The 51021-nt window shown below is 33.8% G+C and carries 40 protein-coding genes and 5 pseudogenes; 34 read left to right on the forward strand and 11 right to left on the reverse strand.

From position 1 onward, the window contains the following. The first annotated feature begins 449 nt into the window (after positions 1–449). The 6 genes and pseudogenes from COL05_RS18510 (at position 450) to COL05_RS18535 (ending at position 5979) form a co-directional block, all read left to right on the forward strand. On the forward strand, positions 450–1517 hold the full coding sequence (locus COL05_RS18510) for a glycoside hydrolase family 113 (RefSeq protein ID WP_142337558.1): 1068 nt from the start codon (positions 450–452) through the stop codon (positions 1515–1517). A gap of 89 nt (positions 1518–1606) precedes the next feature. Next, positions 1607–1798 (forward strand): DUF378 domain-containing protein, encoded by a 192-nt coding sequence (locus COL05_RS18515; protein WP_000670803.1) that lies wholly within the window; start codon positions 1607–1609, stop codon positions 1796–1798. Positions 1799–2008: 210 nt separating this feature from the next. Continuing rightward, complete coding sequence (gene serC, locus COL05_RS18520; protein WP_098669689.1) at positions 2009–3091, forward strand: 3-phosphoserine/phosphohydroxythreonine transaminase; 1083 nt, start codon at positions 2009–2011, stop codon at positions 3089–3091. A gap of 12 nt (positions 3092–3103) precedes the next feature. Then, on the forward strand, positions 3104–4276 hold the full coding sequence (locus COL05_RS18525) for a 3-phosphoglycerate dehydrogenase family protein (protein ID WP_098669658.1): 1173 nt from the start codon (positions 3104–3106) through the stop codon (positions 4274–4276). A 13-nt stretch (positions 4277–4289) separates the two neighbouring features. Beyond that, on the forward strand, positions 4290–5537 hold the full coding sequence (locus tag COL05_RS18530; RefSeq protein ID WP_098669659.1) for a DUF1015 domain-containing protein: 1248 nt from the start codon (positions 4290–4292) through the stop codon (positions 5535–5537). 84 nt (positions 5538–5621) lie between these two features. Then, positions 5622–5979 (forward strand): annotated as a pseudogene (locus tag COL05_RS18535) (hotdog family protein). A gap of 732 nt (positions 5980–6711) precedes the next feature. Here COL05_RS18535 and COL05_RS18540 read toward each other — a convergent pair. Further along, positions 6712–8007 carry an APC family permease gene (locus COL05_RS18540; protein ID WP_098669660.1) on the reverse strand — a complete coding sequence of 432 codons (1296 nt, stop codon included), beginning with the start codon at positions 8005–8007 and terminating at the stop codon, positions 6712–6714. A 150-nt stretch (positions 8008–8157) separates the two neighbouring features. Here COL05_RS18540 and COL05_RS18545 point away from each other — a divergent pair, with 150 nt between their 5' ends. From COL05_RS18545 to COL05_RS18575, 6 genes and pseudogenes are all read left to right on the forward strand, one after another. Then, entirely contained in the window at positions 8158–8598 is a 441-nt protein-coding gene (locus tag COL05_RS18545) for an Lrp/AsnC family transcriptional regulator (protein WP_088120636.1), read from the forward strand. A gap of 203 nt (positions 8599–8801) precedes the next feature. Continuing rightward, entirely contained in the window at positions 8802–9383 is a 582-nt protein-coding gene (locus COL05_RS18550) for a cysteine hydrolase family protein (protein ID WP_075309176.1), read from the forward strand. An 82-nt stretch (positions 9384–9465) separates the two neighbouring features. Beyond that, entirely contained in the window at positions 9466–10494 is a 1029-nt protein-coding gene (hypE, locus tag COL05_RS18555) for a hydrogenase expression/formation protein HypE (RefSeq protein WP_098669661.1), read from the forward strand. 10 nt (positions 10495–10504) lie between these two features. Continuing rightward, positions 10505–12835, forward strand: a complete 2331-nt coding sequence (gene hypF / locus COL05_RS18560) for a carbamoyltransferase HypF (protein ID WP_098669662.1) — start codon at positions 10505–10507, stop codon at positions 12833–12835. Positions 12836–12913: 78 nt separating this feature from the next. Continuing rightward, the gene (ectB, locus tag COL05_RS18565; RefSeq protein ID WP_098669663.1) at positions 12914–14188 is read left to right on the forward strand and encodes a diaminobutyrate--2-oxoglutarate transaminase; all 1275 of its coding nucleotides are present in this window, start codon (positions 12914–12916) and stop codon (positions 14186–14188) included. 1483 nt (positions 14189–15671) lie between these two features. Continuing rightward, a pseudogene (locus COL05_RS18575) lies at positions 15672–16006 on the forward strand (hypothetical protein). A 249-nt stretch (positions 16007–16255) separates the two neighbouring features. Here the strand turns inward: COL05_RS18575 and COL05_RS31435 are convergent. The 3 genes from COL05_RS31435 to COL05_RS18590 all read right to left on the reverse strand — a co-directional run bounded on the left by COL05_RS31435 (position 16256) and on the right by COL05_RS18590 (position 18758). Next, positions 16256–16417, reverse strand: a complete 162-nt coding sequence (locus tag COL05_RS31435) for a hypothetical protein (RefSeq protein ID WP_088065107.1) — start codon at positions 16415–16417, stop codon at positions 16256–16258. Next, complete coding sequence (locus tag COL05_RS18585) at positions 16417–17532, reverse strand: response regulator aspartate phosphatase (protein ID WP_098669665.1); 1116 nt, start codon at positions 17530–17532, stop codon at positions 16417–16419. The genes COL05_RS31435 and COL05_RS18585 overlap by 1 nt, the downstream gene beginning before the upstream one ends. A gap of 236 nt (positions 17533–17768) precedes the next feature. Next, positions 17769–18758, reverse strand: a complete 990-nt coding sequence (locus tag COL05_RS18590; protein ID WP_098669666.1) for a LacI family DNA-binding transcriptional regulator — start codon at positions 18756–18758, stop codon at positions 17769–17771. A gap of 98 nt (positions 18759–18856) precedes the next feature. Here COL05_RS18590 and COL05_RS18595 point away from each other — a divergent pair, with 98 nt between their 5' ends. The 6 genes from COL05_RS18595 (at position 18857) to COL05_RS18620 (ending at position 26264) form a co-directional block, all read left to right on the forward strand. Next, entirely contained in the window at positions 18857–20182 is a 1326-nt protein-coding gene (locus tag COL05_RS18595; RefSeq protein ID WP_098669667.1) for a DegT/DnrJ/EryC1/StrS aminotransferase family protein, read from the forward strand. Further along, positions 20169–21029, forward strand: coding sequence for an HAD-IIB family hydrolase (locus COL05_RS18600; protein ID WP_000028136.1), 861 nt, complete (start codon positions 20169–20171; stop codon positions 21027–21029). Before COL05_RS18595 ends, COL05_RS18600 begins: the two co-directional genes overlap by 14 nt. Positions 21030–21046: 17 nt before the next feature. After that, complete coding sequence (locus COL05_RS18605) at positions 21047–22096, forward strand: Gfo/Idh/MocA family protein (protein WP_098669668.1); 1050 nt, start codon at positions 21047–21049, stop codon at positions 22094–22096. 74 nt (positions 22097–22170) lie between these two features. After that, positions 22171–23373, forward strand: coding sequence for an MFS transporter (locus COL05_RS18610; protein WP_098669669.1), 1203 nt, complete (start codon positions 22171–22173; stop codon positions 23371–23373). Between the two features lie 297 nt (positions 23374–23670). Further along, a complete protein-coding gene (locus COL05_RS18615) occupies positions 23671–23886 on the forward strand; it encodes a DUF2164 family protein (RefSeq protein ID WP_078419252.1) in 216 nt (71 codons plus the stop codon). A 395-nt stretch (positions 23887–24281) separates the two neighbouring features. Further along, on the forward strand, positions 24282–26264 hold the full coding sequence (locus COL05_RS18620; protein ID WP_098669690.1) for a serine hydrolase domain-containing protein: 1983 nt from the start codon (positions 24282–24284) through the stop codon (positions 26262–26264). Positions 26265–26685: 421 nt separating this feature from the next. On the opposite strand, the pseudogene COL05_RS32350 reads toward COL05_RS18620, so the two are convergent. Next, positions 26686–26817: pseudogene (locus tag COL05_RS32350) on the reverse strand (Tn3 family transposase); the annotation flags it as partial. A gap of 99 nt (positions 26818–26916) precedes the next feature. Between COL05_RS32350 and vanR-A the strand changes: the two are divergent. From vanR-A to COL05_RS18645, 5 genes and pseudogenes are all read left to right on the forward strand, one after another. Continuing rightward, a complete protein-coding gene (vanR-A, locus tag COL05_RS18625) occupies positions 26917–27612 on the forward strand; it encodes a vancomycin resistance response regulator transcription factor VanR-A (protein WP_078417391.1) in 696 nt (231 codons plus the stop codon). Then, the gene (vanS, locus tag COL05_RS18630) at positions 27602–28756 is read left to right on the forward strand and encodes a vancomycin resistance histidine kinase VanS (protein ID WP_306475318.1); all 1155 of its coding nucleotides are present in this window, start codon (positions 27602–27604) and stop codon (positions 28754–28756) included. Before vanR-A ends, vanS begins: the two co-directional genes overlap by 11 nt. Before the next feature lie 284 nt (positions 28757–29040). Beyond that, positions 29041–29175: pseudogene (locus COL05_RS31930) on the forward strand (D-Ala-D-Ala carboxypeptidase VanY); the annotation flags it as partial. 56 nt (positions 29176–29231) lie between these two features. Next, positions 29232–29870, forward strand: coding sequence for a VanZ family protein (locus tag COL05_RS18640; RefSeq protein WP_098669671.1), 639 nt, complete (start codon positions 29232–29234; stop codon positions 29868–29870). Positions 29871–30149: 279 nt separating this feature from the next. Next, complete coding sequence (locus tag COL05_RS18645) at positions 30150–31133, forward strand: glycerophosphodiester phosphodiesterase family protein (protein WP_098669672.1); 984 nt, start codon at positions 30150–30152, stop codon at positions 31131–31133. Between the two features lie 475 nt (positions 31134–31608). On the opposite strand, the gene COL05_RS18650 is transcribed toward COL05_RS18645, so the two are convergent. Beyond that, positions 31609–32640: a S66 family peptidase gene (locus tag COL05_RS18650; RefSeq protein ID WP_098669673.1), complete on the reverse strand. Its 1032-nt coding sequence runs from the start codon at positions 32638–32640 to the stop codon at positions 31609–31611. Positions 32641–33298: 658 nt separating this feature from the next. Beyond that, positions 33299–33904: a hypothetical protein gene (locus tag COL05_RS18655; protein ID WP_098669674.1), complete on the reverse strand. Its 606-nt coding sequence runs from the start codon at positions 33902–33904 to the stop codon at positions 33299–33301. A gap of 450 nt (positions 33905–34354) precedes the next feature. Here COL05_RS18655 and COL05_RS18660 point away from each other — a divergent pair, with 450 nt between their 5' ends. From COL05_RS18660 to COL05_RS18675, 4 genes are all read left to right on the forward strand, one after another. Then, a complete protein-coding gene (locus COL05_RS18660; RefSeq protein WP_000525527.1) occupies positions 34355–34996 on the forward strand; it encodes a F0F1 ATP synthase subunit alpha in 642 nt (213 codons plus the stop codon). A 334-nt stretch (positions 34997–35330) separates the two neighbouring features. Then, positions 35331–36170, forward strand: coding sequence for a YitT family protein (locus tag COL05_RS18665; RefSeq protein WP_098669675.1), 840 nt, complete (start codon positions 35331–35333; stop codon positions 36168–36170). Positions 36171–36322: 152 nt separating this feature from the next. Next, positions 36323–37000 carry a response regulator transcription factor gene (locus COL05_RS18670; RefSeq protein ID WP_098669676.1) on the forward strand — a complete coding sequence of 226 codons (678 nt, stop codon included), beginning with the start codon at positions 36323–36325 and terminating at the stop codon, positions 36998–37000. A 1-nt stretch (position 37001) separates the two neighbouring features. Continuing rightward, a complete protein-coding gene (locus COL05_RS18675; RefSeq protein WP_098669677.1) occupies positions 37002–38378 on the forward strand; it encodes a sensor histidine kinase in 1377 nt (458 codons plus the stop codon). 98 nt (positions 38379–38476) lie between these two features. Here COL05_RS18675 and COL05_RS18680 read toward each other — a convergent pair whose 3' ends face one another. Continuing rightward, positions 38477–39736, reverse strand: coding sequence for an MFS transporter (locus COL05_RS18680; RefSeq protein ID WP_098669678.1), 1260 nt, complete (start codon positions 39734–39736; stop codon positions 38477–38479). Positions 39737–39958: 222 nt separating this feature from the next. Beyond that, positions 39959–40585: an ArsR/SmtB family transcription factor gene (locus COL05_RS18685; protein WP_142337559.1), complete on the reverse strand. Its 627-nt coding sequence runs from the start codon at positions 40583–40585 to the stop codon at positions 39959–39961. A 182-nt stretch (positions 40586–40767) separates the two neighbouring features. Here COL05_RS18685 and COL05_RS18690 point away from each other — a divergent pair, with 182 nt between their 5' ends. Together COL05_RS18690 and COL05_RS18695 are read left to right on the forward strand one after the other, a co-directional pair. Then, positions 40768–41832, forward strand: coding sequence for an ABC transporter permease (locus COL05_RS18690; RefSeq protein ID WP_098669679.1), 1065 nt, complete (start codon positions 40768–40770; stop codon positions 41830–41832). After that, the gene (locus tag COL05_RS18695; RefSeq protein WP_098669680.1) at positions 41832–42503 is read left to right on the forward strand and encodes an ABC transporter ATP-binding protein; all 672 of its coding nucleotides are present in this window, start codon (positions 41832–41834) and stop codon (positions 42501–42503) included. The genes COL05_RS18690 and COL05_RS18695 overlap by 1 nt, the downstream gene beginning before the upstream one ends. Positions 42504–42568: 65 nt before the next feature. On the opposite strand, the gene COL05_RS18700 is transcribed toward COL05_RS18695, so the two are convergent. Continuing rightward, positions 42569–43681 (reverse strand): LPXTG cell wall anchor domain-containing protein, encoded by a 1113-nt coding sequence (locus tag COL05_RS18700; RefSeq protein ID WP_098669681.1) that lies wholly within the window; start codon positions 43679–43681, stop codon positions 42569–42571. Positions 43682–43831: 150 nt separating this feature from the next. After that, positions 43832–44413, reverse strand: coding sequence for an AAA family ATPase (locus COL05_RS18705; protein ID WP_098669682.1), 582 nt, complete (start codon positions 44411–44413; stop codon positions 43832–43834). 344 nt (positions 44414–44757) lie between these two features. On the opposite strand from COL05_RS18705, the gene COL05_RS18710 reads away from it, so the two are divergent. The 5 genes and pseudogenes from COL05_RS18710 (at position 44758) to cuyA (ending at position 50775) form a co-directional block, all read left to right on the forward strand. After that, positions 44758–45231, forward strand: a complete 474-nt coding sequence (locus COL05_RS18710; protein WP_098669683.1) for a DUF4188 domain-containing protein — start codon at positions 44758–44760, stop codon at positions 45229–45231. 194 nt (positions 45232–45425) lie between these two features. Further along, entirely contained in the window at positions 45426–46340 is a 915-nt protein-coding gene (locus COL05_RS18715; protein WP_142337560.1) for a class I SAM-dependent methyltransferase, read from the forward strand. Between the two features lie 211 nt (positions 46341–46551). Continuing rightward, a pseudogene (locus COL05_RS18720) lies at positions 46552–48092 on the forward strand (serine hydrolase domain-containing protein). Positions 48093–48288: 196 nt separating this feature from the next. Continuing rightward, positions 48289–49521, forward strand: a complete 1233-nt coding sequence (locus tag COL05_RS18725; protein WP_098669685.1) for a DUF4073 domain-containing protein — start codon at positions 48289–48291, stop codon at positions 49519–49521. 258 nt (positions 49522–49779) lie between these two features. Then, positions 49780–50775 (forward strand): D-cysteate sulfo-lyase, encoded by a 996-nt coding sequence (gene cuyA / locus COL05_RS18730; protein WP_098669686.1) that lies wholly within the window; start codon positions 49780–49782, stop codon positions 50773–50775. Positions 50776–51021: the final 246 nt, after the last annotated feature.

Here is a 51021-nt window from a genome sequence, read left to right on the forward strand (position 1 = left end):
TTGCTGGATATCATAAATAAACTGTTTTGTGTTTGAGTTCATTTGTTATTCCTCCGTTTTGGATATACTTCTATTCTATCATATTTGAATGGATAATATTAGATTCTCCTAAATTTACACCTACCTCGCACATCTCCTCAAATATACCAATTAATCACTTAACGTAAAGGGAGCTAATCAAAACATGTCAATTTTGTGTCTAAACGTACAATTTTCATGCCCCCCCGTTAGAAGAAATGCGACAATTTCAATCGTATAAGGATAAAAAGGAGTGAAAATACACTCTTTTTTTATTTATCTTACTATTTTTAGGAGGTTAATATGAATAAGGTATTGATAAAAGGTGAATAGCATTTTTATTGATGAAATGTCATTAAATATTCTTGTGGAATATATGTGAAATATTGTATAGAATAAGCAAGAATGCCAAAAATTATAGGGGGAAAGTTGTGAAGAAGAATAAGAGTTTAATAAATTTTTTAGGAGTGTTTATTATGCTGTTTTCTTTTTGTTTTCAAGGAAATGTACAGGCAGATGTAAATACTGTTCAATCTGGGAAAATCAAATCAGGAAATGTAACGGTATGGGAAGTTGGAAATGTGGCGAAAGTGTTAGCTGATGTAGAGCGTTTAAATTTAAATACAGTAAATGTACCGATTCAGGTAGATATTCCGAACGTGACTTCTACGAACATGGTAATTAATCAAGCGCAAAAGCAACAGGCTATTTTTTTAATTCAAGAATTATTAAAGCGTAATATTCAAGTTATAGTGGAACTGTTCCCGTATATTCAGCAAGGAAATGTTGGGGAAACGGAATGGAATCCGAGTAATATTAATGATTTCTTCTGGAATTGGAAAACGGTTATTTTGCAAGATATCTTTAATTCGATTACAAGTAAATACAATGTGTACGGAATCAAGATTGCTTCTAATTTCGTGAATATGGAATATGCAGAAGGATATTGGAGCGATACGATTGATTTTGTTCGTCAGCAGTATAAGGGAAATGTTTTGTATCAAATGAATTGGTGGTTAACAGCAAGTTGGGATTCTTCTTATGAAGCGAAGTTTGTAGAGAAAATCAATCGTCCGTATTTAAAAAAGGTGGATATTGTTAGTATCGATAGTTGGTTTGAAGTTTCGGGAAAAAGAAATCCATCATACGAAGAAGTAAAGCAAAGTTTATTTGCGACGACAGTGTATAACCGTGGGCAAAATGTTGTGCAGCAGTTGGAACAATTACATAATGTAACAGGAAAACCGGTTTACTTTGGTGGATTTAACGTTCCGGCACGTGAACTTGGGCTGCAAAATCCGTGGAATCCAGATGTTTCTAATATGTTTTCAAAGGACGTACAATTAAACGGATGGCGTGCTTATCGTGATGTATTAGAACCGAAACCATATTTTAAAGGTTTTTCAATTTGGTTTATTGGCTCTCATAATAGTACGCATGCGTATCAAATACATAGTAAAGAAGCAGAGGCAGTTATTAACGGCTGGTACCGAAAATAATTTTTATTAAATAGGTAAGTTTTGAATTTTACCACATATACTTCTAGTGAAAGGCCTTTCACCATCTTATCACCTAGGGGGCAATCATAATGAAATTTTTGTCTTACCTTACAGTAATTTTGGTGATTCTTGGCGGTTTGAATTGGTTGTTTGTAGCGTTAGATTACAATGTAGTTGAGAAATGGTTTGGTTCTATGCCGGCGCTTGTGGACACTATTTATTGGCTCATTGGTCTTTCTGCTATTTATCAAATTTTTGATCGGTTCTTCACGGACAATTAGCAATTATAATTTATTACTAGAGTGTTAAGTACGATTATGTACTTAACACTTTTTTGTATGTTTATAAAAAGTAGTTTGCACATGCAAGCGATTCCATTGCGTCTTGCGCCGTAATAGTGGAAAACAAATTGACCACGTATTATATTTCGGGTTATAATTCAGAAAGTTTAAAAATTAATAAAAATGAGAAATAGGGAGGTTATTAGGGTGATGGAGAGAGTGTATAATTTTTCAGCTGGACCATCAATACTCCCTTTGCCAGTTTTAGAGAAAGTGCAAAAGGAGCTTGTAAATTATAACGGGACAGGCATGTCTATTATGGAAATGAGTCATCGATCTTCTTATTTTCAAAGTATTATAGATGAAGCGAGTAGCTTGCTTCGTGAATTAATGAACATTCCTAATGAATATGAAGTATTGTTTTTACAAGGCGGTGCGTCATTACAATTCTCTATGATACCGTTAAATTTAATGAATACGTATAAAAAAGCAGGGTACGTATTGACTGGCTCATGGTCTAAAAAGGCGCTGCAAGAAGCTGAAAAAGTAGGGGAAGTACAAGTGATTGCTTCTTCTGAACAAGCGAAGTTTACTACAATTCCTAAATTGGATGGTTTACTGAGCGATGAAAAACTAGATTATGTACATATTACAACGAATAATACAATTGAGGGGACGAAATATGTGGATATTCCACATGTAGATAAAGTACCGCTCGTTGCGGATATGTCCTCAAATATTTTATCAGAACAATACGATGTTTCGAAGTTTGGTCTTATATATGCGGGAGCGCAAAAGAATTTAGGGCCAGCGGGCTTAACGATTGCTATTATAAAAAGAGATTTAATTGGAGGAGCAGATCGCTCCTGTCCTACGATGTTAAACTATGAAACTTACAGTAAAAATAACTCCTTATATAATACACCGCCGTCCTTTAGTATTTACGTAACGAAACTTGTACTAGAGTGGCTGAAAGAGCGGGGCGGGGTATCTGCGATTGAAGAACAAAATAGAATGAAATCTTCACTTCTTTATAATTTCTTAGATGAATCAACTTTGTTTACTTCACCGGTTGATCCTACGTATCGATCACTTATGAACATTCCGTTTACAACACCGTCAGAAGAGTTGAACAATGAGTTTTTACAAAAAGCGAAAGAACGCGGCCTTGTTACGCTAAAAGGACATCGCTCAGTCGGTGGTATGCGCGCAAGTATTTACAATGCGATGCCAGCGGAAGGTGTACAGCAATTAGTAAGTTATATGAAGGAATTTGAGCTTGAGAATAGATAGGGAGATGGGGATATGTTTCGTGTTCAAACGTTAAATCAAATTGCAGAAAAAGGCTTGCAAGTACTTAGCGGAGAGTGCTATGAAGTAGGGGAGAGAATGGATCACCCAGACGGCATTTTACTTCGCAGCTATTCTTTACATCAAGAAGAATTCTCAAAAGATTTAAAGGCGATTGCGAGAGCTGGTGCAGGGGTAAATAATATTCCTGTTGAGCGATGTACAGAAAAAGGGATTGTAGTCTTTAATACGCCAGGAGCTAATGCCAATGCAGTAAAGGAACTTATTATCGCCAGCCTTATTATGTCTTCACGTAACATTATTAACGGCGTAAGTTGGACGAAAAATTTAGAAGGTGAAGAAGTACCGCAGCTTGTTGAATCAGGGAAAAAACAATTCGTTGGATCAGAAATTGCAGGGAAACGTCTAGGTGTTATCGGACTTGGCGCAATTGGTGCTTTAGTTGCGAACGATGCGTTAGCTTTAGGAATGGACGTCGTCGGATATGATCCTTACATTTCAGTTGAAACAGCTTGGCGCCTTTCTACACATGTGCAAAGAGCATTTAGTTTAGATGAAATTTTTGCAACATGTGATTATATTACGCTGCATATTCCTCTTACAAATCAAACGAAGGGGATTATTGGTGAACACGCTCTAGAGAAGATGAAAAAAGGTATGCGTCTATTCAATTTCTCAAGAGGAGAACTTGTAGATGAAAAGGTTCTTCAAAAAGCGTTAGAAGAAGAGGTTATTGCGCATTACGTAACGGACTTCCCGAATGAAAATGTGATTAAAATGAAAAACGTAACAGCGACGCCTCACCTCGGTGCATCTACATCTGAATCTGAAGAAAATTGTGCAATAATGGCGGCGCGTCAATTACGTGAATATTTAGAGACTGGAAATATTCGTAATTCAGTAAACTATCCAAACGTAGAACTTCCGTATATCGGAAAGAAACGTATTACAATCATGCATCAAAACGTTCCAAACATGGTAGGACAAATTACAGGATGTTTAGCAGAACACCATATTAATATTGCCGATATGATTAATCGTAGTAAACATTCTTGGGCGTACACAATGATTGATATTGATAACGGAATTGATGATATAATAAAAGAGAATATTGTGGAAAATATAAGCAAAATTACAGGTGTTGTAGCCGTTCGAATGATTGTGTAAAGGAGAGAGGAATTTGGCAAAAATCCGACCGTTTCGGGCCATTCGTCCAGTAGAAGAAAAAGCAGCGGAAGTCGCTGCTTTACCGTATGACGTATTAAATAGTGAAGAAGCAAGAGAGGTTGTAAAAGGAAATCCGTATTCTTTCTTACACGTTGATAAAGCAGAAATTGATTTAGACCCGGCACTTTCACCGTACGATGATCGTGTATATGAAAAAGCGGGTGAAAATTTAAATCGGTTTATACGAGAAGAAGTGTTCATTCAAGACGAAGAGCCAGCGTTATACATTTATGAATTGACGATGCAAGGAAGAACGCAGTCAGGCCTTGTCGTTTGTACATCTATTGATGAGTATGAAGATGATACAATTAAAAAACATGAAAGAACACGTCATGAAAAAGAACTAGATCGCATTCGCCACGTAGATGTGTGTGACGCGAATACAGGTCCTATCTTTTTAACGTATCGCACAAAAGAAGAGATAAAGCGTTTCATTGCCAGCTGGAAAGAAGAACATGCGCCAATCTATACATTTACAGCAGAAGACGGCGTTAGGCATGTCGCTTGGAAAATAGCTGATGAAGAAGTAATTACAAGTTTAGTAAACTTATTTGAAGATATTCCTAATCTTTATATCGCAGATGGACATCACCGTTCTGCATCAGCTGCAAAAGTTGGGCTCATGCGAAGAGAACAATATCCGAATCACACAGGAGAAGAAGAGTTTAATTTCTTCTTATCTGTTTTATTCCCTCACGATGAATTATCCATTTGGGACTATAACCGAGTTGTAAAAGACTTAAACGGTTTATCAGAAGAACAGTTTTTAAAACAAATCACGCAATACTTTTATGTAGAAGAAGCAGCTGTTTCTCCGTATAAACCAAATGAGCCAAAAACATTTGGAATGTATGTAAACGAGAAGTGGTATAAGCTTACTGTGAAAGAGGAAACGTTTGATGCGAACGACCTTGTAAAAGGTTTAGATGTATCTATCCTGCAAGATCATTTATTAAGCCAAGTACTTGAAATACATGATCCGCGATCTGATTCACGTATTGATTTTGTCGGAGGAATCCGTGGTTTAGAAGAACTAGAACGCCTTGTAAATAACGGCAAATATAAAGCAGCGTTCTCATTATATCCGACATCAATGGAATCTTTATTAGCAATCGCAGACGCTGGAGAAATTATGCCGCCAAAGTCAACGTGGTTTGAACCGAAACTGCGTAGCGGGTTGTTTGTACATTCTTTAAAGTAAATAGACTTCTTTAGTTTGAAAAACCGAAATGATTATAGTTTCGGTTTTTCTTATTTTAAAAGAGTTTTTGAGGAGGGGCATGGGATGAAATTACAAGTAGGTGAAAAAATCACCTTTGAACGAACGTTTACAAAAGAAGATGTTGTGTTATTTACGGAAGTATCGAAAGATGAAGGTGCTCATCATGTTATACCAGATGAGCAGGGGAGATTTGTTGTACAAGGGCTTTTAACATCAACACTACCTACAAAAATTGGCGGAGATTATAACGTACTAGCTCGCAAGATGGACTTTGAATTTTTACGTCCTGTTTTTAGCGGTGATACAATTCGTTGCGACGTAACAAGTGAGCATTTGAATCTGATGAAAAAATCGTACAAAGACAATTACGATGCTTACATATAGAAATCAACTTGAAGAGGAAGGAATGAAGGGGAGATAAGGCTAGGTAGCATAAAACATATCACTATATGTGGAGTGGTTAATGCAAACATGTGGGTTGAATGGTTTTAAATGATGAATTTGCGGTGATAGCGGTGATGGAGGGGAAAGAATATGTTGAGTATAAAGATAAAGTAGAAAATATAATGAATTGAACCCGAAAAGTAACGCAGTAATTGGAGGTGGTACACTAAACTAGACATTAACTTAAGGGGGAAATTGCAACGACATATATTTCCTTGTGCTCTAGAACACCTAGCTAAAGGAAATATTGAGAAAAGGAGTTAGTTGTTTTATGTGTATGGTTTAACCCAAAATTGTAAGTATATAACTCACACCATTATGTAGTTACCTTGAAGCATCTACAGGTATTCTTATCATCCCTCAAGAACCACTTAGCTCTCGAAGTTGAGTAATTTTATGCACAATTAAGTGAACGTTTTTCTACATAGATTAGTTGACACTTATATATAGTTCATTCATTTCTAAATGTATTTTTGCTTTGTTGTTTTTCAAATATAACGGATAAAATTTTCGTATTACCCTTTTTTATAACGTTTCTTTGCAGAGGTACGTTATAAAAAAGGGTTGTTAATTGAAAGATGAGAAATAACTTCTATTAATCATTCATATTTTATTAAATTACATTGATCTAATTATAAGTCAGTTGAAACTGTACTTATTCCAACCTAGATAGTATATAATCTGTGGTATTAGTTTATAGGAGTAGAAACTAATTTTCATTTGATGTATTTATTTGATGATTGGCTATAGTACTATACTTCTTATTCATAACTATATAAATCCAACCAATAATTGATAAGATAACTGGATAAAAAATAGCCCAACCACTAAATGAGTATACAATAATACATATAATGAGAGAAAGGAAGGCCATCCACCAACCAATATCACGCACTTTTAATAATTTAAGTGCAGCTAGCATTGTAAAAATATATGAGGTAATAAAAATTACACTAGGACCTTTAAGAAGCATTTCTAAATTTGGTCGTGCCACACCATAAAAAATTAAAATACAACTAAAAATTCCTCCTAAAACTAGTAATACCCTAGTTGGAGTTTGAAATTGAGAATGTAACCTAGCAAAGAAGGAAGGGAAATGTCCTTCTCTAGCTTGAGCGTAAATCATTCTTGAAAAACCTGCAATGTTAGCATGTACAGCACTAAACGAAATGAAAATTGCTAAGATAGTTGTTATATAGGTACCTATTGGTCCTAATCCTTTTGATATTAGAATACTAAGGGAAGCTATCTGATTCTTATCACCATATGAGTGGGTCCCTATTGTTACAAAAGATATAGCAATGTACATAATGGAGATACAAATTGCTCCTAAAAATAAACTAATGGAAATATCTTTAGCGGGTCTTTTAAATTCTTCAGCTAATGGGGTTATCATTTCCCACCCTACAAAGGAGAAAAAGATAATTACAGAAGAAGCGCCAACGGAAGACCACCCGTTTGGTACAAATGGTGTAAAAGAACTTAATTTTACATATGGTATAGAAACGATAACAGCGACAACTATTAAAAGTGAAATAATACAAATTACAAACACACTAACTTTTGACGATAGTTCTATCCCTTTTATATGTAGGAGCAAAGAGGTAATTAAAATTAATGCTGCAATTCCTATAACACTAAGATTGCTTATTGGAAAAACATATCCAATATAATGGGCACCTGTTAAAGCAATAATCGGCACTCCAATAGGAATAGATCCTAACATAATCCATCCTAGGATTGCACTCGTATTTGCATTAAATGCCATCTGAACATAAGCTGTAATTCCTCCAGCACTAGGAATCATTTTAGCAAGACGCGCTAGAGTTGCTACAATAGGAAAAGCTAATATAGACATGATAACCCAAGATAAAATTGAAGCTGGTCCAGCGCTATTTGCAGTAATTGAAGGTAAAATAAGGATTCCACAGCCTAACACAGCTCCGATGGTTAATGCGGTCCCCTGTACCCAAGTAATTGAACGTTTCAATGATTGTTGTGTCAAAATTCTCAGCCTCTCTTTCATTAATTGATATTAATTATATAAAGTTTAAAAAAAAGATAACATGCTATAATTTATGTATTAATTATAATTTTCTTAAAAAATTTAAGAATTATTAAATGTTTTCTTAATTAATCAAAGGGAGGTCCAGCAATGGATGAAACAGATTTAAAGATTCTTTCTCATCTTCAAGAAAATGCACGTTTAAGTATGGTTGAAATAGGAAAACTAGTAGGTTTGAGTTCTCCTTCTGTTACAGAGCGAGTTAGAAGACTAGAAGAACAGGAGGTTATTACAAGTTATCGCACGATTGTTAATCCGAAAGAATTAAAAAAACATATTACTGCGTTTGTTTTGATGGAACCAAGGGATTGCAATAAATATAAAAAATTTGCAATGGAACATTCAGATGTGGTTGAATGTCACCGTATTGCCGGTATGTATAGTTATCTAACAAAGGTAGTGACGGAATCTGTACATACACTCGAAGACTATATTAATTTGTGTTTAGAGTATGGAAAGCCTACAACCTTAATAGTGCTTTCTTCTCCAGTAGAACATAAATCATTTTTTACAGAGAGTGAAAAACTTTAATTACATATGAGAGATTATTCTAAATAAAAAGCGTAAAATTAATGCCTAATGGGAAATAGAGTCCTATTAGGTATTAATTTTCAGAAAATTATTTAGAAAATTTAGATAAAAAATAATATTTGACATATTCTTACTACTGGTGGAATAATGAACATTGTATTTTAGAAAAATTAAATTCTTAGTTAATTGGAGGTAGGAATATTATGAAATATGCAGTGCTTACAAATGACTTACAGTACGATTTGGTTAATAAAAATGAGGATAGAATTGCAGCTGTGGAGGAGTTTACGCCTAAAATGGTGTCTTTCTTAGATACTATGAGAGAAAATGATGTTTCTATTGTTCACCTACAGTTAATTAACTTAGAAGATGATCCAAAAGCTGAACGATATGGTGATTTTTTACCAGTCACAAAGGGATCTAAGGGTGCAGAAATCTTACCTGAGTTTCTTCATGAAAAAGATATTATTATTGAGAAAAATAAGGATAGTGGTTTTTTTGAGACAAATCTTGATGAAACCTTAAAAAATTTGGGAGTAGATACAATTATTATTACGGGTATGCAGACTCAAATTTGTGTACAAACAACTGCAGCAGATGGATTTTTCCGTGGTTATAATGTAATCGTACCAGAAGACGCGGTTGTTTCAGCGAAGGCTGAAGATAAAGAACGGGCTTTAAAGTGGTTAGGTTCATATTGTGCAAAGATTATGAGTATCGAGGAAATCTGTAATTCGATTTCTAAAAATGAAGATATTTCTTTTGATGGAGTTGCAATTCCGTAAGTAAATACGTTGTAATATCACTTGTTCTATGTAGCAAGTGATATTATTTTTCAAAAATAAAAATGAAAAGGAGTTTTAATTCATGAAATTAACTAAAGATTTAGAAAATATAATTTTAGACCATGGAACAGGAGGCCTATTGAGTCATGATTTAATTAGCTCAATTATTACCGCAAAACTAGAAGATGTTCATCTTGGAAAAATGGAGGATAGTGCCATTCTTGAGGTAAGTAGTAGAAGGTTGGCGATGACAACGGACTCTTTTGTTATTGATCCTATTTTTTTTGGTGAGGGGAATATAGGTAAAGTAGCAGTTTGTGGGACGGTTAATGATTTAGCGGTTAGTGGTGCAAAACCACTTTATCTTTCATTGGCGTTAGTACTAGAAGAAGGTTTTCCAATTAAAGATTTGGAAGAAATATTGGATTCTATAAGAGAAACAGCGAAAGAAGCTGGCGTGTATATTGTTGCCGGAGATACAAAAGTTGTTAAAAAAGGTGAAGTAGACAAAATCTTTATCAATACAACTGGAATAGGAGTTTTTGAAGGAGATGTATCACCATTTTCGGTAAACTCTATTCAAGAAGGTGACGATATCATTATAACAGGACAACTAGGAAACCATAGTATACATATCCTTTCTATAAGAGAAGGATTAGGATTTGAACAGAGAATAAATAGTGATTGTGCACCATTAAATCATATGATTTCAGAGTTAAAAAACCATTTTGGTGATTCTATACATTGTATGCGAGATATTACAAGAGGCGGTTTAGGTACAGTTTTAAATGAAGTCTCAGAAACAATTAATACCGGAATAAAAATACAAGAAAAAGAGATTCCTATGTTAGCAGAAACCATTATGGCTGCCGATATGTTAGGTGTTAATCCAATGTATCTAGCCAATGAGGGTAATGTTTGTATGTTTGTGTCTCCAGAGGTAAGCGAGGAAGTCGTGAGAGTACTACAAAATACTAAATATGGTAAAGAAGCTGCAGTAATTGGTAAAGTTACTCAAACACAAGATAGACAAGTACTAATGGAAGCAAAATCAGGTGAATTGAAACTCATTGAGTTATTATATGGGGCAGAATTACCTCGATTATGTTAGGAGACAATTTATGAAAAAAGTAATAAATAGATTTATAAAAAAGTATCAAGTTAAAGGTATTGTGCAAGGTGTTGGTTTTAGACCTTTTGTATATAGAATAGCAAAAAAATATGATCTAAACGGATGGGTGTTAAATGATTCAAATGGAGTGCTGATAGAAGTAGAAGGGGAACAAAATAATATTACTCTTTTTATTCATGATATAGAATTTAATTCCCCAGAATTGGCTTATGTGCAAGAGGTTAAATTGGTAGAGGAGCAAGAATCTGATAATCGTTATAGCTCTTTTGATATTTTGAGTAGCCAAAAACATAGTAGTAGGCAAACTTTAATATCTCCTGATACTTATGTATGTAATGAATGTTTAGAAGAATTATTTGATCCAACGAATAGAAGGTATCGCTATCCATTTATTAATTGTACAAATTGTGGACCTAGATATTCAATAATAAAAGATATTCCTTATGATAGACCGTATACTACAATGGCAAAATTTCCTATGTGTAAAGAGTGTGATAAAGAATATAAAGACATATTAGATCGGAGATTCCATGCACAACCAAATGCTTGTTGGAAATGTGGACCACAAGTTCAATTGAAAACAGCAGATGGTACAAATGTCCCGACTGATAATCCAATAGAAAAAACCATTGATTTGTTGAAAAAGGGGAAAATCCTAGCTATTAAAGGGTTAGGTGGATATCACTTAGTTGTAGATCCAATGAATCATGAAGCTGTAAAAGAATTAAGAAAAAGAAAAAAACGGGATGAAAAACCTTTTGCTTTAATGTCATCTCAATTAGATGATGTGAAAAATTTTGCTAAAATAACAAAAAACGAAGAAGTTTTATTAGTTTCTAAAGAACGGCCAATTGTGTTATTGAACAAAAAGGATAATCAGTTTATTTCTTTAGATGTTGCACCTAATAATAATACCTATGGGGTAATGTTAGCTTATACACCACTTCATCATCTCATATTAAGAGGGAATTTTATTGCATTAATAGCTACGAGCGCCAATGTTTCTGATGAACCTATTGTATATAAAGATGGAGATGCAATTGAGCAGCTAAAAGGCATTGCAGATTATTATTTAGTACACAATAGGGAGATATTCACTAGAGTAGATGACTCTATTGTTAGGGCTATTGATTTAGATGATGAAATAACAACACTACAAATAATTCGTCGCGCCAGAGGGTATGTACCAAACCCAATTGATTTTAAAGAAGGATCAACTAATGTACTTGCTTTAGGAGCAGAATTAAAGAATACGATTTGCTTAACTAAAGGTGAAAAAGCTTTTATTAGTCATCATATTGGCGATTTAAAAAACTATAAAATTTATGAATCATTTAAAAATACTATAGCCCATTTACAAAAAATCTTTGAAATCAGTCCTTCCGTAATAGCAAGTGATCTTCATCCTGATTTTTATAGTACAAAATATGCATTTGATCAAAAAGCTTTACCAGTTGTACAGGTTCAGCATCATCATGCCCACATGGCTTCTTGTATGGTTGATAATCAATTAGATGGTCCTGTTTTAGGAGTTATTTTAGATGGTACGGGTTATGGTGATGATGGGAATATTTGGGGCGGAGAGTTTTTAATTGGTGATTTTCTTAATTATGAAAGAACGGCATATATTGATTACTTTCAGCTACCAGGCGGTGATAAAGCCGTTAAAGAACCGTATAGAATCGCTTTAGGAATATTGACGCAAATATATGGTGAACAAGTCAAAGAATTACCAATAAAGATTATTTCAGAGCGAAATAGTTTTGAACTAGATGTACTTATAAAAATGATTCAAAAAGGAATTAATTCTCCTCTTACTTCAAGTATGGGAAGGCTTTTTGATGCTGTTTCAGCGCTATTGGGTGTCCGTGAAATAATCCAATATGAAGGACAGGCTGCTATTGAGTTGGAGCAAGCGATTGATATCAATGGTTCTTCCGATCCTTTATTATCTTATGAAATAGTTGCTTCGAATGGAATTAGAAAAATTGATATAAAGCCTATGTTTAAAGAGTTGGTATCTTTGATACTTAAAAATAAGTATACCAAGGGTGAATTGAGCTATCGTTTTCATTATACAATGGTTCAAATGATTACAGAAACCTGTAAACAAATTCGTCAAGAAACAGGGATTAATAAACTAGTTCTTAGTGGGGGAGTATTTTTAAATAAGTTTTTACTTGTAGAAACATATAAGTCACTTAAGGCTTGTAAATTCGAGGTTTATATGCATAAACAAGTACCTACCAATGATGGGGGAATCTCTCTTGGTCAAGCAGCAATAGCAGCTCATCGTTATAAAGATATGCATTCAGTATAAATTTACAATAGTGATTATATAACTTTTCGTTATTCTTTATAAGGATAGTAAAAATGAAAAATTAGGAGGAGCTCTTATATGGTAGTTAGTTCAAAAATGGATATATTTAATGAACTGGAATCCCAAGTTCGAAGTTATAGTAGAAGCTTTCCAACAATCTTTACTAAGTCTAAAGGATATAAATTATGGGATGTAGATGGAAAAGAGTATATTGACTTTTTCTCAGGTGCTGGGGCTCTTAATTATGGACATAATGATGAAAAAATGAAACAAATATTAATAGATTATCTTTTAGAAGATGGTATTATTCATAGTCTTGATATGGGAACAAGTGCTAAAGTGAGTTTTTTAAAGCACTTTAACAAAATTATTTTGGAACCACGTGATTTAGACTATAAAATTATGTTTCCTGGTCCAACAGGTACAAATTCTGTTGAAAGTGCACTGAAAATTGCTCGAAAAGTGACTGGAAGAACTAATATCATAAGTTTTTCTAATGCTTTTCATGGAATGAGTTTAGGATCACTTTCGATAACGAGTAATCATTTTAAGAGAAAAGGTGCTGGGGTACCACTAAATAATAGTATTATCATGCCGTATGAAAATTATTTAGATTCTCTTAATTCTTTAACATATTTAGAAAAAGTATTAGGTGATAGTGGAAGTGGGGTGGATTTACCTTCTGCAATTATTCTAGAAACAGTTCAAGGTGAGGGTGGTTTAAATACCGCTAGCCCTCAATGGTTAAAGGGGATTGACGAAATTTGTAAAAAGTATAATATATTACTGATTATTGATGATATTCAAGCAGGGTGTGGACGTACGGGTACATTTTTTAGCTTTGAACCTGCGAACATTAAACCAGACATAATTTGTTTGTCAAAGTCTATAAGTGGCATTGGTCTTCCAATGGCTATTACACTTATTAAACCGGAATATGACAAGTGGGAACCAGGAGAACATAATGGAACGTTTCGTGGGAATAATTTAGCATTTTTAGCTGCTACAGAAGCATTGAGTTATTGGCAAGATATAGAGTTTATTAATGCTTTAAAATGGAAGAGTGAAAAAATAACTAGTTTTCTTAATGGGATTTGTTTGAAATATCCCCAACTTCAAGGAGAAGTAAGAGGAAGAGGGTTTATGCAAGGAATAGCGTGTAATACTCTTGGAATAGCTAAAAAGATCTGCTCAGTAGCATTTGAAAATGGTTTAATTATTGAAACATCTGGACCTAGTGATGAAGTTATTAAGTTGTTACCTTCTTTAACAATAGATTTAGAAGGTTTATGTAAAGGGTTGGAACTGTTAGAAGAGAGTATTTCTACTATTTTAAAAGAGGTAACTCATTAAGTTTGAGCGACTCGCACTTAATTCAAGTTTATATTTAGGTACAAAAAGGACTGCAAGTAATTGCCAGTCCTTTTTGTATGTTAACTAAGTAACTACTGAGAATGTAATGAGAAGAAAAAGAACCCTATCGGGTTCTTTTTCAAGGCATATTAACAGTAAGGAGAATCATGAAATGCTACTTCAAATCTTTATTAGGGGAAAGATTTTGAAAAAGCTTAACATACATCTATTTTTACATAAATGTAAGATATAGTAAATTGATAATCTTTATACTTACTATTATTAATATTCAATTAAGATAGTTAACACTATTCGTATAGTGTTAACTGATGTTTAGTGTAGTATACATTTAGAAATCTAGTATTAGATTATAATTTTCTAAAAAGCTAATAGATTTAGCTTTTGAAATTCTAACTAACATTTAAACCCTTTAATTGAAATTTGGTGCGTAATGACTCTTATAAGCCAAATAAAATAAACAAAGACCCTGTAAAAATACAGGGTCGGATACAGGGTTAAGGGAACGCATAGTTTCTTAAAAACATAATAGCATATATATTTTGTGTAGCTATATGAGGATTTTGACAAATTTAAGAACAAGACAGAAAATCTTTAAGAAATTATATTGGTGGAGATATGATTTGGAAGTGAACTGTTTATCTGTTGATATAGATGAAAACTTTGGAGCACCGTGATCAAATTTTCTTTAAATAAGGAGTGTAGGTTATTGAGGTAATTGGATCTTTTTGAAAAAGAAAAATGTTTTTCAATTAAAAGAAAAAAGAGACCTTTTGGATGTCTTTTCTTGTGGGATACAGCTCACATATTGCTGAATTTGATATGAAATCATAATTCGACTATGAAATAAACAACTTAAGAAATTTTAACATAATATGGACTGAAAAGAATATGTAATAGTGCATTTTTAGTTTTCAATTGCTTTATTGGATTTAAAAAAGCAGTATAAATAAAAAGGGCATGCAGTCGTATCTGCCGCCCCTTTTAGGAGGAATTCAAGACACCAATAGAACACGTATTGGTAAAAAGGCTCAAAAATAGTATATGTAAAAAGAAAAAGTCCTATACCGAAGGTGGACTGAGCCGTATCTTTATTACTTATTTAAAAATTAAATTTCATTCTTTTCAAAATCAGTACGGTAAACATATGGTTTGGAATGAATTTAGAAAAAGTATACATGAAAATGGCAGACAACAATTTTGTCGTCTGCCAGTGCCAATGGACTGAATGAGTTAGTCAATTACTATATATTGCTACCTCATTACCAGAAGAGTGAAGCCGCTAGTTCAAACGGCTTAAACCTAGTTTGCCTAATAAAGAAAAAATTATGAGTAAAAATTTTGTTTGCTCTATATGAAAAGATAATTAGATATTCATCAGACAAGGATAATACAGCATACCTTGAATAGGGTGTAGGAACGAATTAAGGAAAAGAATGTTATTAGGGAAGGGACTGAATCGGGAGTGGGAATTTCGGACAGGATTTGGGGAGCTGTGGTTGCCTTTGGTATTGCGACTAATATCACTGCTTGTATAATGGCATTATACATTCAAAAGTATGAGCTAATGATAAACTACCTTACAAATATTTTATTTTTAATAATTATAGCGATAACGTATATGAAGATGAAAATTAACAAGTGGGTGGCGTTAGGATTTACATTAGTTGTAATGGAAAAAGGTATTAAGGCAGGTTATGACTTCTACACACATGATTACTATGTGTCAGTTGAAGTTTAGTTATCATTGTCTATTGTATATACGAGATGAAAAATTATTATGTTGAGACAAATAAATAGCCGCAAAAAATAAGGGTTAGTAGGCGGAATTCTTGTTAATGTATACAATTTTTTGAATAATAGCTATTACAATGCATGTAATATTGTATATAAAGAGTCGGTAGTTATAATAGTCAGCGTATTTCTATTATTATTTAACAGATTTTCCTAACAGATTCGCCTTCCTTAAGCGTGTACAGAGTGATACGTGAGAGATAAATTTTGACATGTAGAGCCCCTCCGAATGGAGGGGCTCTACATATCCTTACATTAAGTTTGTTGTGGTGCACCACCATGATCGCCAACACTATATGTGGGAGCGGGGTAATGTCCATGAGTAGCAAACTGATCCGCTTTAGAAAATTGAGAAATTCCCACGGTTAGAACCCCAATAAAAGCAATACCCGATAATAATAGGCTGATTTTTTTCATTATTTTAACACTCCTTTTTCGATTGATTTTCGTCTTGCTTGGTAACAAATATGGAAATAATCACTTACCTTTTGATGGTTCTCTAATTGTCTACATTTTGTGGCAAATAATTCAGCGTATTCGACAACATATTCCCATAATTCTTCTTCCTCAAAGTATAAGATTCCTTCTTGGATGATTTTTTCTAATTCTCCCAATGGTATATTTTCGTTTAATCTTTTTAAAATAGAGAAGTGGTGTGTGTATTCTTCGTTATGAATTCCTCTGCAGATCTGTAATCCCCTATCAATGAGTTTGCTAGCTGCGGATTGTTCTCCTAATTTATAATGTTCCTTAGCCTGTAGGAAGATAGCTTTGAAGTGTGTAGGGATTTTTTCTGTTACTTCTGAAAGGTGACGAATAGCTAGCGTAGACATACTTTGATCAGAATACAGCCACCCCAATGTACTTTTTACGAAGAACAAGGAATCTTCTTCCTTATTCTGTTGTAGTAATTCAATTGCATAATGCAGATATTCTTCTGCTTGTTCGTATTGCTTTAAATAGATACAGCAGCCACCTAGCAAACTATTACAAAAGGCTGTTTTTACTTCATAACCTTCATATTTTGAAAAGATTGCTCTCGATTTATTTGCGTATTCGATAGCAGCGAGCATGTTATAGGTATGATGATAAAAAGTAGCAATTCTATAGTAGAATTCAGCATGTTCAATCTCATCTGGAATGTTTACTAGTATCTTTTCTGCCAGTTTATAATGTTCCTCTGCCTCAGTAAAACTTGATATAAAAGTGGAATGAATGGATTTAAAAAAGTGATAATAGAAGCGTAGAAAATGGTCTGTAGGCATATCGTAATCACTAATAGCATCAAAACTATTTTGTTGAATACCGAGGCTATCTGTTAAGACTGTGTAACGAAATTCAAGTAGTGAGTAATATAGTAACAAATTTTGATCCTGACGTTCTTGATTTGACTCAATGCTTAACTTAGTAATTTTTTCATCAATTTTCTTTTTTAGATTAGTAGCTTTTACAACTTGTTGAGATAGCATAGATCGATACCAGTCGTTCAATAGAGAGGTTAATTGTTCATTTCCCTTTACTGAAACACTCACTATATACTCCCCCATCCTATAGAAATATCTTAATCCTATTTAATTGTAACTATCATAGCAAAATAGAAGGAAAAATGGAGGTGTTTTACAATTTTTTCAATAAAATTCATAAAAACTAATCAATTTATGTCGAATGTACGTAGAATTTAATACCTAAAATGATAAAAAGAGGACGCATTATTATTTACGACCTCTTTTTATTAATCACATCGGTTTAAGCAAAAACTTTAATTTAATTATGTAGATTCACGAATAATTAAGTTTGTAGGGTATTCAATAATTTTACGTTTAATAGATTCATCTGTATTTATATATAGTAGTATCTCGTTAACGGTACGTTTACTCAGTTCAACAATTGGAATATCAATAGTACTAATTGTTGGGGTTGTAACTGTACAAATTAATTGATTATCATAACCACAAACAGCTAAGTCAGTTGGAATAGAATACCCCCTAATAGTAGCTCCTTTAATGACTCCAGCAGCAACTTGATCATTTCCTGTAAATAATGCAGTAGGTTTATCTTTTAATTTATCTAGCTTCTCAAAAATTCTAAACCCATCATTAATAGTAATGGCATCTCCAAATAGCCATTTTTTATTGAATGGTAATTGTTTTTCTTTTAAGGCATGCAGATAACCTTGTTGGCGTTTTAATTGTGCTTGACTATTAAGAGAATCAAAACAAAAGCCAATTTTTTTATGACCTTTGCTTATTAAATGTTTAACAGCTTTGTATCCAGCTTCAAATTCATCGTAACAAATTATCGGAATAGGTGCATTTTCCTCATACTCATTACAAAGTATTATGGGCCCATATGCTAAATAATGCTCTATATTTTCCCAACTATTTTCTAGAGATCCGAGAATTACACCATCTACAGCTTTATTCTTTAGTAATGAAAGTAATTCAAGCTCTATTTTTTTCTCATAAAAAGTCTGATAAATTAGCAATTTGTAATTGTGTTTTAATAATTCTTTAGAAATTTCTCTAGCTAATTTCCCGAAAAAGGGATGATCTATATTTGGAATTGATAGAGCAATGGTTTGTGTCTTATTTATCCTAAGATTTCTAGCAATAGCACTAGGAGTATAGTTGAATTCTTGCATTACTTTTATTATTTTCTCACGTTTTTCTGAATTTACATAAGGATGATTATTTAGAACTCTTGAAACCGTAGCATTTGATACATTACATAATTTAGCTATTTCATTAATTGTTACCATAGAAAAACCCTCCGTAAAAAATATGTTGACATGTAATCGATAACATAAAATATAGTCTACTCATGATTTTCAAAATAATTTCTTAGAGGTGATTTAACGTGAAAACTCTTACTACAATTTCTGGACATAGTAAAGACAATTTAGCTTTATTAAAGTGCCTACAGGGGGAAACAAAAGAAAAAGAATTTGAAATTAGTAATATATTACCGAATCACAAGATGAAAGAGAAATTATTTAGGGAAAACAAATTGAAAATAGATATTGATATAGAAAAAGATATTTTCAATTATAGCAGAAAAAATATACAGAAAATAGAATTTATGCCAGTTAATCGGTTGATTTCTCAAGATGAGGTTGAAAAAATTATTGGAGTTTTAAAAGATGTTTTACCGACAGGTCAATTTACAAGTGGACCATTTTCAAAAAAGCTAGAAGAAGTAATCGGAAGTTATTTAAATAAAAAGTTTGTAATTGCAACAAGTAGTGGTACAGATGCCCTTATGGTGTCGTTATTATCTATTGGTATTCAGCCGGGAGATGAAGTAATTATGCCAGCTAATAGTTTTGCTGCTACTGAAAATGCTGTGTTAGCAGTCGGAGCAAAACCTATATTTGTAGATATAGATCAGAAGAGTTATTGTATTGATCCGTCTAAAATAGAAGAAGCTATCACCCAAAAAACTAAATGCATTTTGCCTGTACATTTGTATGGTAAACAATGTGAAATGAAAAAAATTCGTGAAATCGCGGATATATATCAATTAAGAGTTATTGAAGATGCATGTCAAGCTATTGGTTCTTCAAATCTTGGAGAATATGGAGATATTATTGTTCTTAGTTTTAACCCATATAAGAATTTTGGTGTATGTGGTAAGGCAGGTGCGATAGTTACCGATAATGAAACTCTTGCAATACGTTGCAATCAATATAGTTATCATGGATTTGAAATTGATAAAAAAAATAAAAAGGTATTAGACTTTGGATTCAATTCTAAAATTGATAATTTGCAAGCAGCTATTGGTTTGGAAAGAATTAAGTACTTATCATATAACAATTTTAAAAGGGCGTATTTAGCTCAACGATATATACGTAATTTAAAAGAATTAGAAGATAGAGAACTAATTAAGCTACCTACAATGACAGAAGATAATGTCTGGCACCTTTTTCCGATTAGAGTTGAAAATGGAAGAAGGGACGAGTTGAAAAATAAATTGTACCAATTGTATAACATTGAAACAGATATTTATTATCCAGTATTATCTCATAGACAAAATACCAAGTGGGTAAAGGAAAATGATCTGCAGAATAATCTGTTAAATACAGAGCAAGTTCATAAAGAAATATTACATCTACCTTTACATCCAAATATGATGTTAGAAGAGCAAAATTTCGTTTTGGAGGGATTATTCAATGTCAATAAGTAATGAAGTTTTACAGTCTTTAAATTTCGAAAGATTACCACAAGTTAAAAAGCCTAAGTATGTAGTATTCTGTGATTTTGATGAAACTTATTATCCTCATAACATGGATGATTCTAAAAGAAGCAATATGAAATTGTTAGAAAAGTATTTGCTTGAACACGGAAGTAAAGGGAATTTAGTAATTGGTTGGGTAACGGGCAGTAGTTTAGAATCAATTGTTGAAAAAATGAAAAAGGGTGGTATTCAGTATTTCCCTCATTTTGTGGCGAGTGGATTAGGTACAGAAATAACGTACTTTGATAGTAATGGGACTATTATTGATGATCAAATTTGGGAGGAAAGAATTATAGAGGGTGGTTTTGATTCTTCAAAGATTGAAAGAATTCTTAAATTGCTAGAATCAAAATATGAAATTTTTTTAAGACCTCAGACACAATTAGGAAGTTCTAAGTACAAATTTAATTTTTATTATGAAGAGCAAAATGAATTTATTGATGCAAAGAATTTAGAAAAGATAGAAGAAATCGGAGAAATATTCCAAGTTGGAGTTAATATTAACAAATGTAATCCATTAGCTGGTGATCCAGAAAATTGCTATGATGTAGATTTTATTCCACTTGGAACAGGTAAAGATGAGATAGTGAAATTTATTTTAGACAAGTACGAACTAGATAAAACAAATGCAATAGCTTTTGGAGATAGTGGGAATGATTTAAGAATGCTACAAGCTGTAAGGCATGGCTATTTAGTAGAAAATGCAACAGAAGAGGCCAAAAAAACACACTCAATGCTAGCTCAAGGTGAATACTCGATTGGAATTTTAAATACTCTAAAGCACATTATTAATTAAAAGGGGATGTTCATATAATGAATATTGGGATTATAGGTGCAGGAAGTATTGCAAGAGCTCATTCTAGAGCATTATCAACTGTTGATAGTTGTAAATTAGTTGGAGTGTATGATGTTAATTCTGAGAATGCCGATAAATTGGTAGGGGATTTTGGTGGGAAGGTTTTTAATAGCTATGAAGAGTTACTAGAAGTAGTTGATGGGGTAATAATATCTTCTCCGAATTTTTGTCATAAATCTCAAGCTGTTCAAGCATTATTAAAAAACAAACATGTTTTATGTGAAAAGCCTATGGCGATTTCTTGTGAGGAAGCAAAGTACATGATGACAATAGCGAAAAATACTAATTTAGTCGCTTCAATGGGGTTTAACTATCGCTACCTATCTTATGTTAAGGCTTTAAAACAATTAATTCAAAATGAAGAATTAGGGGAAATAGTAGTGGTAAGATTGCATTTTAAAAAGAATAGCGCTTTTAGGAGAACTTCGTTTACTTGGCGAGATGATTCCCAAAGTAATAGAACTAGTGGGGCCTTAGGAGATTTAGGAATTCATCTAATAGATTTATTATGGTTTTTATTTGAGAGTGATTTTAGAGAGGATACTGTTCGAACTAAAATTAAAACAAACGTTAAGGAAAAAGAAAGCAAACCAGTTTTTGTTGATGACTATGCTGAAGTTTATGGCCAATTGAATAATAAGGTTTTTGTTAATATTACAACATCTAAAAGCTCATTTCTTGACGATTGTGGTTTTAGTATAGAGGTAATAGGTACGAAGAAAGAATATAAGTATTCTTCTAAAGAGCCAAATAAATATATACTCTTTGATGGGTTGGAAAAACATGAAATCTCGTTACCTTTACCGTTGCTAGTCGATCCAGAAAATGAAATTTTTGAATGGTCTGATTCTTTTAGAAGTGAAATAATAGAATGGGCTAAGGCTGCGGCAGGTGGTCCTAATAAGTCTGTAGCAACATTTGAAGATGGATTTCGTTCACAAGTTATATTGGATATGTTTTTTGATAAAAGCAGTAGTAATAAAGAACGAACTGTAGCAACTATTTAGTTTTATGGTAAAAACAGGGGTTTAGAAATTTTACTTAAATCCCTGTTTTTATTTTGGATTGGAGTTGAGAAAAGATGCGGTTAATATTTTACTATGGTTGCTTGTTTTATTTTATAGTAGGGATCATACATGTTTGTATCGGTAGTTTAATTCCTTCATTAATACAATATTACGGAAGAACCCCTGATCAATTAGGTGTTTTAATATTTTTTCAATTTACAGGTTTTTTATTTGGTGTTCTAAGTTCACCCATACTAGTAAGAAAGTATCATTATTTTAAAACAATAACATTAGGTGTTTTAGTTATGTCCATCGTCCTAGGAGGTTTTATATATATTAAAGAATGGTCATATTTAGCCGTTATTTGCTTTGTATTAGGCTATGGAGCGGGTTTGTTAGAAACTACGGTGGGTTCCTTTATTATTTCAGCAGAAAGGAATAGTGCTGCTAAATTTAGCATTCTCGAAGTATGGTTTGGGGTTGGGGCACTAGGGTTTCCGTTACTAGTTAATTTTATTATAAAATTTTATGAATGGTATTTTATTCTTTATGGAATATTACTATTCTTTATTTTTACACTATTTGTTTGGTACATGTTTGGACGTACAAAATTTCTAAATTTTTCTCCTCAAAAAAATGAAAAGGGAGGAGCATCCCTTTCCTCATTCACTCTTAAATTTAAAAGTGAAAAGATTAAAGTTATATTCTTTATTTCACTTTTTGCATTCTTATATGCAGGCATAGAAACTAATCTTGCAAATTTTTTATCTACAATAATGATTCTTACCAATAATGAATTAATCAGTTCAGTAAGTATATCTTGTTTTTGGCTAGCAATAGTTATAGGAAGAATACTTGTAGGTAAGCTAGCCCATAAATTTAATTATTGGACATACATTACATCTAGTTGCTTTACATTAGTGATTCTTTTATCTCTATTTCCCTTTGTTCGAGATACAGGTATGTATTTGTTTATCATCTTTATTATTGGTTTAGTCATAGCGGGGGTTTTTCCAATAACATTAATCTTAGCTTCCCGTATTATGGAAAATAATATTGATCAAGTGACTAGTTTATTTATTGCATCGGCCAGTTTAGGGGGGGCACTAGTATCTTTCCTAATTAGCTGGAGTCTATCATTAAATACTATCACTGTTACTTTTGGGATATTTTCTCTTTTTGCATTTAGTCTAGGTTGTATTATTTTAAAAATAAGGGGAATTTCAACTTACAGTAATGAAAGTACCAAAAAAGTAGAAAATATAAAAAATTTATAGAAAAATTTTTTATAATGTGAAAAAGTTAATTTTAATTGCAATGCCTAAAAAGGTTGATAAACTTAAAAATCCTGTATTTGGGCTTTGTTTTATATATTGTGCTGTGTAATATATAAAACAGGGATACTTCAAAAATAAGAGTGATATGCAATAGTGACCAGTTCTCAGGTAATTGAATATTATGAAAAGAATGCCTTATTGTATATAAAATAAGGTAGTAAATAGCATATTTTCATAAATAATAAAAAGTTATTTTAATTAGCTTTTAAGATTAATCTAAGAGGGGTTTGTTATCGAATGGAGATAAAAATTAGTAAAAAGGATAAGATTGATATCTCTAAAAAATTAAAGTCTTTTTTGGCTGAACAATATTCACTGGAATTGGGTGAATACATAAGCTATGAGTTACTTGAATTCATAATAAAGGAATTAAATCCACATTTTAATCAAGTTACTATGGATAGGTTAGAATTGTTGTTAAAGAATATAGAGAAAGATATATACAGTCAATAAACTTTAAATGACAATCGAAAAACTAAGGTATCATTTTAGATATCTTAATACCTAGTAAGAATAGAATAATTAAAGCGTTACGAAACACCCATTCAATTTTATTAATGATAAAGGATGGGTGTTTTCTTTATATGGGGTGTGTTAGGAAAAAACTGCCGATGAAAGTCTATATTAAATACTGTCTGGCATTTTTGTATGCTAAATCATTTTATATAACTAAGAACTAATTATATATAGACTGATTCCTCAGACGAACAGTTAATAAATGACGGAATAGAAGAAAAATTAGAAAAAATAACCGTGTAATGGTAGAATATGGTTGATGAACCTGTAGCTGATTAATCAATAAATCTAGTATTAAAGGGGGAATTAATTTGGGTAATAGAAATAAAAGAATGAAAATTTATTTTCAAAGGTTAATAGCTGTAAGTATTTGTTTTTTATTATTTTTTCTGGGGAGCAATTATTCAAAAGCCGAAACTGTTGCACCTATAACATTAAATCCTAAAGATGTAGAAGCATTTACCAATAAAGTAATTCCAGAGAAAATGAAAAAAGAAAATGCAGCTGGTGTAGCTCTTGTCGTTGTAAAGGATAATCAAATTTTATTTCAAAAGGGATTCGGATTTTCCGATAAAGAAAAGAATACTCCCATCGATCCTAAAAAAACAGTTTTTCGATTAGCGTCAATATCAAAGGTTTTTACTGCTAGTGCTGTCATGCAGTTAGTTGAACAAGGAAAAATTGAATTAAATAAAGATATAGTAAATTATATGGGGGGATTAAAGTATCAAAATAACATGAGTGAACCAGTTACAATGGAGCATTTACTTACCCATACAACAGGGTTTGATTACGTAGATCCTAGACCCGAGGACATCCATTATCAAGAAAATGATTATACAATGCTTAAAGATTATGTAGAAGATAATATGCCCACAGTAGTAAGAAAACCAGGGGATACATATACATATGATAATTTTGCTTCTATGCTTCAAGGGTATATTGTTCAAAATCTGACAAACACACCTTTTTACAAATATATGGCCAAAAATATTTTTTACCCTTTAGAAATGCATAATAGCAGTTTTGTTATGACTAATTTTATTAAAGAAAAGCTTGCAACAGGATATGATGCTAAAGGTAATGCCATTCCATTTTATCAAACAAGACCAACAGATATGCCACAAGGGAGTATGTTTTCTACAGGGAGTGATGTAGCCAATTTCATGATTGCTCAATTGAATGATGGTAAATTTAAAAATAACCAAATACTACAAAAAGAAACTGTAGAAGATATGCAAAAAACAAAATTTGCCTTACATCCTAAATACCCTAATATGACATACGGATTTGAGTTCTTTTCACCGCAAAGTCATAACGGGCAATATGTGTTTGGGAAAGGTGGAAATATACCAGGTTTTTCATCTTTAATGTGGTTAATTCCCGAGCATAAAATTGGAGTTTTTGTTGTTACAAATAAAGATAGTTCAGCACTTCCCGTTGAAGTATTTGATGATTTTATGAATCACTATTTCCCCGATAAAACAAAGCCTGAATATTTAAATCCTAATGAAGAAGAATTAAAGAAATTTGAAGGCGTTTACCGAGATTTGAGATTAAAAAACCTAATGTCACATGTAAACATAAGTGAAGGAAAGTTATTTGTAAGTGATAAAGTATATGGTAAACAGCAGCTAAAACAAATAGACCCTTTACTATTTGAGGATGAAAAAGGGAATTATATGGCATTTAAACTTGACAAAGATGGTACTGTGAAAGAAATGATACATTGGAACTCTGGCAGCTCAGCGGTGAAGTTAAGTGAGCCTGAAAGATTTAAAGACATAGATGAAAATCATCCATATGCTAAGTTTATAAATCCTTTACATCAATACGAGGTATTACAAGCAAATAAGGAGGGGAATTTCAATCCAGAATCTTCTCTTACACGGGCAGAATTTGCATATTGGTTATCTCAAATTGCTTACTTTACACCACCTTCAAAAAAAGAACCAGTGTTTTCTGATGTGAAAAATCATCCATATGCACCACATATTCAAAAGTTATATGAAATTGGTATTTTATATGAAAAAGAAGGGGAACAATTTCATCCAGATCGTGCAATTACTAGACAAGAAGCAGCATGGATTACCTGGCAGTATTTAAAAATGTTAGGAGCGCCATCTGCAGATGCAACATTAAAGGGAGAAACTGATGATTGGGCAATAGAGTCCGTAAAAAACATTGTAGGTCATCGTTTAGTAGGGCCTGAGGTTATATATAATGAAGATGGATCAGCAGATTATCTATCAAAACAAAGTATGAAACGACAAGAGGCAGCTGCATTGTTATTTTACGTTTTGTTATCTAGTTAATTTGTTTTGAGATGAATTTCACAAAGATAGAAGATCTAAAGAGCTTGAAATAATACACAGAAAAAGAATAATCTTTGACCAATGATTATTCGTAACAAATAGAGGTGGCTGAGTTATAAGCATACTCCAAATCTTAAGTATAGCTGTAATTAGAAGGATTTCATAAGTGTTTTGTAATGTAAGGAGCTCCTTTCAGGGGAGCTTTTTTATATTATTAATAATAATTTCATGTACCATAATTGTTATTAATAATATAAAAAACTACAACAAGGGGGTTCAGTTCAAGCCAGGTCACAGTAATACATTAGTTGCCGCCTTTCTTTTTTTGAAGGAGATTTTTATATTTTGGCTAGTGCGACATTGCTATCAAGTTAAGATTATACAAAGTCAATTTAAGGCGGAATTGTTTCCTTTTTCTAAAGGGAGAGTATATTGCTTTATCTATTGTAAATAATTTTGAGTCAGATAAATCTTTTATTCTTGGCATAAAATTAAATCTTAATAGATGGGTAAATTTAAAAATCTATTTGGTGTAACCGACTCTGTCTGTATACAACAATGGACTTTACTTGGAGTAATAGGTATGATAGGCTCGTTATTCGGAAAAGATTCCTGTTGAAAAAAGTACATCCATAGAGGAGGATTGGTAACCATGAGTGATAAAGTACTTATTGTGGAAGATGAACGCGAAATTGCCGATTTGGTTGAGCTTTACTTGAAAAATGAGAATTATACGGTTTTCAAATACTATACCGCCAAAGAAGCATTGGAATGTATAGATAAGAATGTGCTTGACCTTGCAATATTGGATATCATGCTACCCGACGTAAGTGGTCTCACTATCTGTCAAAAAATAAGGGACAAGCACACCTATCCAATTATCATGTTGACGGCGAAAGATACAGAAATAGATAAAATTACAGGGCTAACAATTGGTGCGGACGATTATATTACAAAGCCCTTTCGCCCACTAGAGTTAATTGCGCGAGTCAAGGCGCAGTTACGCCGATATAAAAAATACAATGGAGTAACGGCACAGAACGAGAATGTTATCGTACACTCTGGTCTTGTCATTAATATAAGCACGCATGAGTGTTCTCTGAACGAGAAGCCGTTATCTCTCACTCCCACCGAGTTTTCAATCTTGCGTATCCTCTGTGAGAACAAGGGGAATGTGGTTAGCTCTGAGCAGCTGTTTCATGAGATATGGGGTGACGAATATTTCAGCAAGAGTAATAACACTATCACCGTGCATATCCGACATCTGCGAGAAAAGATGAACGATACGGTTGATAATCCGAAGTATATAAAAACGGTATGGGGGATCGGCTATAAAATTGAAAAATAAAAAGAAGAATAAAAAAATCGATTATTCAAAATTAAAACGGAAACTCTACCAATATATCTTTACGATTGTCATGGCAGCAGTTATATTTGTGCTGTTTTTGCGTCTATTTATCCAAGGGACACTTGGGGAGTGGATTGTACGTTTTTTGGAAAACAGTTATCATTTAGAGCGTTGGGACGCAATGATAATATATCAGTATACTATACGGAACAATATAGAAATTTTCATTTATGTGGCGGTTGCCATTAGTATTCTTATTCTATGCCGCGTTATGCTTTTAAAATTTGTAAAATACTTTGAAGAGATAAATACCGGTATTGATATACTTATTCAGAACGAAGATAAACAAATTGAGCTTTCTGCGGAATTGGAGTTCATGGAACAGAAGCTCAACACATTAAAGCGAACCCTTGAAAAGCGAGAGCATGATGCAAAGCTGGCCGAACAAAGAAAAAATGAAGTTGTTATGTACTTGGCACACGATATTAAAACGCCTCTTACATCAGTTATCGGTTATCTGATCCTGCTTGACGAGGCACCCGACATGCCAAGAGAGCAAAAGGCAAAGTACGTGCATATCACGTTAGACAAAGCATATCGTCTGGAACAGTTAATCAACGAGTTTTTTGAGATTACGCGATATAACCTTCAAACGATTACGCTCACGAAAAAGCACATAGACCTATACTATATGCTGGTGCAAATGACTGATGAATTTTATCCCCAGCTTGCTGCGAGGGGAAAACAGGTGGTACTCCATGCTTCTGAAGATTTGACCGTATTTGGTGACGCTGATAAGCTAGCGAGGGTCTTTAACAATATTTTGAAAAACGCCACTGCATACAGCAAGGACGACAGTGTTATTGACATTACGGCGAACCTATCCGAAGATGTGGTATCCATCGTTTTCGAGAACGACGGAAACATCCCGAAAGATAAACTTGCTACCATATTTGAAAAGTTTTACAGATTGGATGATGCCCGTTCTTCTGATACGGGCGGCGCGGGACTTGGATTGGCGATTGCCAAAGAAATCATTGTTCAACATGGCGGACAGATTTACGCGGAAAGTAATGATAACTCTACGACTTTCACGGTAGAACTTCCAGTCTTTCAAGGCTCGGTTAATAAAGGGAATTCTTAGAAAATAATCATTGTTTCTTAAGAAATTCTTAAGGTTATCTCTACTTTTTCTTAGGAAATTAACAATTTAATATTAATAAATGGCTCGTTCTTATGCAGTAGATTTAAATCATAAGAACGAGCTTTTTTATTTCGTCAAAGAAAGACATGATAACTTATGCGTGGATTAAAATAGCTTACATGAATAAAGAGCTGTTTTTTCAGAGTAAAGTAGAGGTTCAAAAATATGATCAAAATCACAAAGATAACATAGATAATACAGGGACTACCTCAATTTTTCATTAAGATGGGGAAAAATATTTGATTTCATATTATTCTTTTTTTCAAAATAAAACAATTGAAGTTGAAATACCAGTGAATGAATTTTATGGAATATATGGAGAAAATATAGATGGGGTGATTGTGACCACCCGTTCTTGAATTATATTCTAAAATGACAAAGTTATAAATTACAATGTAAAGTTAGGAGATTTTAAATGCATTCAGAAGTTTTGATTAATTATTTATATACTTATTTTTTTACTATTATTTTTTGTATAGTGTTTCAAATTGGATTTTATTTTAAAACGAAAAAAAATATATCTATTCAGCATTTTCTATGGGTGTATGTTTTTCTATTCTACCTTTCACTAGTGTATAAGGTAACGCAGATAGGGACTATATGGGACATAGGAAGATACGAAACATTAATTCGTGCAAATCAAATTAACTTGATTCCATTTGCTTCTGAAGGTATGACTACTTATGTCTTAAACATTTTACTGTTTATGCCATTAGGTTTTTTATTGCCGACTATTTGGCCGCAGTTTAGAAGAATGAAAAGTGCTGCCTATGCTGGATTCGGTTTTTCATTGGCTATTGAGTTAGGTCAATTGCTAGATAATAGAATTACAGATATTGATGATTTATCTATGAACACCCTGGGAGCAATTATTGGGTATTTATTATATAGAGTATTATTCAAAATGATATATAAAAGAGATGAAAAAAAGATTGATAATAATATCTCTCTAGTAATAAAATACGAGGCTATTTTTTATTTAGTTTGCTCATTTGTAGGTATGATGTTAATTTATTATCCAGTTTTATTTAGACGGCCTTTAATGCTTCAATAAAGTGATTAATATACATATAGCAAATTGATTCTTAAATAATAGGAAATTACATATACCCATTTATATTAAATTTTCATAGAAATCTTTCAAAACTATTCTTACTGAAGGTTGAGTGGTTATTGAATTGATTTCTATTGCTCCCGTTTTCTATCAAAGTACCAGCCTTTAATTAACAATTATATCCATTGTAAAAAAATAAGATAGGCTTTAATATTTACCAGTATTTAAGTGCCGAAAATTATTTAAGGCATTTCAACCAAAATTTAAGAGGAGCATACAATGAACAAACTAAAAAGGTTATTGAAACGTAAAGCGACTTGGATAATTCTTATCCTATTCGTATTTGTTTATGTAAATAACAGTTCTTTTTTTGCTAAGAGGGACGATGGAACTCCTCTTCTTCTTGCTCACCGAGGACTTTCGCAAACATTTAGCATGGAAGAAATAGAGAGTGATACATGTACAGCAGAACGTATAAATAAACCTGAACACTCTTATTTAGAAAATACAATTCCATCTATGGAAGCTGCATTTAAAGCTGGAGCTGATCTAGTAGAGTTTGATGTTCAACCAACTAAAGATAATAATTTTGTTATTTTTCATGATTGGACGCTTGATTGCCGTACTAATGGTAAAGGTGTTACAAGAGATTTTACAACAAAAGAATTACAAGCACTTGATATTGGTTACGGTTATACAGCTGATGGGGGTAAAACATTCCCATTTCGTGGCAAAGGGATTAATCTTATGCCAACACTTGATGAAGTACTTACCCATTTTCCAGATCGTTCTTTTCTTATTCATATTAAAAGCGATGATGAAAATGAAGGAATCCAATTGGCTACTCACCTCAAGAAATTACCAGCGAAACGCCTTGATCAAATAACTGTATATGGTGGCGATAAACCAATTGCTGTGATAAAAGAGCGCATCCCTAGTTTAAGAACAATGTCAAAAGCGACCATGAAAAAAGATCTTATTACTTATATGGCATTAGGATGGACTGGCTACATACCTTCAAGCCTGAAGCATGGAGAATTACATATACCAGACAAAGTAGCTCCTTGGCTTTGGGGATGGCCAAATCGTTTTCTTAATCGAATGGATAAAGCAGATACTCGAGTTATTATTGTAGGAGGAAATGGGTTTGGGTTTTCAAGTGGATTTGACTCATCTGAAGATATAAAACGCCTTCCTGAAGATTATACAGGTGGAATTTGGACAAATCGCATTGATAAAATAGCACCTGTATTTAAGAAATAAGGGATAATATAACAGTCGAAGTTTTTTCATCTGTTTAACCATTTATATTTTAAAAGAAGATTTATTAATAATTTTAAAGGTTTATATACCGGTAAACACCCCTGATTTCCTATGAATAATGGAAATCGGGGGTGTTTTTTGGATGAATGGAACTTATTTTATTTATATTCAAACAGAAGTACGACAACGATTGAATAATTACTCACAAGATGTAAAAATGAGCTGAATCCTCATAAATAACTAACTGTAGAAAAGTAAATTTTTCGTTTGGGGGTACTTTCAAAATCTTAGGTTGATGGGCATGTGAAGGTACCCCATCGCTATCAACTTAAGAAATTAATTGTTCTCTAAAGCGAAAAAATAAAATGAATTTCTTTGAACACCTATGAAAAGAATAAATTTTCGTTCTGGGAGAACTTCAAAATGTTAGCTTGATAGCGATGTGAATGGAATCTCCACTGATTAAAGTTTCCCTTTATTCCACGCCACTCTCTAAAATAGAGAAAGATGCATTTTCACAATTAATTTCTGCCATCGCACCGTAAGGTAAAATAAACTTCGGTTCAGTATGACCAAAATTTAAATTATAAAGAATCGGCAAATCTTCTAAGTTATATTCTTTCATAACTTTTAGTATTTCATGTTTATATTCTTCATAATAAATTTCGTCTTTTGGTTTACCAAAAATGATACCTTTTGCTTTTGGGAGAATGCCTTGCGCTGCGTAATTTCGTAAACAATACTTTATATAACTTGGTTCTGGATGGTCTTCAGAAGTTTCAAAGAAAAGGATACTATTCTCCCAATGTTTTTTCTCAGGCCAAAGCTCCGTTCCTTTTGCAAATTCCAGTACTTCTATACAACCACCAATTAAGCGTCCTTGTACAGTAGTAGAGCCTTGAAGTAGTTCATATCCTTTGTTTTGTTGCATCGTACGCCTTGTATCCTTATTTATCTCTATCCATTCTAAACGCTCACTCGTCCATTCAGGAGCTGGTTGAATTTCGCCAATCATTTCATTGGAAAAGAGAGTTCGCTTTACCATTTCAACTGTATATGGATCCATCTCTATATTTTCGGCAAAATCAGTTAAAATGGCTGGACCGTAAAAAGAGGAAATTCCTGCTTTATGACAAAACAAGTGTGAAACGGTAACATCAGAGTATCCCATAAAAATTTTCGGGTTTTCACGTATTACATTAAAATCTATATAGGGAAGTAAGCGAATGCTATCTTCACCGCCAATATTCGCAATAATTGCTTTCACACGCGTATCTTGAAATGCAGTCATTAAATCTTCCGCACGAGCCTGTGGATTGTTATAAATGAATTCGCTACCTTTTAAACTATTCGGCATTGGAACAACCGTAAGACCAAAAACTTCTTCTAATCTCTTTACTCCTTGATCATATCGCCATCGTATCTCAGAATCACCTGCGCCTCCCCATGAAGGACTTACTGTTGCCACGATATCACCTGGCTGTAATCTCTTTGGTTTCTTTAACATATTAACTCCGCTCCTACATAATGTAATGGATTACGATTATCAAACTGTAGTATTGAAAAATATGATGCATGGCATTAGTTTCTTCATCATCAATCTGTTTACCTGCTGGGATTCAAGAATTCAGTCTTAGTGTTGAATATAGGAATAACTGATTTATATTTGAAAATTACAGTATGCAACATTGTATGAGAAAGATGGTTGCTATTTTCTGCAATTTGTAACTGTAATGATTATAGGTTGGTCGTATTCAATCCGAAAAATAAAATCATCATGAATAGAGAGGTGATAGCTGTTCCTGAACAAGAAAGCTATCGCCTTTAGGCACTTGGGATGATAGTGAGATTGGATACGGAGTTTCACTAAAAATCGCAACGTTCGTGGTACTTTAAGTGTCTGAAGTATAGGTAGTTTCTTCGGTTTTTTTGTTGGGGTTTTTAGGGGAGTATTCTTTAATTATTAGATAGAGAGGTAAAATAAAAAATACACCTAATTACTAGGTGTATTTTTTAGACTTGAAAACCACATATGTATTGAAAATTTCTCTTGGGTAGAGTGTATCACAATAGAAATCATGTATATACATAATATTCGTTACATCGAATGGTTTCCTTGTAAATATATGAAAATGGTAAACTAAATAGATTTCAATTTGGGCAACTTAAATACCTGTACCATGTTCAGAGTTAGCGGGAGCCACGCCAGTATTGCCATGAGTTTCAACTTTTGGAGCAGGGAAATGTGCATGCCCTTCTTGTTTAGGAGCCCCACCAGTGTCACCGATGTTTAATGCAGGAGCCCAAGTATCCGCATGTGAATCTAATTTTGAGCTTAAATCAGCATGTGTCTCTTGTTTAGGAGCAGGGAAATGTTCGTGCCCCTCAAGTTTCGGAGTCGGCGTATCACCAACATTTAAAGCAGGAGCGCCAGTATTACCATGCGCTTCTAACGTAGGAGCAAAGAAGTCAGCGTGACTCTCTTGTTTAGGAGCAGGGAAATGTTCATGCCCTTCAAGTTTAGGAGCGCCGCCGGTATCGCCAATATTGAAAGCAGGAGCCCAAGTATCCCCTTTATTATATGATGAAATAGGAGGTCTTCCATGATCATAAGCAGGAGCGCCACCGTAGTCACCATGATTTTCTAATTTCGGAGCAGGAACATCGCCATGCTCCGCTTTCACAACGCCGCCATCCCCAATATTTAAACCAAAAAGACCAAAGCTAAACACTGATAACCCTACAACAGCTGTACTAATTTTTCTTTTCAATCTATCTCTCTCCTTTTGCTATGGTTTTCCATTTTGTCTAAACGTGGTAGATAAAATGAAATGAATCGTAAAAAAATTCTAAATATATTACGATATACGAATAATTCTGTGTAATATTTTGTAAAACCTCCTTGAAATTTGAAATTTATGAAAATAAAATTCGACATGGTTCATTTTTCAACTAGTTGAATAATTTGTGATTGAGTTTTTATAAAGCTATTCGTTAACCTTAGGACCGAAAGTAGTTCTTAATTTCTTTACACCGTGGTCATAAGGTTATTTTAGCTTTGAATTAAATTAAAGCCCTCTTGCTGTATATTTAAAAATTACAGTATGCAACATTGCATAAGAAAGATGGTTGCTATTTTGTATAACGTGTAACTATAATGGTTACAGGTTGGGCGTATCCAATCAAAAAAATAAAATCATCATGAATGGAGATGTTTCATAATGGGTATGAAAAAATTAATTTTAGCTGGTGCTTTAGGTATCGCAGCATTATCAGGAACGAATTTACCAGGATTAGAAGTAACAAAAGCGAGTGCAGCTTCTATTGAATCGAATTTCTCGACGTTAGAAGGACGAGTAGTAGAAGTAGATAACGGTGTAATTGTCGTAAAATCTAAGCAATATGAGGAGCCAGTTAGTGTATACATGGATACTTTCTCAAATGTGAAAGTAGGAGATGAGGTTAAGGCTACTGGATCTATGATGCGTAATTTTACAGAATATATGGTTGCAACTGCAATTGAAAATACAACAAACAAGTTAGGCATGCACATGAAAGAAGATGGCTCACCTGATTATGTAATTGGAGAAGTATCAAAAGTAGGAACGATGGAAGATGAGGGAGACGGTGCTACTAAATATGTCGTAGTGGAGTATCCATCGTTAAACGGGAAGAAAGTTATTATTGATGTTTTCTTAACAAAGGGACAAGTATTTAATACGGGTGAGAAAGTGAAAATTGATATGAAGTATGTGGGCTGGGGCGGAAGTTCTATTAACTGGAACACAACGGACAATATTGAAAAAGTTCATGAGGTAAAGAGCAACGTTGAAAATAATGATGATGTTTGGATTTGGTCTTAATTAGAATTCTGTAATTAACAAATGTAACATGCAGCACCCATCAAATGATTATTTGATGGGTGCTTTTTTATTTTTTCTGCTATTGAGACAAATGGAGCAATTTACGGTTCATATTCATTTTTTAGCGTGAATTACGTGTGAAATCAAAACGTTATGTGTAGTACATAATAAATACAGTTGTTATCCTATTTTAATTACATGTGGATATAGGATAAAGTTGATTTATCATCCTATATTAAAATAAAAATAAACCACTGTTCGATTTGAATATTCCACGATATAATGGTGAGAGTTTATGACAGAATAAATATTTACATAAGAAGTGAGGTACTGTATGAAAAAAAGAACGACAGACATTATTTTTATTATTATCGGTGCATTTCTTTTCGCGTTAGGTGTCAATTTGTTTGTTATCCCGAACGAGTTTGGTGAGGGTGGAGTAACAGGTATCACGATTATTACGTACTATTTATTTGAATGGTCACCGGGCTTAGTTAACTTAATTTTAAATGCCATTTTGTTAATAGTCGGTTATAAATTTTTAAATAAGATCACAACAATTTATACGATTATCGCTGTAGTTACGAACTCACTATTTCTTCATTTGACAGAAGGCTGGACGATTGCTTCGGATGAAATGCTCGTAAATGCTATTTTTGGAGGAATATTTATCGGGTGCGGGATTGGTCTTATCATTCGCGTTGGTGGAACAACGGCAGGTACTACCATCTTAGCAAGGATGACACATAAATATTTAGGATGGAGCATTAGCTACGGTCTACTGTTCTTCGATTTAATCGTTGCGTTTTCATCTTATTTCATCATTGGTGCAGAAAAACTGATGCTGACAATTATTATGTTATATGTAGGAACGAAAGTAATGGAATTTGTAATTGAAGGTTTAAATCCGAAGAAGGCTATTACGATTATTTCTGATAACCCAAATGAAATTGCTGGTAAGGTAACTACATTAATGGGCAGAGGGGTTACGGTGTACTCAGGTCATGGTTATTACACGAAAACGCCGAAGGAAATTCTTTATGTTGTTATTAATAAGCAAGAAGTAGTGAAGCTAAAGAGGATTGTTCAAACTACAGATCCGGCTGCGTTCATCGCTATACACGATGTTCGTGACGTATTTGGAGAAGGGTTCGTTGATATTTCTAAAGCTTAGAACTTATTTTTCATTAAAATAATCTTAATACTAAAACGTAAGAATCTATTTTGAATAATCTTTTTTCAAAATAGATTCTTTTTCTTTTTCTTGCAAAAAATTCAATTGTTTCTTAAGGTAAGGATGTAGAAGGATGAACAAGAGAGGGTTTAATGAAGATGATACATATTTTATTAGCTGATGATGATAAGCATATTAGAGAATTGTTGCATTACCATTTACAAAAAGAGGGGTTTAAAGTTTTTGAAGCAGAAGATGGAAAGGTAGCACAAGATGTTTTAGAGAAAGAAAATATCCATCTTGCGATAGTAGACATTATGATGCCGTTTGTTGATGGCTATACGTTATGTGAAGAAATCCGGAAGTATCATGATATACCTGTTATTTTATTAACTGCGAAAGATCAGTTAGTTGATAAAGAAAAAGGATTCATTTCTGGTACGGACGATTATATTGTAAAACCATTTGAGCCAGCTGAAGTTATTTTCCGTATGAGAGCATTACTACGTCGTTATCAAATGCTGAATGCTGATATGATTACGCTGCACGGAACGACTATTGACCGAAAAGGGTTTGAGGTGAAGTGTAACGGTCAAACGATTTTACTTCCGCTGAAGGAATTTGAATTGTTATCACAACTTGCTAGTTATCCTGGAAGAACATTTTCAAGGGAAGAATTAATTGAATTAGTATGGGGAATGGATTTTGAAGGAGATGAACGAACAGTCGATGTTCATGTGAAACGATTGAGAGATCGCTTCTCAAAACGAACGGATGATTTTCAAATTACGACAGTACGTGGACTCGGTTATAAGTTGGAGTTGAAATAAAATGAAATCATTATACTCTAGATTTGTTTTTATGACGGTTGGGATCATGCTACTTAGCAGTATTATCGGTTTTTTATTAACGAATGTGTACTATCAAGTGAAGTTAAAACCGTACAATAGTGAAAAGATTTTAATGTATGCGGAAGAAGTAAAATCGTTATATGAAAAGCAAAGTGAAGAAAATCAAGAGGCATACTTACGGTCTATTGCGAAGCTAGGATATGAAATTTATATTGTCGATGATCAAAAGAACGGAAAGCGCATCGGTAATGCGTTTCGTAAGACGACAATAAGTGATGATACCGTTCATAAAGTATTGCAAGGAGAAACGTTTAATGGTGTTTCTACGTATCCAACGCGTCTTTTCATTACAGGATTTTTCGATAATGAATTAATTAATAGCGTCGGTGTCCCGGTACAACACGGTGATAAACAGTACGCCTTATTCATTCGCCCTGACATTCAGCAACAATTTGGTGAGATGCGAATTTTTCTAGCGGTATTACTAGGATTTATCGTACTATTAAGTATTATCTTTATCGCAATCGCAGCAGGTTATATCGTTCGTCCCATTCGTAAATTTACAAAGGCCACACAAAAAATTGCGAGTGGGGAATATGAAATTGAATTAGACGTAAAGCGAAAAGATGAAATAGGGACGTTATCTACAAGCTTCCAAAAGATGACGAAAAGTATAAAAGAACTAGATGAAATGAGACAAGAATTCGTTTCGAATGTTTCACATGAATTCCAGTCGCCGCTTTCTTCTATACAAGGGTTTTCGAAAACATTGCAAACAGAAAAGATGAGCGTGGAAGAAAGAAATCGTTATTTACAAATTATTGAGGGCGAAAGTAAGCGAATGTCTAGTTTATGTAAACAGTTACTTACGCTAGCTTCATTAGATAAAGAAGAGAAAGTGTTGCAAATAAAAGAATTCAATCTACAAAAGCAAATTAAAGACGTCATTTTTATGCTCGAATGGAAATGGCGTGAAAAAGACATCGCCGTTGAATTTGATGTGCCGGACATTACAATACGAGGGGATGAAAATTTACTTCATCAAGTATGGAGTAACATCTTTACGAATAGTATTAAGTTTTCAAGCGACGGCGGGACCATTGAGTTTTTTGTCGAAGAGTTAGAGTCTAGTATCATCATTTCTATATCAGACAACGGAATCGGTATGGATAAAGAAGAAATGGACCGTATATTTGACCGTTTTTATAAAGTGGATACTGCAAGAGCGAGAAACGTAGAAGGGAGTGGCTTAGGATTATCCATCGTGCAGAAAATTGTTGAACTGCATAACGGAAACGTTTCAGTGTATAGTATGAAAGGGGAAGGGACGACTGTTCAGGTGGAGCTTCCGAAATAGAGGAAAGAGGCTGTTTTTGAAACAGCCTCTTCTTTTTGTCGATAAGTCGATATAATCGGAAAATCGCTGATATAAATTTCACGTACCCCTCACTTCTGCTATAAAGCCGCACCTTTCCCGCGCTCTACTTTAAACTGCACCCCAAAAGTATCCGCTGTAATCTCATCAGCTTTTGGCAATGCTCGTAATTTCGGATGAAGTAGCCATACGAGCGAAATAAATAAAATCCCGATGCTAGCGAGCGCGAAAATGAGTTGGCTACTAAATACATTTGCAGCATAGCCACCAATTAAAGAACCAAACGGCATAGCAATTGTGCCCATACTTCGCATGACTGAGTTAATACGTCCAATATATTGATTTGGAATTACAATTTGACTAATTGTCGCAAATAATATGTTGGTTGCACCAATTGGAATCCAAGCTAGGCCGAATAAGAAAATAGATAGCCATTGAAATGGTACGATCGTAGAGAGAAACCAAAAGATAGCGCCAGTTGCAAAGCTAATAATAGAGACACGACCAACATTCCGTTTGCCAACCCATGAACTGAATAATGCACCGATAAGACTACCTGCTGATATAGCAGCTAGAAAGAAGCCATATGATTTCACGCCTCCTAAAGAATCAGCAAAAGAAGGGAGTATCGCCATCGTCATACCAATTGAAAAATTAGCGACTACTGAACCGATTAAGAATACGCCCATTAATGAACGGAAGACGATTGAAAAACCTTCTCTTAAATCAGTGAAATATTGTTTCGTTGAAAGTGATGTATTGGTTTCTGCTTGCTTTGGCATTTTTAATGAAAAGAACAAAAGGGCAGTAATCGCGAATGTAAAGGAGTCGATTACATATAAAGTGATTGCGCCAAATAGTGCTACTAATATGCCGGAAAGCATCGTGCAAATTAAATCAATGCCTTGATACGCAAACGAAAAGAGTGAATTTCCTTTTAATAATTGTGCTTTATTCAGTAGAAGTGGTAAAGCTTTTGACTGTGCAGGAAAGGCGAATTGTTCGATAAAGGCTACGATGGGCATGATGATGAGTAGTAGTTGGACTGTTAATAGGTCGAAGTAGTGTGTAATAGGAATGATTAATATAAGAATGCATTGCAGAATTTGTGTAATGACGAGGGTGTTTTTAATTGACCATCTATCAACGAATGGCCCGGTAAGAAATTGAAGTGCAGAAGGTAATAATGTAAGAAAACCAGCCAATCCAGAATAAAAAGGATTACCACTTAGCTTATATACGAGCCACATCGCGGCTACATAGTATAAGCTATCTCCTATGTTTGTAAAAATTCTCCCTAAAAACAGTAAGAGGAAATTCCGGTTTTTTAATATGTCCATTTAATCTACTCCTTTATAATAAAGTGAAACTTTAATCAGTGGGAGGTTCATCCCCACTGATTATTANNTATTAGTTGAACCAATCGGACGTTTACGGGCAGTTAATCTCCCACCTAACTTCTTTTTTTAGTTGAATTTTGAGGTTGGAATTTTACTGCCCGTTAATGTCGGATAAATTTATTCGGTAAAATAAATTTGACCGTTTGTATAAAAAAAATCGTATTACGATTTTTCTTCTTTTTTCACAAATCGCTGCATTGCTCGTTCGTCGATTTGTAGTGCAGTAGTAGAAATGTAATAAGATTTACTATTTGGATCTTTATCCGCATCTTTTGCGATATCATTTAATTCAGCCATCAATTCATGAAACTTTTTTACCCACACTTGAAATTGTTCCGGCGTAGCATCAAACTCCCAGCAAGATGAAACGTAATTCCACTCAGCCGGGTCTTCGCTTTCTTTTCGTAATATAAAAGCTTCTTCAGGAGCAGCGAGAATATGGTTTTTCGTTGTTTCTGCCATTTGTAAAAAGATTTGGCGACCTGATTCGCTTAACATTTCTAAATGAGGTAATAGGTCTGCAGCAGGGGTGAAGCCTCTAGCGACAGATTGATAGAACTTTTGAATGATGCCATTCTTTTCTTCTGTATAAACAATCTCTATAAAACCATTCTTTTCTAATTCTTTTAAATGATAATGAATTTTCGCCCTTGGAATGCCGAATTTCTCAGATAGTAATTGTCCTGTATAAGGACGTTCGCATAGACGCATCATCATTTCGACACGTAGTGGATCGCTTATTGCTTTTAGTTGGCTATAAGTAGTGAGTGTTAACATGGGCTTCAACATGATCAACTCCTTAAATGAAATTACTCGGTCAAGATTATTTGACTGAATTGTACCAAGGATTCCAACTGTTTTCAATACTTTCTGAAAATTTAATCTTACTCTCTGTAATCTTCTGTTCATATTCCGTTCATATTTCTTTTTTATGATAAGTGCATAGAAAGAAAGAGGAAGGAGCGAGCAAAATGTTTTTAGCTCTGCGTGAATTGAAACAATCAAAATTAAGATACGGATTAATCGGACTGATTATGGTGTTATTATCATTTTTAGTTCTTGTTATTTCAGGATTAGCAAATGGACTATCATATGATAATGCTTCATCGATTCAAAATATGGAGGCAAATAAGTTCGTTTTAGCAGATGATGCGGAAAATAAATTACTTCGTTCACAAATTAAGAAAGACGATGTTGATAACGTAGTCAATCAAGTAGGCGAGAAAGAGGCTGTTCCGTTTCGTGTGAAAGTTTCAACATATGAAAAGAAAGATAGTTCGAAAAAAGTGGATGTTGCTATTTTCTCAAGTGAGCGCGATTCATTTTTAGAACCGAACATTGTAAAAGGTGAGAGATTAGGTACAGCAAATAACGAAATGGTTGCTGATGAATCAATTAAAGAAAAAGGAATTGATATTGGAGATACAATTATTGATCCTGTTTCAAAGAAAGAATTTACAATCGTTGGATTTACGAAAGATCAAATGTTTAGCCATACACCAGTCGTTTATGTAAATGAAGACGTATGGGGCGCTATTTCACAACCAAACCAAAAAGATTATAGTGCAATTGCACTTAACACAAATAAAGAGATTAAAAATGCACACGTAATTGACAAAAAAGAAGTACTGCAAAGTATTCCAGGATTTAAAGAAGAGCAAGGGACATTAACGATGATCATTGCATTCTTACTAGTTATCGCTGCATTACTAATCGGCGTATTCTTCTACGTCATTACACTGCAAAAAACACAGCAATTAGGCGTATTAAAAGCAATTGGTACGAAGAACTCTTATTTAGCAAATAGCTTAGTCGTACAGGCGTTATTCTTATCAGTCGTTGCGATGGTAATCAGTATTGTTCTTGTACAAGGATTAGAACAAATTTTACCAGCAGGTATGCCGTTCTTATTAACAACACCGATGATTGCACAATATGCAGCAATCTTTATCGTCATTAGTATTTTAGGAACACTTATTTCGTTATACCAAGTATTAAAAGTGGATGCATTAGAAGCAATTGGAGGCGGGATGTAATGACTTCATTATTAAAATTAGACAAAGTAAGTAAAGTGTACGGAGAAGGGAATACAGAAGTAACAGCCCTTCATCCGATGTCGCTTGATGTGAAAGCTGGAGAGTTTATCGGAATTGTCGGTCCTTCTGGATCAGGGAAAAGTACGTTATTATCAATCGCGGGTGCTTTATTATCACCTTCAAAAGGGGATATTTACATTCGTGAGCAAAATATTACGAAGCTATCAGAAAAAGAAATGACAGACATTCGTTTGAAAAAAATCGGCTTCATTTTCCAGTTCGCAAATCTTGTTCCATATTTAAATGTAAAAGAACAATTGTTTTACATTGCAAAGCTTAAAAAAGAAAACAAACAAGAATCAGAAAAGCGTGCGGATCATTTATTAGCAGCATTTGGATTAGGAGAAAGAAAAAATCATTATCCAAATCAACTGTCTGGCGGGGAAAAACAAAGGGTAGCAATCGCTCGTGCGTTTATGAACAATCCAGATTTAATATTAGCGGATGAACCAACGGCTAGCTTAGATTCAAAACGTGCACGTGAAGTTGTAGAAATGATGAAACGTGAAGTGAAAGAGAGCCAAAAAGCAGCAATTATGATTACGCACGATGAAAGAATGCTTGATGTATGTGATCGTATATTGACGCTAAGAGATGGAAAGTTAATATAAAGAAAAATGGCCAACCGTACATGCGGTTGGCCTTTGTATCATTGTTTTTAATAAGTATAATGGCTTTATTTTGAGAATAACGTTTTAATTTTATTTCGTGTTACTAATAAAATCCCGCCTAATACAGATAACATACCTAAAGCCATATTGTTTGATTGCTCACTACCAGCGTTAGGAAGTTCTTTAGCGTTATTGTTTTTAGTACTATTATCTGCTTGTGTTTGTTTAGACTGTGATACTTCATTGATCTTGTTATCTACATTTTGCTTCGTTGTATGTACCTCAGCTAATTTGTCCTCAATTTTTTTCTCAGTATGTTTAAAGTCGTTGATTTTAATATCTAAGTCTTGTTTTTTCTTTGTTAAATCATCTGAAACAGTTTGTTTCGCTTGTTTAATTTCGTTAATTTTATTTAGTAAATCTTCTCTAGCTTTTTGTAATTCAGCTAGTTTGTTTTTTACATCTTGTTTCGCTAGTTCTAAGTTAGCGGAAAGACTATCTAAATTGCCTTTAATTTTCTTAAGTTCCTCTAACGTATTCCCAGTATGCGGCTTATTTTCTTTTAGCTCAGCAAGTTTGTCCTCAGCAGTTTGTTTTGCTTTCTTTAACTCAGCTAATTTTTCATCTACCTGTTTTTTAACTTCCTTAAGTTCATTAACCTTTTGATCAATGTTCTCTTTATGTTGCTTCATTTCATTCACTTTTTCATCGACAGTTTGTTTATGTTCTTTAATCTCATTCACTTTGTTATCAATATTTTGCTTATGTTCTTTCACTTCAGCAACTTTATCTTCTACTTGTTTTTTATGCTCTTTTATTTCAGCGATTTTATCTTCGGCGATTTGCTTGTCTTGCTGAAGTTTTGCATCGAACTCTTCTTTACGTTGCTTAATTTCGTTAATTTTTTCATCGGCAACTTGTTTACGCTCGTGTAGTTCATTCACCTTCGTATCAACATTTTCCTTAACTTTGTTAAGTTCATGTAATGTTTGATCCACGTTTTCTTTGTGTTGCTGCAATTTCGCATCTAACTCTTGTCTATGTTGCTTAATTTCAGCTAATCGATCTCCTGTACTTTGCTGAGGAGTAGCATCAGTTACTTCTGCATGAGCAGAGTTTGCGCTAGCAATCATTGCTAAAGCTAGTGTAGATGCAGCGATAGTTTGTTTTGTTTTCATATTTTTGTACCTCTTTTCTTTCATATGCATGAGCTGTCTTGTGTAAAAATGAGCATATAGAAGTAGATTATCTTATCATTATATACCATGTTAGGCGCTTAGAGGAAGGATTTGCATAATAATCTATCATTATGTAATTTTGAAATTCTTTTATTTGGGGGTAGGGGACAAATCTTTAGCAAGATGAACAATTTCTTCTATAGTAGAGTTTACATCCTTACTATTACGAATAACAAACAAATAATCAGCCTCATTTTCTACAGGATCTACGACATTTTCGTGAAGTGATTCAGTTTGTTGTCGATCAAGTACTTCTTTGAAATTAGAATATCCACCTCTAAAAATATTGGTATTTCGCGTGCTTCGAGCTACTCTTTCGTAAAGGACATCATCTGGAATGTCAAAATGAACGAGTATGCGTACATATTCCTCTTTCTGAAACAATTCATTTAGCAAATACATCCGGTCATTTCGACTTCTATTTGAGTTGCAAATAATAAGGTGTAAACTCGTATGTTCTTTTGCATAATCAACAATGAATTTCGAAAGACCGTGTTTAAATGTATTAGCGCCTTCAGCCGGTTGTAACTTTTCATAATGCGTATTAATAAATTCAGCTTGGTTATCTTGATCCATAACGAAAGAGTGGGGTAACTCATTTTCTAGTTCTTTAGCAAATGTAGTTTTTCCGCTGTGTGTTTTTCCTACGGTAATGATCACTGATCGTTTCATATTGTTCTCCATATGTATTGTTATCATTTGGGGTATTCGGTGTGGATCGACAATTTTCCTGCTGGGGGATATGCAAAGTGACTGAGTAGCAATAGGCTGAAAGTTTCACGAAAAAATATTCTTTTTAGAAAGAAGGCAGTAATGCTATCGTTACTGAAATATATTATAAAAATGTTCTTGATGAAAAGGAGATTTAATAATAAAAAGGTAAAAACATATATCTTTTATTTTTAAATATAGTCTTTCATAATCAATGTTGAACCAATTGGAAAATTCATGGAAAAGTGTTATGGTTTATTTGGGAGCTGTACATTATTTGTGTTCAGTAAAAAAGGGGGATTAAAGTGGGAGCTAAAATTTTTAACGGCAGGCATATAGCTAATAGTAAGGATCAAGAATTTGTTGTTTTTATTATTGGTATGCGTATTAATAACCTATTGAAATTTTGGAAGTGGATACCAGTTTTTAATGCTATGGGGCCTATGATTAAAGAATTGTATCAAAACCCACAATGGGGTTTCTTACATACAGAATTTTTCTTTAGTTGGAGAAAGGTTGTCTTAATTCAATACTGGAAGGGATTCGATGAATTAGTAAACTATGCTCACGGAAAAAATCATTCAAATGCTTGGAAATCATATAATAATAAGATTAAAGATAATGGGAGTGTCGGTGTTTTTCACGAAACATATCGGATAGAAAAAGGTGCTTCTGAAGCAATCTATGTTAATATGCCAAAAACAGGTTTATCTAGAGCTACCGAACATATACCAGTATCTCAAGATACTAATACCGCTCAAAAAAGAATGGATAAATAATTTGAAAACTTGTGTATATAATTACGGTTTTTCTGCCAGAGAATATACAAATTATTAGAGCGGTAGCAGGCTGAAAACTTGACAAAAAAACTTATTTGTGCTATAATTTACCAATATAAAAATAAAGTGTATAATAGGGTTCTCCTGGCCAGGGGAACCCTATTTTTGTTGTGAAAATGAAGGAGTGTATGTGCGTGAAAAAAGGTGAAGCGAGTGTAACGTCGTTAGTATCAGCTTTCGGAAGGGCGTATCACAGTGAATTTGATCGTTCTAAAATCTTTGATGATTATATAGCTAAAGATTTCATTCCACAAAAGGAACGTAACGATATTGAAACGAATATGGTTCAAGGAATACATTTTTTTAATACAGACATTGCACAGAAGTTTCAAGACAATCCACAAGAAATATTAAAATGGATTACACAAGTTCAATTATCACCAACACCTTTGGCACGTGCGGCATACTGTGAAAGAGTATTACTACATGAGATTACATTCGGTGCAAAGCAATACGTCATACTTGGTGCGGGCTTAGATACGTTCAGTTTCAGACATCGAGAATTAGAGAATGAAATAGAAATATTTGAAGTAGATCATCCTTCTACACAAAGATTTAAGAAGGAGAGAATAAAAGACACAGAACTTGAAATTCCAAACAACCTTCATTTTATTTCGATGGATTTCACGAAAGGATTTTCCAGTGAACAGTTACGGAATGAAGGATTTGAAAATAAAAAGACTTTCTTTAGCCTTTTAGGTGTTTCGTATTATTTAACAAAAGAAGAGCTTTCTAGTTTAATAGAGTGCTTATTCGAGATGGTTCCAGAAGGGAGCTCAATCGTTTTTGATTATCCAGATGAAAACTTATTTACAGAAAAGGGACTGTCCAATCGGGTGGAAAATATGGTAAAAATAGCTGCAGTAGGTGGAGAACCGATGAAATCGTGTTTTTCGTATACCGAAATGGAAGCACTGTTAGAGAAGGCGGGCTTACTCATTTATGAGCATTTATCGCCAGAAGACATAAATACATTATATTTTGAAGGACGAAACGATTATTTAAAAGCTTTTGAGACGGTGCATTACGTGCATGCGGTGAAGAAGTAGAGGATTAGTAGGCATGGGGAGAAATCTCTGTGTCTTTTTTGTATTAAATTCACTGTCCTCGAATAAAGAACAGTAAAACCCCCTAAGTATGTAGAACTTTGATTTTTATTACAAATTTGTAAGGTTAAGTAATGAAAATCGATAGAACTAGATATGGGAATGGGATACTCTGATTATCGGATAGAATATTCTGAAAAAGGAGGTAGAGCAAATGAAGAGTAGACAAAAAGCATCGATAATATGTAAAAGTATTTTATGTTTCATCATTTGTATATTCATTGTGAATGAAGCATGGTTTACAAATGTGGTGAGGGCAGAATCGGGTACGTTGACTGGTAGGAGTATAGAGGATTTCAAAAAAAAGCTGGATGAACAGGTACCCAAATGGCAGGAGAATTATGAGGTACCAGGGGTTGCAATAGGGATTGTACATGAGGGACGTATTGCTTATACACTTAACTACGGTTATGTAGATAAAAAGACAAAAAAAGCGATGAGTGATGATACTTTGTTTCAGGCTGGTTCCATATCTAAAAGTCTTACAGCGTGGGGAATCTTGCATCTTGTAGATGAAGGACGTTTATTACTAGATGATCCTGTTGGAAAATATCTGACCAAATGGAAATTACCTAATTCAGAGTTTAATAATAATGAAGTAACCATAAGAAGATTGTTAAGTCATACTGCAGGGCTATCTGCACATAAAGGATACCTCGGGGTTGCACCAGGGAAACATCTTGACTCTATTGAGGAGTCTCTGTCTGGAAAAGGATGGCTTAATGAACCAGTGGAGGTTACCAATAAACCAGGTTCAGAAACAATTTACTCTGGTGGCGGATATACAATTTTACAACTTGTAATTGAAGAAGTTACCGGAATACCGTTTGATCGTTATATGGAAGATCAAATTATGAAACCTTTAGGAATGAAATCTAGTTCATTTTTACAACGTCCTGAAAACCATAACCTTTCAAAAGCTTATGGATATTTTGGAGAGGAGCTCCCTAGTTACCAATTTACCGAACAGGCTGCTGCAGGTCTTAAGACAAATGTTACCGATATGATGACATTGATACTTGCAAGCATGGATGCAAATAATAAAGGAAATGGTGTCATCAAAAGTGAACGTGTTGAGGAAATGCAAAAGCCGATATTAGGGGAGAATGGTTTAGGTATATTTGAAAAAAAACTATCTAATCAATGGAAATTACTTTATCATTCTGGTGACAATCGAGGCTGGCATTCTTTTTATGGTTTCATTCCTAATACAAAGGATGGATTGGTAATCCTTACAAATGGTGATGGTGGTATAGACTTACGACAGGATATTTATCATGCATGGATTGAATATGAAACGGGAAATTTACCTGAAAGTTACTTCTCTCTAGCTGAGCAGAGAAAAAACAACTCCATTACATCAATTGTTATTGGAGTCATACTTGGTTTATATTTGCTGCTATTTGTAATTAGATTGTACAAAGGTAGAAGAGCGTTCATTTTTAAGAAAGAGAAGAAATCTTACATCGGATTAGTAGTTAGGACATTTTTACTTATTATTACTGCTGTTCTCGTTTTTTGTGCTGCCGATTTGTGGAGAGTGTTTAGTTTGAATTCCGGTAATACAATAAATTTCATTCTAATAATGGTATGGATTATAACATTATTAATTAGTGGGTTTTTCCCGAAAATTAAAAGTAATAAAAACAACGTATGAAACGAAAAAATTTAACATCAAAATTTACATGTATGTAATGTTAAAGGCTAGAAAGCTAGATTGGCGTGAATCGCTAATTGTGGAGTGCAAAAAACGACAAAATCTCTTAAAAAACACTTAACTTTTAACTCCATCTATCTTTACAATCCCTCCTTATAATGTGAATTGGACAAGCACCTAAGAGAAAGCAGAATATGTCAGTTTGTACATTCTATAATTAGGGGGAGAATTTGTATGAAAAAGACAGTTGCTTCGTTAGCAGTTATGGCGGCATTATTACCGACATTTTCAGCACATGCGGAAGGAAAAGAGCAAGTTCGAAAATCAGCTACAACTTTTAACGTTATTAGTGACATTCAAGGTGATTTAGGAGATTTTGATCATGTATTAAAAGATATGAACAAAGTGACGCCACTTTCTAGAGCGCTTATTATGAATGGGGATATAACGCCAACTGGACAACAGTCACAATATGATGATGTGAAGCGTGTGTTAAACAAAAATAAGCATCCCGAGAATGTATGGTCAACTGTTGGGAATCATGAGTTTTATGCTGGTAAATGGACAGCTGATGGGAAGCTCTCTCAAAGTACATGGCCAAATGGTGTAACGGAAGAAACGTTATTTAATCGCTATTTACAATTTAGCGGACAAGAAAAGGTGTACCATAAAAAAGAATTAGACGGTTGTCCGCTTTTATTTTTAGGAACGGAAAAATATATGAAATACCACGATTCAAAAATGTGGGATGAAGTATATATGAGTGATGAGCAATTAGGTTGGTTAAAACAAAATTTAGAAGAGTATAGTCAAAAAGATAAGGATAAGCCAATTTTCATTTTCTCTCATCATGTTTTACCCGATACAGTGTCTGGATCAAGACAATCACCATACTTACAAGATTATTTAAACGGCGATAAGTTGTACGATATATTAAAAGACTATCCACAAGTTGTTTTCTTTACGAGTCACACGCACTGGGATTTAAACTTGCCAGACTGGGCTGGTAAAAAGAAAATTGCGGGCGGAGATAAAAAGGGATTTACTGTTGTAAATACGGGCGGGATTGAAACGGGCTGGATGTCGGCTGGACCAAATGGGGGAGAGAAGACTGCTCCTGATGGTTATTCATTTAAACAAGGGTTGCAAGTGAAAGCATATGGTAGCGATGTAATGGTGACAGCTTACGATTACAAACGTGATAAGGAAATAAAGAAATTAGTAATTAGTGATTCGAAAATTGCACAAATGGCACCCAATGTAACCGCTGATGATAGTAAAAACATAGTTGTCGGTGCAACGGAGTATATGGAGTATAATGTAGAAGGAACGAACGAGTGGCTGACGTATAATCCAGGAAACCTGCCCAAATTTGACGGGGACAAAATCGTATATGTACGCCATAAAGGCGAAATGAATTTAGAACCAGGATTAACGCAGCTTCTTCGTTTTTCGGCAAATAAGTGATTGGAGGGAGCCCGCATTTGAATGTGTGGGCTCTTTTTATTTTGTTGTTTTTTGTCGATAAGTCGATATATTTGAAAAATTACTGATATAAATTTCATGCACCGTATTGAAGTCTAAAGTACTTATATAATTTCATGTACCGCAATGGAAATTGAAAATCCAATACATTTTTACCCCAGAAAGGTGACTTCATCATTTTTACATGTAATAATAGTATCGTTACATACATTGTGAAAGAAGTACAAAGGAGCGTTATTCATGAATTTAGCTAAATTCCCGAGAAAAAAATATACAGAATCGTATACACCAATTGAGAAATTAAACAATTTTTCTGAGGCACTTGGTGGGCCTACTATTTATTTTAAACGAGATGATTTACTTGGTTTAACAGCTGGTGGTAATAAGACGAGAAAGTTAGAGTTTCTAGTTGCGGATGCACAGGAAAAAGGTGCGGATACGTTAATTACAGCTGGTGGTATTCAGTCAAACCATTGCCGTCTAACACTTGCAGCTGCGGTAAAAGAAAAAATGAAATGTATTCTTGTATTAGAAGAAGGGCTTGAGCCAGAAGAGAAGCGAGACTTTAACGGAAACTATTTTTTATATCATTTACTAGGTGCTGAAAATGTAATTGTTGTACCAAACGGAGCAGATCTTATGGAAGAGATGCATAAAGTTGCGAAAGAAGTTAGTGAAAAAGGTAATACATCATATGTAATACCAGTTGGTGGATCAAATCCTACTGGTGCAATGGGATACGTTGCTTGTGCGCAAGAAATAATGACGCAATCATTTGATCAAGGAATTGATTTCAGTTCAGTCGTTTGCGTAAGCGGTAGCGGCGGTATGCACGCTGGTTTAATTACTGGTTTTTCTGGAACACAAAGTAACATTCCTGTAATCGGAATCAATGTAAGTAGAGGAAAAGCAGAACAAGAAGAGAAAGTAGCAAAACTTGTAGAGGAAACGGCAGCTCATGTTGGTATTCCGAACTTTATCTCACGCGAAGCTGTCACATGCTTTGATGAATATGTAGGACCAGGTTACGCATTACCAACGCCAGAAATGGTGGAAGCAGTGCAATTACTTGCGAAAACAGAAGGTATTTTACTCGATCCAGTGTATACAGGTAAAGCAGTAGCTGGACTAATTGACTTAATTAAAAAAGGTACATTTAATAAAGATGACAACATTTTATTCGTACATTCAGGTGGTTCACCAGCTTTATATGCGAATACATCTTTATTTGCGTAAGTGTGAAAAGCATTGGGTATCCAATGCTTTTTTTGTTATATAATGGAATTATTAGAAGGTGAGAGGGGGGCGTATATGAGTTCAAGTTTAAAATGGATTATATACACGGTACTCGGCATTTCTATTTTACTCATTTCATTAGTGGCTTATGGAATTTATTTGTCCCGCTTTAATGGGCAGTAAGACCCCCAACTCAAAATGCAGCAAAAGCAAAGAATTTAGGGGGGGGTTCAACTGCCCATAAAA

This window comes from Bacillus sp. AFS059628 (assembly GCF_002571225.1).
Taxonomy (GTDB): domain Bacteria; phylum Bacillota; class Bacilli; order Bacillales; family Bacillaceae_G; genus Bacillus_A.

Bases quoted from the DNA above. Each gene is read 5' to 3' on its own strand.
- cuyA (WP_098669686.1), top strand. From the start codon at position 49,780: ATGAATTTAGCTAAATTCCCGAGAAAAAAATATACAGAATCGTATACA.
- COL05_RS31435 (WP_088065107.1), bottom strand. From the start codon at position 16,417: ATGAAAAAAATCAGCCTATTATTATCGGGTATTGCTTTTATTGGGGTT.
- COL05_RS18590 (WP_098669666.1), bottom strand. From the start codon at position 18,758: ATGGTAACAATTAATGAAATAGCTAAATTATGTAATGTATCAAATGCT.
- COL05_RS18725 (WP_098669685.1), top strand. From the start codon at position 48,289: ATGAAAAAGACAGTTGCTTCGTTAGCAGTTATGGCGGCATTATTACCG.
- COL05_RS18645 (WP_098669672.1), top strand. From the start codon at position 30,150: ATGAACAAACTAAAAAGGTTATTGAAACGTAAAGCGACTTGGATAATT.
- COL05_RS18610 (WP_098669669.1), top strand. From the start codon at position 22,171: ATGCGGTTAATATTTTACTATGGTTGCTTGTTTTATTTTATAGTAGGG.
- vanR-A (WP_078417391.1), top strand. From the start codon at position 26,917: ATGAGTGATAAAGTACTTATTGTGGAAGATGAACGCGAAATTGCCGAT.
- ectB (WP_098669663.1), top strand. From the start codon at position 12,914: ATGGTAGTTAGTTCAAAAATGGATATATTTAATGAACTGGAATCCCAA.
- COL05_RS18680 (WP_098669678.1), bottom strand. From the start codon at position 39,736: ATGGACATATTAAAAAACCGGAATTTCCTCTTACTGTTTTTAGGGAGA.
- COL05_RS18690 (WP_098669679.1), top strand. From the start codon at position 40,768: ATGTTTTTAGCTCTGCGTGAATTGAAACAATCAAAATTAAGATACGGA.
- COL05_RS18640 (WP_098669671.1), top strand. From the start codon at position 29,232: ATGCATTCAGAAGTTTTGATTAATTATTTATATACTTATTTTTTTACT.
- COL05_RS18660 (WP_000525527.1), top strand. From the start codon at position 34,355: ATGGGTATGAAAAAATTAATTTTAGCTGGTGCTTTAGGTATCGCAGCA.
- COL05_RS18620 (WP_098669690.1), top strand. From the start codon at position 24,282: ATGAAAATTTATTTTCAAAGGTTAATAGCTGTAAGTATTTGTTTTTTA.
- serC (WP_098669689.1), top strand. From the start codon at position 2,009: ATGGAGAGAGTGTATAATTTTTCAGCTGGACCATCAATACTCCCTTTG.
- COL05_RS18600 (WP_000028136.1), top strand. From the start codon at position 20,169: ATGTCAATAAGTAATGAAGTTTTACAGTCTTTAAATTTCGAAAGATTA.
- COL05_RS18515 (WP_000670803.1), top strand. From the start codon at position 1,607: ATGAAATTTTTGTCTTACCTTACAGTAATTTTGGTGATTCTTGGCGGT.
- COL05_RS18675 (WP_098669677.1), top strand. From the start codon at position 37,002: ATGAAATCATTATACTCTAGATTTGTTTTTATGACGGTTGGGATCATG.
- hypF (WP_098669662.1), top strand. From the start codon at position 10,505: ATGAAAAAAGTAATAAATAGATTTATAAAAAAGTATCAAGTTAAAGGT.
- COL05_RS18665 (WP_098669675.1), top strand. From the start codon at position 35,331: ATGAAAAAAAGAACGACAGACATTATTTTTATTATTATCGGTGCATTT.
- hypE (WP_098669661.1), top strand. From the start codon at position 9,466: ATGAAATTAACTAAAGATTTAGAAAATATAATTTTAGACCATGGAACA.
- COL05_RS18550 (WP_075309176.1), top strand. From the start codon at position 8,802: ATGAAATATGCAGTGCTTACAAATGACTTACAGTACGATTTGGTTAAT.
- COL05_RS18650 (WP_098669673.1), bottom strand. From the start codon at position 32,640: ATGTTAAAGAAACCAAAGAGATTACAGCCAGGTGATATCGTGGCAACA.
- COL05_RS18685 (WP_142337559.1), bottom strand. From the start codon at position 40,585: ATGTTGAAGCCCATGTTAACACTCACTACTTATAGCCAACTAAAAGCA.
- COL05_RS18545 (WP_088120636.1), top strand. From the start codon at position 8,158: ATGGATGAAACAGATTTAAAGATTCTTTCTCATCTTCAAGAAAATGCA.
- COL05_RS18525 (WP_098669658.1), top strand. From the start codon at position 3,104: ATGTTTCGTGTTCAAACGTTAAATCAAATTGCAGAAAAAGGCTTGCAA.
- COL05_RS18605 (WP_098669668.1), top strand. From the start codon at position 21,047: ATGAATATTGGGATTATAGGTGCAGGAAGTATTGCAAGAGCTCATTCT.
- COL05_RS18695 (WP_098669680.1), top strand. From the start codon at position 41,832: ATGACTTCATTATTAAAATTAGACAAAGTAAGTAAAGTGTACGGAGAA.
- COL05_RS18670 (WP_098669676.1), top strand. From the start codon at position 36,323: ATGAAGATGATACATATTTTATTAGCTGATGATGATAAGCATATTAGA.
- COL05_RS18615 (WP_078419252.1), top strand. From the start codon at position 23,671: ATGGAGATAAAAATTAGTAAAAAGGATAAGATTGATATCTCTAAAAAA.
- COL05_RS18705 (WP_098669682.1), bottom strand. From the start codon at position 44,413: ATGAAACGATCAGTGATCATTACCGTAGGAAAAACACACAGCGGAAAA.
- COL05_RS18700 (WP_098669681.1), bottom strand. From the start codon at position 43,681: ATGAAAACAAAACAAACTATCGCTGCATCTACACTAGCTTTAGCAATG.